50 protein-coding genes and 1 pseudogene (1 of these 51 running past the window's edge) are annotated in these 57671 nt (G+C 47.2%); 36 read left to right on the forward strand and 15 right to left on the reverse strand.

Going from position 1 to position 57671, the window contains the following annotated elements:
* Positions 1 to 574: 574 nt before the first annotated feature.
* From CWB99_RS24130 to CWB99_RS17375, 12 genes are all read left to right on the forward strand, one after another.
* Complete coding sequence (locus CWB99_RS24130) at positions 575 to 712, forward strand: hypothetical protein (RefSeq protein ID WP_171045375.1); 138 nt, start codon at positions 575 to 577, stop codon at positions 710 to 712.
* A 183-nt stretch (positions 713 to 895) separates the two neighbouring features.
* On the forward strand, positions 896 to 1048 hold the full coding sequence (locus CWB99_RS24135) for a hypothetical protein (RefSeq protein WP_171045376.1): 153 nt from the start codon (positions 896 to 898) through the stop codon (positions 1046 to 1048).
* A gap of 9 nt (positions 1049 to 1057) precedes the next feature.
* Positions 1058 to 1195, forward strand: a complete 138-nt coding sequence (locus tag CWB99_RS24420; protein WP_160317394.1) for a hypothetical protein — start codon at positions 1058 to 1060, stop codon at positions 1193 to 1195.
* 25 nt (positions 1196 to 1220) lie between these two features.
* Positions 1221 to 1382 carry a hypothetical protein gene (locus CWB99_RS24140; RefSeq protein ID WP_171045377.1) on the forward strand — a complete coding sequence of 54 codons (162 nt, stop codon included), beginning with the start codon at positions 1221 to 1223 and terminating at the stop codon, positions 1380 to 1382.
* A gap of 1513 nt (positions 1383 to 2895) precedes the next feature.
* Positions 2896 to 2985, forward strand: coding sequence for a bacteriocin (locus CWB99_RS24900; RefSeq protein WP_138552217.1), 90 nt, complete (start codon positions 2896 to 2898; stop codon positions 2983 to 2985).
* Between the two features lie 952 nt (positions 2986 to 3937).
* Positions 3938 to 4117, forward strand: coding sequence for a hypothetical protein (locus CWB99_RS17360; protein ID WP_138552218.1), 180 nt, complete (start codon positions 3938 to 3940; stop codon positions 4115 to 4117).
* Between the two features lie 18 nt (positions 4118 to 4135).
* The gene (locus CWB99_RS17365) at positions 4136 to 5056 is read left to right on the forward strand and encodes an ATP-grasp domain-containing protein (protein ID WP_138552219.1); all 921 of its coding nucleotides are present in this window, start codon (positions 4136 to 4138) and stop codon (positions 5054 to 5056) included.
* Between the two features lie 248 nt (positions 5057 to 5304).
* Positions 5305 to 5457 (forward strand): hypothetical protein, encoded by a 153-nt coding sequence (locus CWB99_RS24145; protein WP_171045378.1) that lies wholly within the window; start codon positions 5305 to 5307, stop codon positions 5455 to 5457.
* A 125-nt stretch (positions 5458 to 5582) separates the two neighbouring features.
* Positions 5583 to 5735 carry a hypothetical protein gene (locus CWB99_RS24150; protein WP_171045379.1) on the forward strand — a complete coding sequence of 51 codons (153 nt, stop codon included), beginning with the start codon at positions 5583 to 5585 and terminating at the stop codon, positions 5733 to 5735.
* 124 nt (positions 5736 to 5859) lie between these two features.
* Positions 5860 to 6027, forward strand: coding sequence for a hypothetical protein (locus CWB99_RS24155; protein WP_171045380.1), 168 nt, complete (start codon positions 5860 to 5862; stop codon positions 6025 to 6027).
* A 285-nt stretch (positions 6028 to 6312) separates the two neighbouring features.
* Positions 6313 to 8469: a winged helix-turn-helix domain-containing protein gene (locus tag CWB99_RS17370; protein ID WP_171045381.1), complete on the forward strand. Its 2157-nt coding sequence runs from the start codon at positions 6313 to 6315 to the stop codon at positions 8467 to 8469.
* A 732-nt stretch (positions 8470 to 9201) separates the two neighbouring features.
* Positions 9202 to 9600 (forward strand): hypothetical protein, encoded by a 399-nt coding sequence (locus tag CWB99_RS17375; protein WP_138552221.1) that lies wholly within the window; start codon positions 9202 to 9204, stop codon positions 9598 to 9600.
* Between the two features lie 42 nt (positions 9601 to 9642).
* Here CWB99_RS17375 and CWB99_RS24425 read toward each other — a convergent pair whose 3' ends face one another.
* Positions 9643 to 9750, reverse strand: a complete 108-nt coding sequence (locus tag CWB99_RS24425) for a class III lanthipeptide (protein ID WP_212748526.1) — start codon at positions 9748 to 9750, stop codon at positions 9643 to 9645.
* Positions 9751 to 10288: 538 nt separating this feature from the next.
* On the opposite strand from CWB99_RS24425, the gene glmU reads away from it, so the two are divergent.
* The 8 genes from glmU (at position 10289) to CWB99_RS17415 (ending at position 23368) form a co-directional block, all read left to right on the forward strand.
* A complete protein-coding gene (gene glmU, locus CWB99_RS17380) occupies positions 10289 to 11650 on the forward strand; it encodes a bifunctional UDP-N-acetylglucosamine diphosphorylase/glucosamine-1-phosphate N-acetyltransferase GlmU (RefSeq protein ID WP_138552328.1) in 1362 nt (453 codons plus the stop codon).
* Positions 11651 to 11805: 155 nt separating this feature from the next.
* Complete coding sequence (locus tag CWB99_RS17385; protein ID WP_138552222.1) at positions 11806 to 13050, forward strand: HlyD family secretion protein; 1245 nt, start codon at positions 11806 to 11808, stop codon at positions 13048 to 13050.
* A 30-nt stretch (positions 13051 to 13080) separates the two neighbouring features.
* Positions 13081 to 15225, forward strand: coding sequence for a peptidase domain-containing ABC transporter (locus tag CWB99_RS17390; RefSeq protein ID WP_138552223.1), 2145 nt, complete (start codon positions 13081 to 13083; stop codon positions 15223 to 15225).
* Between the two features lie 183 nt (positions 15226 to 15408).
* Positions 15409 to 16623: a lanthionine synthetase C family protein gene (locus CWB99_RS17395; protein WP_138552224.1), complete on the forward strand. Its 1215-nt coding sequence runs from the start codon at positions 15409 to 15411 to the stop codon at positions 16621 to 16623.
* 10 nt (positions 16624 to 16633) lie between these two features.
* Positions 16634 to 19780, forward strand: coding sequence for a lantibiotic dehydratase (locus CWB99_RS17400; protein WP_138552225.1), 3147 nt, complete (start codon positions 16634 to 16636; stop codon positions 19778 to 19780).
* A gap of 132 nt (positions 19781 to 19912) precedes the next feature.
* Complete coding sequence (locus CWB99_RS17405) at positions 19913 to 20419, forward strand: hypothetical protein (RefSeq protein ID WP_138552329.1); 507 nt, start codon at positions 19913 to 19915, stop codon at positions 20417 to 20419.
* Positions 20420 to 20460: 41 nt separating this feature from the next.
* Positions 20461 to 21507 (forward strand): helix-turn-helix domain-containing protein, encoded by a 1047-nt coding sequence (locus CWB99_RS17410; RefSeq protein WP_138552226.1) that lies wholly within the window; start codon positions 20461 to 20463, stop codon positions 21505 to 21507.
* A 94-nt stretch (positions 21508 to 21601) separates the two neighbouring features.
* Positions 21602 to 23368, forward strand: coding sequence for a hypothetical protein (locus CWB99_RS17415; protein WP_138552227.1), 1767 nt, complete (start codon positions 21602 to 21604; stop codon positions 23366 to 23368).
* Here the strand turns inward: CWB99_RS17415 and CWB99_RS17420 are convergent.
* Entirely contained in the window at positions 23302 to 24606 is a 1305-nt protein-coding gene (locus tag CWB99_RS17420; RefSeq protein ID WP_138552228.1) for a serine hydrolase domain-containing protein, read from the reverse strand. The two genes, CWB99_RS17415 and CWB99_RS17420, sit on opposite strands and share 67 nt — an antisense overlap.
* Positions 24607 to 24986: 380 nt before the next feature.
* Between CWB99_RS17420 and thpR the strand changes: the two genes are divergently transcribed.
* Positions 24987 to 25508, forward strand: a complete 522-nt coding sequence (gene thpR, locus CWB99_RS17425) for an RNA 2',3'-cyclic phosphodiesterase (protein ID WP_138552229.1) — start codon at positions 24987 to 24989, stop codon at positions 25506 to 25508.
* On the opposite strand, the gene CWB99_RS17430 is transcribed toward thpR, so the two are convergent.
* Genes CWB99_RS17430 through CWB99_RS17445 form a run of 4 tightly spaced genes read right to left on the reverse strand, consistent with a single transcriptional unit; the run spans position 25475 to position 29279 of the window.
* On the reverse strand, positions 25475 to 26542 hold the full coding sequence (locus tag CWB99_RS17430; protein WP_138552230.1) for a helix-turn-helix domain-containing protein: 1068 nt from the start codon (positions 26540 to 26542) through the stop codon (positions 25475 to 25477). The two genes, thpR and CWB99_RS17430, sit on opposite strands and share 34 nt — an antisense overlap.
* Positions 26533 to 27186, reverse strand: a complete 654-nt coding sequence (locus CWB99_RS17435; RefSeq protein WP_138552231.1) for a glycoside hydrolase family protein — start codon at positions 27184 to 27186, stop codon at positions 26533 to 26535. The genes CWB99_RS17430 and CWB99_RS17435 overlap by 10 nt, the downstream gene beginning before the upstream one ends.
* Positions 27187 to 27191: 5 nt before the next feature.
* The gene (locus CWB99_RS17440; RefSeq protein WP_212748527.1) at positions 27192 to 27983 is read right to left on the reverse strand and encodes a hypothetical protein; all 792 of its coding nucleotides are present in this window, start codon (positions 27981 to 27983) and stop codon (positions 27192 to 27194) included.
* Between the two features lie 24 nt (positions 27984 to 28007).
* Positions 28008 to 29279, reverse strand: a complete 1272-nt coding sequence (locus CWB99_RS17445; RefSeq protein ID WP_138552232.1) for a LysM peptidoglycan-binding domain-containing protein — start codon at positions 29277 to 29279, stop codon at positions 28008 to 28010.
* Between the two features lie 172 nt (positions 29280 to 29451).
* On the opposite strand from CWB99_RS17445, the gene CWB99_RS17450 reads away from it, so the two are divergent.
* Entirely contained in the window at positions 29452 to 29757 is a 306-nt protein-coding gene (locus CWB99_RS17450) for a DUF6482 family protein (RefSeq protein ID WP_138552233.1), read from the forward strand.
* 44 nt (positions 29758 to 29801) lie between these two features.
* On the opposite strand, the gene CWB99_RS17455 is transcribed toward CWB99_RS17450, so the two are convergent.
* From CWB99_RS17455 to CWB99_RS17470, 4 genes are all read right to left on the reverse strand, one after another.
* Positions 29802 to 30275, reverse strand: coding sequence for an aminoacyl-tRNA deacylase (locus CWB99_RS17455; protein ID WP_138552234.1), 474 nt, complete (start codon positions 30273 to 30275; stop codon positions 29802 to 29804).
* A 74-nt stretch (positions 30276 to 30349) separates the two neighbouring features.
* On the reverse strand, positions 30350 to 31249 hold the full coding sequence (locus tag CWB99_RS17460; RefSeq protein ID WP_249331974.1) for a pepsin/retropepsin-like aspartic protease family protein: 900 nt from the start codon (positions 31247 to 31249) through the stop codon (positions 30350 to 30352).
* 83 nt (positions 31250 to 31332) lie between these two features.
* Positions 31333 to 33300 carry a TonB-dependent receptor gene (locus tag CWB99_RS17465; RefSeq protein WP_138552235.1) on the reverse strand — a complete coding sequence of 656 codons (1968 nt, stop codon included), beginning with the start codon at positions 33298 to 33300 and terminating at the stop codon, positions 31333 to 31335.
* A gap of 147 nt (positions 33301 to 33447) precedes the next feature.
* Positions 33448 to 34200, reverse strand: a complete 753-nt coding sequence (locus CWB99_RS17470) for a LytTR family DNA-binding domain-containing protein (RefSeq protein ID WP_138552236.1) — start codon at positions 34198 to 34200, stop codon at positions 33448 to 33450.
* 750 nt (positions 34201 to 34950) lie between these two features.
* Between CWB99_RS17470 and CWB99_RS17475 the strand changes: the two genes are divergently transcribed.
* The 10 genes from CWB99_RS17475 (at position 34951) to qatD (ending at position 48614) form a co-directional block, all read left to right on the forward strand.
* On the forward strand, positions 34951 to 35721 hold the full coding sequence (locus CWB99_RS17475; RefSeq protein ID WP_138552237.1) for a DeoR/GlpR family DNA-binding transcription regulator: 771 nt from the start codon (positions 34951 to 34953) through the stop codon (positions 35719 to 35721).
* A gap of 31 nt (positions 35722 to 35752) precedes the next feature.
* Positions 35753 to 37573: a glutamine--fructose-6-phosphate transaminase (isomerizing) gene (gene glmS, locus CWB99_RS17480; RefSeq protein WP_138552238.1), complete on the forward strand. Its 1821-nt coding sequence runs from the start codon at positions 35753 to 35755 to the stop codon at positions 37571 to 37573.
* 156 nt (positions 37574 to 37729) lie between these two features.
* Complete coding sequence (locus CWB99_RS17485) at positions 37730 to 38995, forward strand: tyrosine-type recombinase/integrase (protein WP_138552239.1); 1266 nt, start codon at positions 37730 to 37732, stop codon at positions 38993 to 38995.
* Positions 38982 to 41252, forward strand: a complete 2271-nt coding sequence (locus tag CWB99_RS17490) for a hypothetical protein (protein WP_138552240.1) — start codon at positions 38982 to 38984, stop codon at positions 41250 to 41252. The genes CWB99_RS17485 and CWB99_RS17490 overlap by 14 nt, the downstream gene beginning before the upstream one ends.
* Position 41253: 1 nt before the next feature.
* Positions 41254 to 43338, forward strand: coding sequence for a site-specific integrase (locus tag CWB99_RS17495; protein WP_138552241.1), 2085 nt, complete (start codon positions 41254 to 41256; stop codon positions 43336 to 43338).
* Positions 43339 to 43341: 3 nt separating this feature from the next.
* The gene (locus CWB99_RS17500; protein ID WP_138552242.1) at positions 43342 to 43788 is read left to right on the forward strand and encodes a hypothetical protein; all 447 of its coding nucleotides are present in this window, start codon (positions 43342 to 43344) and stop codon (positions 43786 to 43788) included.
* A gap of 129 nt (positions 43789 to 43917) precedes the next feature.
* Positions 43918 to 45687, forward strand: a complete 1770-nt coding sequence (locus CWB99_RS17505) for a KAP family P-loop NTPase fold protein (protein WP_138552243.1) — start codon at positions 43918 to 43920, stop codon at positions 45685 to 45687.
* Positions 45687 to 46562 carry a hypothetical protein gene (locus CWB99_RS17510; protein ID WP_138552244.1) on the forward strand — a complete coding sequence of 292 codons (876 nt, stop codon included), beginning with the start codon at positions 45687 to 45689 and terminating at the stop codon, positions 46560 to 46562. Before CWB99_RS17505 ends, CWB99_RS17510 begins: the two co-directional genes overlap by 1 nt.
* Positions 46555 to 47886: a Qat anti-phage system QueC-like protein QatC gene (gene qatC, locus CWB99_RS17515; protein ID WP_138552245.1), complete on the forward strand. Its 1332-nt coding sequence runs from the start codon at positions 46555 to 46557 to the stop codon at positions 47884 to 47886. Before CWB99_RS17510 ends, qatC begins: the two co-directional genes overlap by 8 nt.
* Positions 47886 to 48614 carry a Qat anti-phage system TatD family nuclease QatD gene (qatD, locus tag CWB99_RS17520; protein ID WP_138552246.1) on the forward strand — a complete coding sequence of 243 codons (729 nt, stop codon included), beginning with the start codon at positions 47886 to 47888 and terminating at the stop codon, positions 48612 to 48614. Before qatC ends, qatD begins: the two co-directional genes overlap by 1 nt.
* 276 nt (positions 48615 to 48890) lie before the next feature.
* Here the strand turns inward: qatD and CWB99_RS17525 are convergent, their stop codons facing one another.
* Both CWB99_RS17525 and CWB99_RS17530 read right to left on the reverse strand, forming a co-directional pair.
* Positions 48891 to 50816 carry an RNA-binding domain-containing protein gene (locus CWB99_RS17525; RefSeq protein ID WP_138552247.1) on the reverse strand — a complete coding sequence of 642 codons (1926 nt, stop codon included), beginning with the start codon at positions 50814 to 50816 and terminating at the stop codon, positions 48891 to 48893.
* A gap of 276 nt (positions 50817 to 51092) precedes the next feature.
* Positions 51093 to 51314 (reverse strand): helix-turn-helix domain-containing protein, encoded by a 222-nt coding sequence (locus CWB99_RS17530; RefSeq protein ID WP_138552248.1) that lies wholly within the window; start codon positions 51312 to 51314, stop codon positions 51093 to 51095.
* Positions 51315 to 51467: 153 nt separating this feature from the next.
* Here CWB99_RS17530 and CWB99_RS24635 point away from each other — a divergent pair.
* Positions 51468 to 53029: pseudogene (locus CWB99_RS24635) on the forward strand (serine hydrolase domain-containing protein).
* Positions 53030 to 53314: 285 nt separating this feature from the next.
* Here CWB99_RS24635 and CWB99_RS17545 read toward each other — a convergent pair.
* Both CWB99_RS17545 and CWB99_RS17550 read right to left on the reverse strand, forming a co-directional pair.
* Positions 53315 to 54238: an Abi family protein gene (locus tag CWB99_RS17545; RefSeq protein ID WP_138552251.1), complete on the reverse strand. Its 924-nt coding sequence runs from the start codon at positions 54236 to 54238 to the stop codon at positions 53315 to 53317.
* Between the two features lie 238 nt (positions 54239 to 54476).
* Positions 54477 to 55019, reverse strand: a complete 543-nt coding sequence (locus CWB99_RS17550; RefSeq protein ID WP_138552252.1) for a nuclear transport factor 2 family protein — start codon at positions 55017 to 55019, stop codon at positions 54477 to 54479.
* Between the two features lie 401 nt (positions 55020 to 55420).
* On the opposite strand from CWB99_RS17550, the gene CWB99_RS24160 reads away from it, so the two are divergent.
* The 3 genes from CWB99_RS24160 to CWB99_RS17560 all read left to right on the forward strand — a co-directional run bounded on the left by CWB99_RS24160 (position 55421) and on the right by CWB99_RS17560 (position 57005).
* On the forward strand, positions 55421 to 55564 hold the full coding sequence (locus CWB99_RS24160; protein ID WP_171045383.1) for a hypothetical protein: 144 nt from the start codon (positions 55421 to 55423) through the stop codon (positions 55562 to 55564).
* A 100-nt stretch (positions 55565 to 55664) separates the two neighbouring features.
* Positions 55665 to 56522, forward strand: coding sequence for an NAD(P)H-binding protein (locus tag CWB99_RS17555; protein WP_138552253.1), 858 nt, complete (start codon positions 55665 to 55667; stop codon positions 56520 to 56522).
* Between the two features lie 96 nt (positions 56523 to 56618).
* A complete protein-coding gene (locus CWB99_RS17560; RefSeq protein ID WP_138552254.1) occupies positions 56619 to 57005 on the forward strand; it encodes a hypothetical protein in 387 nt (128 codons plus the stop codon).
* A gap of 46 nt (positions 57006 to 57051) precedes the next feature.
* Here the strand turns inward: CWB99_RS17560 and CWB99_RS17565 are convergent, their stop codons facing one another.
* Positions 57052 to 57671 carry the 3' portion of an MFS transporter gene (locus CWB99_RS17565; RefSeq protein WP_138552255.1) on the reverse strand. 787 nt of this gene lie beyond the right edge of the window, so only the last 620 of its 1407 coding nucleotides appear in the window; its start codon lies beyond the right edge, outside the window; its stop codon occupies positions 57052 to 57054.

The following is a 57671-nucleotide window of genomic DNA, read 5'->3' on the forward strand; positions in this document are numbered from 1 at the left end:
CCCCCCCCCCCCCCCCCCCCCCCACCCCCACCCCCCAACCCCATACACAACGCATTCAATCTACTCATCACCCAATCACCCAATCAGCCAATCAACCAATCACCCAATCAGCCAATCAGCCAATCAGCCAATCAACCAATCAGCCAATCAGCCAGTCAGCCAGTCAGCCAGTCAGCCAGTCAGGTAGGACGAGCAATGTATGCCTCTTCCTGAGAACGCTGTAACAACATTGAGCAAACTTAGTGTTTAGGCTGCAACGTGAGTTGTGTTTGTCATACTGCGATCTGGCCATTGCCAAACGGCGGCCCACTTCCTGGTAAGCGAATTCTCACATGCGATCACACGACCTGGTGGCCAGCAAAGGATCAGCTGTAGCGATCCTCACAGGATAGTTATTATTGCTGTACTGGCTCATCACTTTCTCATGTAAATCATTGATTTTTTTAAATATTTTGTTGTTGTTGAGTTTTTGACTTGATGTTTTTGGGTTGCTAATTTGAATGAGCGATCAGGGGGAAGTGCTGAACATAACCCACTGTGACCTGTGTAAAACAGATCAATAAAAGGTATTGGTATGAACTTAAAAATCAGTAAAAAAGCAATTAAAAACCTGTCTCTTACCGAAGCGGCACACGTGGCTGGTGCAGGAAGATCTCAGGCGGCTGATGTGATTGATGACTCATGTCAGAGTGTTTGCTCTATGCAAGCGTAACACTTCGCTCTATGTGTCATGCCTATAAATTCAAAGTATTGGAGTTAGATATGTTTACTATTGAAAACGCTCACCTGGTATCTGGCGGTCGTGCGGAAGGAGGGTGTATCCCTCCACACTTAGACAAGCTGATTAATCGTTAATTCAGCATATTGACCTGGTTAAATCCTAAAAGGAGATTGTATGTTTAGTTTAAAAAAGAAAGTAATTAAAAAGCTTGTTGCTAAAGAGTTTGCCCCATCAGCGACGAAAGACGTTGCGGGTGGTCATGATTTTCAGCCAAGTGCATTCCGTGGCTGCCAATCAAACGAAACTCGTGAACAGTTCATAAACTAACAGGAGACTATGATGAAACTGAAAAAAGTAAATCTGAAAGTACTGAATAGTGACGCTACTTTGGTGAAAGTCGCAGGTGGTTGTCCACATACAGTGCATGATTGTGGTGTTGATCGCACTATCCCTGTTCTGAATGAAATTCACTAATCCCTGGCCAATTGGAGCGTCTGAAATGAAGCTAAAAGTAACAAAAATCAAAAACCTGAGTGCAGGTAAGTCATTTCCAGTTGATGCAACGCCAGCCGTCGGTGGGGGTTTTCATTCATCTTGCGGTGTTGACTGCGGCTGCGGCGATCAGGATGGTGATCAACTGGTAATTCGGATACCAATGTAAAGGGTGCTTTTTGAGCGCCGAATAGAAAGTTTAAGGATTAAATATGTACGAATTACACAAGCAAAGTGCGTCAGTAACGCAAGTTTCTGGTGGTGTAGAACATCATAACCCGTCTATTCCGTGTCAGGTAAAAGACTGGTAATCAGGAGCGACAGATATGTTCGAATTAAAAGATACAGCACTGCTGGCAATTAGCGGTGGCCGGGAAGCAGATCATGACTGCACCCGACCAATTCGTGTAACGCTGTAATTGGTACTGAGCGCCCCAGGGCCATAGTACTGGCTAGGCGAACAACGCCACATCAGTGTGAGACGATGACTAGAAATATGAAGAACTTAAATACAGCTGAAATATCTATGGTGAGTGGGGCTTCACACCCTGCCGACACAGAAGTTGAATTGCTGATTGAAACTATAAAAAACTGGTTCTGAGGAACCTGAGAGAGGCCAAAATGATGACATTAACACACTCTGATATTGAACAAGTAGTAGGTGGTATCGTGGAAGGTGGTTGTGTGGATGTATTTGATCCCACAAAGCGCCGCCAGCACTAATTTCACATTTTAAGCTGTCGACAAAGCGGCCTTTTTTGGCGGAAAGTCGCCTTTGTTTGTAATGTGAGAATGCTGAATAAATAAGGAGTCTGATTGACTCCTTTTTTTGCCTGTTCATAGCACAGATATTCGCTGCTTTTATACTCATTTACACAATTCCGGCACCAATCCAGAGTTGACGAAACCTCCAATACAACACTGCACATCTGCCCTGGTAAGACGGAGTTGTCTTCATATATACAGGAGCAGCAATAAGGCGAGCCGATATCTGATGTACCAGCCCGAACAGAGATATTTTAATATAGTAAGTGACTGCTTGAACTACTCTGGCTGGGGAGCAGCATGCTTTATTTCTGCGCCTGTCGACATAAAAAGTTATCTCTATATACCTGCCTCTTACTTTCCCGTTAAAGCTTTTTCAGGTGTCCCTTTCTGACAATGAGCCAGAGTATTAAGCTGCAGGAAGCGAAAGCGCATTAAGCCTGGTTGGCTGGCATCACCTGAGGGGATCTGTCAGGGCACTGGCATGTGGTATTGCGTGCCCCCATGACTGAAAATCCGGAAGCTCGCATATATAGAGCTGATAGTTCGGTTACTGATAGAAAATAGATGGGTTTAACCTGTTGATATACATTGTTAAATTGTGGTTTTTACTGTTTTGACAATGGTGCTGTCGTCACCCATCATGGCCTCAAGCGCTTAGGTGGATTAAGTGCTGATAACAACTTTTTGGAGATGAATATGTTTACTATATTGGATAAAAAGCAAGCAACTCAGGTGTCTGGTGGTGATACAACACATAAGATGCTGGAAAAGATGGAAAGAGAGAAAAACAGCAACTAACCGGTTGCTTATCAGACCCAGGAACTGCAGCGAATGACATAAATGTAGTGCCTTTTATAAATTGGCATTGTGTTTCTTTGCGCTCCCTGCGCATTTTTATTTGTATGAGGTGAAATATGTATTTAACCAAAGAAGAACTAAAAGCTATCACGGGTGGCATCAATAATCAGAATAAAGATCTGTCAAAAATTGAGTGTGATCTTTAAACCTAAACAAGGAGAATAACATGCAAGTCATTGAAAAAAACAACGTACAGTTGGCATTGGTTTCTGGCGGTATCGATGAGGGCGGGTGTATCCTGTTCCCTCCTCAGGACAAAAAATTTAACTAAGTGTCGACAAGCGGCCGCAATAAGCCGCTGTTGAAACAAGCCGTGCAGAGACTCTGTGCGGCTTTTTTATGTCATGCATTGGCTCGAACACCACTTGTAATACGTGATCATTTGCAGCTAAGACTGCTGTGAGGCCAGTATCGAGATGCAAAGGTTTGATTTATTCGATGCCTTTTTACCTCAACCTTGCTCGTTCAATACCGACTCCACACAAGCATTGTACCTGCGACAAGTCTGATAAAGCCGTTGTATGTTCCCGCAGAATTTTGAGTTGTCAGGTTGCCTGTACTCTTTTCATCATTACCACTTTTGAGTGCACCAGAAATAATGGATCAGTCAAGCTGACCATGAATTTCTGCCTGGTACATTTTCTTATCGAGCAATACCTTGTCTGCTACTGGTTTTCAGTTTGTGAGCCTGGGTTGATATTCAGTGCTGCTGGCGACGTTTGTCCCTTTTTTGGCGATAATCAGCGGCAAGCGCGGGTATTCAGGGTGTGCAATGCACACATGCAAATCTCCAATATTGGGACCTGCGCATTTTTGTCATATGAATATTTTTATAACAGCTCAGGTATTCATATTTAGCACATAATTAAGGTATATCTGAGGATAATGGTTGCGCATAAGCCTTTGTATTTTATGTTTATGTTTGTGTTTTTGTAATTTTGATTTATTAAATTCTCGATGCCATGATGCTCACCGTCAAAGCGATGCAACGCACGACACTAAACAGTAATCGGAATTGAAAATTGAACAATTTAAAAAATTAGCCAGGCATGCATACGAACACGATTTCGCAGATGCCTGATTATTTGGAGGCACAAAATGGCGAAAACAAAATTTTATACAGACAAAGAGTTAGCTTACTTATTAAATCAACAACTCATTGGTGATTGCCTGGATGATTATTTTCAGCCTGATGGTCTGGATTGTTCACTGCTCAATGTTGCAGACGCCGAAATGAATATCGGTGATGAGCAACCTATTAATTTTTATCGTATGTAAATTTGGAGAGCACCTGAGATGGCATTTATCGTACTTGGACAACAGCAGGATGAACACGCGCAGTATATGCTTGAGAAGCTGAAAATGCGTGGCCTTGATGCTTATCTACTGTCTACGCACGACTTCCCGCGCAAGGTTCAGTTTAGTTATGAGCCCAATGAGGAACTCGGAAGCTTAACCCTTGCATGCGGTAAAAAACTGACTTTAGATGAAATACAAGCGGTGTTTTGGCGTGGCTTTTCAGGTGTATCGGATGAGTCGACCCGAGAAAATTACATGAGTGCGGAGAGTATTGCTGCTCAAGATGCGATGGCGTGTTTGAGAACCTGGTTTTTTCTTGATAACGACACCATCTGGTTAAACAGCTGGGAAGCATTTCAGCATCATAAAGAGAAGCCGTTTCAGTTAACTAAAGTAAAACGTCTGGGTGTACGCATTCCTCAGACCTATGTCGGTAACAATTTGGCGGACATAAAAACCGCGTTCAGTGTGCTTAAGCAATCTATTTTTAAGCCGGTGTTTGGGGGCGCACATACTGAGTTGCTGACGGAGGCACACCTGGAGTCGGAACGTGTGACTGCTGCGCTGGCTAAGTCGCCTATCACCGTTCAGGAGTTTATTGCCGGCACTAATATCCGCAGTTACGTCATAGGGGATAAAGTGTTCTCGGTCGAACTGAAAAGTGATCGGGCAGACTTCCGAGAAGATGACAACATGGCGCTCCTCGCGATAGAGACACCGGCAGAGATCATTGCGCAATCGAGGCTGATTGCGCGAACCCTGCATTTGAACTGGACGGCCATTGACTGGCGAAGAAATGAGCGTGGAGAGTACTACTTTTTAGAAGCAAACCCTTCTCCGATGTTTATAGGGTTTGAGAAACGCTCAGGGATCTCTATTACTGATCACTTAGTCGACTATATGTTAGGAAAAGGCTGAGTAATTAACACTTAACTGAGTAATTAACACTTAACTGAGGAATAAGCAGATGAAAGAACTAAATAAGGTGGAATTCAGCGCCGTGGTTGGCGGCGTGAATACGACGTCTCCTGACCAACCTTGGGTTGACGTCATTGATGCGATTCTTGAATTTTTTGAATAAATTTATATAGGTACCTTCATCAGTAATCTTGGCGGAGACAGTGAAGGAAACATGCATGTTGCAAGCAATTAAATAAGGAAGCGTTATGCACCCTTTTTCATTAGATAAAGCACAAAAACAAAATGTCACTGGCGGAAATGTTTTTATTTCAGATCTGCTTGTAGAAAATGGCGGTCCAATTTATGTGACTCAGGCTATCCCGGAAGATGGCTACGATCCTACGCTTATCGCTATGTAATACGCCTTAACGGCAAGACGTTTACAGAGAGTGGAGCTGTCCCGAAGCACTTGGCGGAGTTATCGGGAAAGTAAGCCTTACTCTCGCTTTTTAACCATGTAAGAAGATTAATAAGGAAAAAACATATGCACCCTTTTTCACTAGATAAAGCACAAAAACAAAATGTCACTGGCGGAAATGCTTTCATTTCAGATCTGCTTGTAGAGAATGGCGGCCCAATTTACGTGACTCAGGCCATCCCGGAAGACGGCTACGACCCAACGCTTATCACTATGTAATACGCCTTAACGGCAAGACGTTTATTGAGAGTGAAGTTGTCCCGAAGCACTTGGCGGAGTTATCGGGAAAGTAAGCCTTACTCTCGTTTTTTAACCATGTAAGAAGATTAATAAGGAAAAACATATGCATCCATTTTCATTAAAGAAAGAACAAGAGCAAGCAGTGACTGGTGGACTAATCAAGCGTCCAGTTTATATTACTCAGGCGCTTTACGAAGACGGTGGCCCGATTTACGTGACAATGGCGATTCCAGAAGATGGTAACGATCCGTTGCCGCCGCTTGAAATGTAATTCAAGCTGAGTCGCGAAGGGCAGTCATATGCTCCACAGCACTGGGTGTCGTGAACCTGGTGCTGTAAATGAGAATAATATCAAAGGAAATCAGTATGAAAGACTTAAATACATCTGAAGAGTTAGCGTTAGCCACTGGTGGTTTTGTTATGGGCATTGGCCTTGGCGATCCTAATGACCCGACTCGTACTATTTGCTAACGAGTTGTGTCTCCTAGTTTTACTTGTTGTTTAGGGGCTGAATTTACATTCAGCCCTTTTTCTTTTTTGCGTTAAGCATATGGCTTTGTCAGTTTTCAAAATGGGCGATTTCTCACCCGATAATACGGATATTGTACAGAGAATTATTGCCAGAAATGCGCTTTTACTGTTATTTCGGCTGCTTTGCTACCTTATCATCAACAATGAGCAGATCATCACTCGACAAAATCTGGTAGATGATGTCTGGTCGCAACACTATGTAGACGATAACGCAATCAATCGTGCGATGTCGGAACTAAGAAAGATCCTGAAATCTGAAAAGCAGAAAGGAACGATTGTAAAGACTCACTATCGTAAAGGGTATAGTTTCTTTCTTGAGCCAGAAATCATTTACTATGAGCATGTTGAGAAACCGTCTACATCTTACGCGCAGATCAACACTGATTCAGAGCCTTCCTCTTTGTCCGGGGAGTCTGAACTTACTACCCGGGCTCAGCTTGATCTTGATGTAGCAGCCAGTCATCATCGCAAAAGCACGCTGCGATGGCGTTATGTGTTGTTACCATTGCTCCTTATCTTGCCACCACTGGCCTGGCATATCCTGTCAACGGGCTTTTTTATCGGAGACCAAGAGACTCATACCCTTACCCGCAGCGATATAGAAGAAAGTGTGCTTTCCTGGCTACCGGGTCGTTACGCCACACTCAATCTGTCTCCCAATAAACAACACGTTGCTTTTTCTTTTATTCAGAATGATAACAAAAACTATGCGTTGGTGGTTAAGTCACTGGAAAGTGGGCATGAGAAACGTATTGGTAACTCTGGTGTCAATTATTTCCCGGTCGGGTGGTCGGTTGATTCCAGCTTTATTTACTATCGGGCTGTGAGTGAAGATCAGTGTCAGGTGTGGCAACTGAGCGCTGACTTTATCACCAGCAACCGACATGTTTTTGATTGTACGCTGCACAACACAACGGGTGGGGGCGTGGCGCCAGGACGCTTTGTGTATTCAAAAAGTGGTTATCGCAACCGCGATGAATTGTCTGTACTAACAAGCCGTGATCTGAGCACAGGTGATGAGTTTCAAATTACCTCACCCAACCTGAATTCTTATGGCGACCGCTTTTTAACTTATGTTGCTCAGAAGCAGGTGATCCTGTTTGAGCGCCGGCAGTATGAATCCAATGAACTGTATATGACCGATCTGGACGGTGGCAATCAGGTTAAGCTATTTGAGTCTGCGAGCCGGATCTGGGCTGTGAACTATGATGCTGAACAGGATTTAGTCAGCTGGTTTGATAATACCGCAAATCAGCTATACCGCTTTTCTTTGACACAGCGGCAACTACATAGTGTTAAGCAACTTCAGACTGAACAACAATATGCGAGCTCTCAAATGTTGGACAGCAATACCTTATTGATGGTGAGTTACCCTTTTCAGGCTGATGTATTCTTATTAGATCAGCAGACCCTTGGGCTGACAGAGCTTATAGCGAGCCCTCTGGAAGATACCTCCGCTACAGAAGTGGGTGACGAGTTTTTATTTCTGACACGTCAGGGTGATCAGTGCATCGTGAGAAAACAGCAATCAGATGGTCAAATTGTGCCGCTGACATTGCCACAAGACAGCTACACCTCGTTGCGCTATAACGCTGCCAGTGATCATTTATTGCTCCAGTATAAAGATAGAATTGAAGTGTATAAGCTGTCGGACATGACGCTGGCTGACAGTATTAATGCACAGGGGGTCGTGGTAGCGGCCGAGTTTATCGGACCCCATGAACTCGGCTATGTGGTTGTGGATGACCATAAAGTAAAAAGTCGGGTCTTTAGCTACTCTCTGACTGATAAAAAGGTGACGCCACTGCCCACGTCGGATTCGTTGTGGATAGGGCGTCTTGATGACGAGCACCTGGTATCTTTGTCTTCCAGTGATAAAGTTGTCCTTTACAACATTCAGTCGGGTGAGATAACCCGAGCCATTGATTTACCCCAGGTGAAATATAAGCATACGCTCGCCATCGGCGAAGGGAATATCTACCATTCTGATGGTGAAACCATCTACAAACTTGACTTTAGTGCGCCGTCAGTGATTTCTGAGTTCTATCACATAGATGCGTCGAAATATGTGATCGGCAATATGAAGTACTCTCAAAAACGGGGTGGGTTAATCTTAGACCTGATTGAAGTTGTGGAAAACCAGCTGATCAAAGTTACATTAAAAGAAACTGAGTCACTCTGATGCATGTGTGAGTATTGCTGCGTGTGTTCTGGGAATCGCTGATTGTGTAAGACAAAGTAATTTCGGGGAGTTCATCGGTTATCAAAGCCTCATATGTTGCTCAACAAGCACACTAAACCCTACGGTATCTTTTCGCTCTAAGGCTGGTCGCTCAATAAAACGCCCTGGTGAGGCAGAGTCCACCACTTTATATGGCTTGTGACGGTTGTCAGTGTGCCAGGTCTCTTTCTTGTTCTTCTAAGTTAATCTTGCTGTGAAACTGTTTGTGCACACAGGGTTTTTCGGCTTTTTGTCCAAAATTAATTTATTCGGCAATCGCAGCAAATATTACTCTCTATTATTCGCATATATAACATGCGCTTACCAGTTTCTTCTGGAGGTAAGATAAGATTTGATAATTACCGAATTTATGATGGCTTGGCTAAGGTAGTTAGTAACGAAACAACATAGTTTCAATCACACAGCTAACCCAATTAGCAGGAGCGTCAGGATGATTACATTAAAAACAAAAAAGCTAAAAACTTTGTCAAAAAAGAAATCTTGGGCAGTAAAGAAACACGCTTTATTGCGGGTGGCACTAACACAGATACTTTTACCGGGTCAGTCGATCCAAAGCAGGATGCTTAACACCCCAACCCATTGCATCACATTGAGCGAATGGGCGTAGCCGTATACCGTCGCTGTCGTCGCAATACTCAGCTGTCGTGATGCCTGAACACAAGGAAAAAAACATTGCTGACCATGATCTTTCCCATGCTGACCGCGGGTGCGCTTGCAGGGCAGTTAACACTGCAAGAACCCAGTAGTGAGTTTTACTACTCCAGAGATGCCGTAACCGTCCTGGCCGCACCGGTAGTGACGAATGGTACCTGGATCGAGAAGGGCTCGGTACTACTGACCATTCAAACGGGTCGCGGCGGTGAAAGCCAATTGCTGGTATCTAAATCGGATGGTTATATTGATTATGTCAGCGATAAATTGTCTCCCGGATATCGAGTGACCGCTGGTGAAATGTTATTTATAATTCGTTCCGCGCGTATACTGGCAAAACATGAACTGGCCGGACAGATCTCTGTGCAGGAGATAAACCAACAACAGACTGTCTGGTTATGTGATCAGGCAAAGGCATAGCCAATGCGTGTTGATGAAGTGACGCAGAATAAATTGTCAGGCTTATCGCAGCGCTGAGCCGCCACAGTGGTTAGAAATAGTGCTCCACTCTTGGATTTCTGCACTGTCTTTACCTGCTGATACTGCTTGAAGTTTTAATACGTTATTCATAATGGTTCTCCGATTTATTAAATGGCACGATTAACCCTGGTTTCACAAAAATGACTTGATAAGTTTGCTGTTTTATCAAAGCTCAAACCGTCACTGATTTTTTCAGTTGTTTTAATGCTGTTTGATTTGTTTATTTTTATCTCCAGGGATATTTTTGTGTAACAAACTAGGTTTTAACTTCTTGGCGTTAGCCAGTGATTAAATAATAGCGCTGATTGATGTTTTTATTAGTTGGCTTTTATTACAGGTTTTACTTCCAATGGGGGGTATTTTTAATTCAGGCATTATTTTTATTGTCTAGCTGTAGAATATGACAGGTTTCATTGTCCTGAATCAGGAAAGCCGGTGGTACTGTGTGCGTGCTGACATAGGTGAGTGAGCCTGGGATTGTTGCGAGAAGAAAGAAGGCATTCATTACTGACAATATGCAGAAGTAAGCGTTACAATGTCATCATATAAATGGAGCGGGTTGCCCACGCAATGGAACGGCATTCCTATGCTCTTCGTGGTAGACAACAAATTAGAAGAGAATAATGTTATGGCACTGACTACAGTGATCCTTGCCGCAGGCAAGGGGACTCGTATGCGTTCAAAATTACCTAAGGTATTACACCCGGTTGCAGGCCGTCCGATGGTGCAGCATGTTATTGACAATGCTTTTGCTTTGGGTGCGAGTACGACGAACCTTGTATATGGCCATGGTGCACAGCTGCTACAACAGGCGCTGCAGCACAATGCTGTAAACTGGGTACATCAGGCTGAGCAATTGGGTACAGGTCATGCTGTCGCCGTTGCGAAAGAACATATTGCAGATGATGATACGGTGCTTATCTTATATGGCGATGTGCCACTAACCCGCCTGTCGACCTTGAAACGCCTGCTAGACGCCACCCCAGAGCGCGGTTTAGCGGTATTAACGGTTAATCTTGATAACCCCAGTGGCTATGGCCGTATGATCCGTGAAAATGGCAAGCTGGTCGGAATCGTTGAACAAAAAGACGCAACTGAAGCTCAACTGGCAATCCAGGAGATCAACACGGGTATCATGGCGGCGAATGGCGGGCTATTAAAAAAATGGCTGGGTCAGCTCTCCAATAATAATGCTCAGGGAGAATACTACCTTACCGACATCGTTGCGATGGCACACCAGGAAGGCGTCGAAATAACCTCAGCACAGCCGGATGACGCAATGGAAGTTGAAGGGGCAAACAACCGTGTGCAGCTTGCCGGTTTAGAGCGTGCCTATCAGGCATGGCAGGCTGAAACTCTGATGCTTAATGGCGCGAGTCTGGCCGATCCGATGCGTATCGATGTCCGCGGTGATGTTACAACCGGTCAGGACGTACAAATTGATGTGAATGTGGTTTTCGAAGGCCAGGTTGAACTGGGTGACGATGTGGTGATTGGTCCAAACTGCGTGCTGAAAAACTGTAAGATTGGCAATGGTGTGGTTATTAAAGCCAACACCCTGATAGAAGAAGCAACCGTCGGTGATGCCTGTACGCTGGGCCCATTTGCCAGATTGCGTCCCGGTGCAGTAATGGAAACTGATTCGCACATTGGTAACTTTGTCGAAATGAAAAAGTCCCGCCTGGGCAAAGGGTCTAAAGCAAACCACCTGACCTATCTGGGTGATGCCGAGATTGGTGAGAAAGTGAATATTGGCGCCGGTACCATTACGTGTAACTACGATGGCGTCAATAAATCGAAAACCATCATTGGCGATGGTGCTTTTATTGGTTCCAACTCTTCACTGGTCGCACCGGTGGAGATTGGCAAGACAGCGACTGTTGGCGCGGGGTCTGTGATCACAACTAAAGTCGGCGACGAGACACTCGCAGTGGCCAGAGGTAAGCAGCGAAACATTGATAGCTGGCAAAGACCAGTAAAAAAGAGTTAATAAAAACGGGAGCTTAGGCTCCCGTTTTTATTTAGGGACGTTGTTTTGTCAAGACATCGCACAGTGAGTTCCTTTCTGATGACCAAAGTGATACATTACTGGGGGTTAATTAAAATTTAACAATAAAAACTCAAACAATCGGGTGTTAGGTAATTATGGAAAATCTCTTTAGAAAAGAAGTATTAGAGAGTAAAAGACACCGACTAGAAGGAGCTGTAAGTTTAGTTCAACCACCCGTGTTCAAGACACTGACTTTACTTATCCTGATCGTCGTAATTGTAAGTATCATATTTCTTGCCAGCGGTAGCTATGCGCGCAAAGAGCGGGTATCCGGAGTGATTGAACCCAATACAGGGGTGCTAAAGTTGGTTGCACCTCAGACTGGGATCATTGCTGAGGTACTGGTGTCTGAAGGAGACTATGTAGAAGCCGATCAACCCTTGTTACGGGTTGCATCTGCCAAGCACAGTACTCAGTCACTGGAACTCAACCAGGCACTGCTCAATCAGTATAGTTTTCAGCTACGTAACCTACAGCAGCAGATCAGTCAGCAAAAGCGCCAGCATGTACTGGAACTGACTGAGCTGAGACAGCAAAAAGCCACGGCAGAAGCACGTCTGAAAGAGCTGGATAGCCAGGCCCGTACCTTTGAAAAGCGATTACAGCTGAATCAGCAAATGGTGGGTCAGATCAGTACGCTAAAAGGAACTGGCTATATTTCTGAGTTGGAGTTGCAGCGACAAAAAGATACTTTGTTGTCGTTACAGCAACAGGCATCGAGTATCCAGTCCGAACGACTGACACTGGCTGCGCAAATTCAGCAGCACGACACCGATCTGGAAAAATTGCCGCTTCAACATGATGAACGTTTAAGTCAGCTGGAGTCGCAGCAAGCTGATTTGCAAATCCAACTATCGTCCGTTGAACAGCAACGCCTGGGTGAGCTGCGTGCCCCCAAAGCGGGTGTTGTCACAGGCCTGTTGGGCAAAGTAGGTAAGAGCGTAAATGCCGGACAAAACCTGCTCAGCATTTTGCCGCAGGGCAGCCAGATGCAGGCCATCATTTATGTGCCAACGTCGTCTTTTGGCTTTATTAACCTGGGTCAGGAAGCCAAACTGCGATATCACGCTTTTCCGTATGAGAAGTTTGGTATCTATAACGGCACTATTCAGCAAGTCAGTAACAGTGTGATCCTGCCAGAAGAAACCAGTACGCCCGGGGTGATACAGCAACCGGCTTATCGGGTGGTCGTTTCTCTTGAAGAACAGCAGATCACGGCCTACGGCAAGGCAACACCGCTGCGGGCGGGGATGATGCTCGATGCAGACATCATCGTTGAAGAACGCTCCCTATTGCGTTGGTTATTTGATCCCGTGTTTAGTATTAAAGGACAGCTGTAGGCTGCAACTACAAGAATAAAAAGGCTTTTTATGCACGTTGAAGACGAATCACCGGTACAGCAGTTAGAGTTCTGGTCAAGGAAGTCACTGCCTATTATTTTACAATCCGAGGCGGCTGAATGCGGCCTCGCCAGCCTGGCCATGGTCGCGGCGTATCACGGTTACCACAGCGATCTAACCACATTAAGACAAAAGTTCAGCATATCTATCGAAGGGGCAACCCTGCTGGATATTATGCATTTTGCAGAGAAGCTGGAGATGAGTTCGCGGCCATTGCGTATCGAACTGGAAGATCTGGATGCACTGCAAACGCCCTGCATTTTGCACTGGGATATGAATCACTTTGTGGTCCTTAAAAAGGCCAATGAAAAGCGTATCGTCATCCATGACCCGGCTTCGGGTGAAAAAACCTTCACCATGGCGGAGGCGTCCAAGCACTTTACGGGCGTCGCTCTGGAGCTGACACCGACCAAGAGTTTTGAAAAGAAAGAGAAGAAACCCAGTCTGCACTTTTCGGATTTCTGGAGCCGTATCACAGGGCTGAAACGCTCGCTGACCCTGATCTTCTTACTGTCCATCATCCTTCAGGTCTTTACCCTTGCGGCACCTTATTATATTCAGCTGGTGATCGATGATGTGATCCTGACAGGGGATATCAACCTCTTGACGGTGCTCGCCACCGGTTTCTTTTTGGTGCTGGTATTTGAAATCGCCACCAATGCGCTGCGAGGCTTCACTTTGCTGCACTTTGGTAACCAGATGAACATTCAGCTGGGGGCCAACCTGTTCCACCATCTGGTTCGGCTGCCGATTTCCTATTTCGAAAAACGCCATATGGGTGACGTGGTTTCCCGCTTTGGCTCATTGCAGCAGGTCAAACAAATCCTGACTACCGGGGTGATCGAAGCCATCATCGACGGTTTGATGGCGATCATTACGCTGGCCATGATCTTCTTTTATAGCCCAACGCTGTCGGCGGTAGTATTAGCGGCTGTGGTGGCGTATGCCATAGTACGTATTGCCATGTACAAACCGTTTCGCAATATCAGCGAACAGGAAATCATGGCACGGGCAGAAGAAAACTCCAACTTTATGGAAACCGTGCGGGGCATTCAGACCATCAAACTGTTTGGCTCAGAGGTGAAGCGCGAGGGCCAGTGGCAAAACCGCTACGCTAACGCGATTAATCAGAGTATTCGTCTGGGGAATTTCCAGATCGGCTACGATGCCATTAACCGGGCTTTATTTGGTATAGAAAACATTCTGGTGGTGTTTTTGGCAGCGCATCTGGTTCTGGATGGGGGCTTCAGTACCGGAATGCTGTTCGCATTTATGTCGTATAAGCGCCAGTTTATGGACAAAACGGCCAACCTGATTGAAAAGTTGATTGAGTTTAAAATGGTGGGTCTGCACTTTGATCGTATTGCGGATATTGCACTGACCGACAAGGAAATTTTGCAGCCGGATCAGGTAAAACAGCATCAGGTTGAAGGTCACATCGAGCTACGTAACATCTGTTTCGCTTATTCCGATGCAACACCCAACGTTCTGAACAATCTCAACCTGACCATATCCGCGGGGGAATCAGTGGCAATCACGGGTCCTTCAGGCTGTGGTAAATCAACCTTGCTGAAAATCATGCTGGGTCTGAACCAGCCAAAAAGTGGTGAAGTACTCATCGACGGCGTCCCGATGGAGCAGATCGGTGCACGCCAGTACCGTCAACAAATTGCAGCGGTAATGCAGGACGATGAGCTGTTGTCGGGCTCAGTTGCCGACAACATCGCATTTTTCGACACGCCAATTGATATGGAGCGCGTTGTGTACTGTGCGCAATTAGCCGCGATCCACGACGATATCAGCCAGATGCCGATGAACTACGATAGCCTGATCGGCGACATGGGTTCGAGCCTCTCGGGTGGTCAGAAGCAACGTATCATTCTGGCCCGTGCGCTGTACAAACAGCCTAAGATTTTGTTTATGGATGAGGCAACCAGTCACCTGGACACCAGTCTGGAATCCGACATCAATGAAGCGGTATCTCGATTGGATATCACCCGAGTGATTATTGCGCACCGTAAAGAAACCATTGCCTCGGCCGACCGAGAAGTTCGGCTGAAAAAGGCCGACTTACCTGATGCCCAGGAGCAGGAGGAAGAGTCTGTTTGTGAGTAACTGTCTGTTTGATTGTTTTTATTATGTAAAAAATTTGAGTGGCGGTGGTTGAGCGGGCGAACAATTTGGGTTAACGTCGGAAAGATAACAAAAGGTACAGATGGCAATACGTGCATCAGTGATGTACGTATTGCGTTGACGACACGATAACAATAACGAATGACGATTAGATTAAGGATGAACATGCCGGAGCAATTTTCATTGTCGACGCAGCAGCGCGACACTATCCACACCATTCTGTCCATTATGGCTGACAAGGTCAGCGCACATATCCGTGACACGGATATACCTCATGGCCTGCTAAGCGGCTTAGCAGGTCAGCTACTGTTTTTGTATAAAACGTATGAGTATGACGCTAGCCTGGTTGACGAAAACCTGTTTGCTCAAAAATTAGAAGAACTGCAAGAAGGCCTGGACCAACAAAGTTTTGAATTAAGTAATGGCCTGGCGGGGCAAGCATGGTTGCTTGAGTATCTGAACCAGGCTGACCCAGAAAACTACGACCCTGAACTACTTGAGGAAATTGACGAACTATTTCGTCAGTCTCTGGATCATCAGCCCTGGCGTGGCGAAATTGAAATGGTGCTGGGGCTATCCGGGTTTGCACCGTATGCGGCCCGTCGCGGTAAACAGTCTGACCAAACTGCTCTGTATGAAGTGATTGTAAATGGGTTAGAAAGCACCGCGACCCACTTCGACAACGGCCATATTGCCTGGTCTCAGCCTGAAGAGTCGGTCTACCGTTTTAATAAAGATGAGCCCAAAGAGCCTGAGTATAACCTGGGCCTCGCGCATGGCGTGCCCGGTATTATTGCCGCGCTATTGCCTGCGGTTCATATTCCAGCCCTGAAGGAGCGTGTGACCAAGCTGTTGCTGGGTGGCTGCGACTGGTTGCTGGAACAGCAGAGTCCGGACAGCAGCTCACATTCCTGTTTTGGTTCATGTGCGGGTGGCGAACATCAGTCGCGCTTGGGGTGGTGTTATGGCGACCTGACCATCGCAATGACATTGGCACGGGTTGGTCAGGCTCTGGACCGCCCAAGCTATGTAGAGCGGGCGCTGGAGGTTGGCCTGCGTGCCGCCGAGCGTGATGAAAAATCTGGCCATATTACCGACGCCGGTGTTTGCCATGGCTACTATGGTATGGCACTGATTTATCAAATTCTGAACCAGTTAATGCCTCATCCTCGTTTTGCACAGGCGATGCAGTATTGGGTTGATTACTCATTGCAACAGTATGCAGAGCGTGGTGAAGAGTCTCTCTACTCCTTCAATGGCATAGACAAAGCATATCATGAGGACTTTGGTTTCCTGATGGGGTATGCGGGTATTGGTATGGTTCTGACTTCTCTGTTTGATGATGATACTGGCTGGGTTGATTGTTTGTTAATGGCATAGGGAGTAGGTGATGTCTAAACAACTAAAAAATGAAGATTTTTTTGTAATTCGTACGCCCCGTCTGGGGCTGGAGCAGCTGGCTCAGTTTGGCGAAGATAATGCCGACACCAATGTGCTGCTGGCCGCCTGGCTCGCAACGCCGGGCGTTGAAGAGGCAATTTACCTTGCCAGTCCGTCACTACTTGAACGGATAGATCAGTGGCGTACTAAGCCCGAGTCCAAGCAGGGTAAAAAAGTGGCGCATGCCCTGATTAAATATATGGTACGTATGTGCTCTCGGCCGACGCCATTTGGCCTGTTTTCAGGGATCCATCAGGGGAGCATCACAGACCACACTGAGCTGACCGTCGCGGATCTCGCTGAAGACAACCGCAAAACTCGCCTCGATATGTTCTATCTGAATGCACTGAAAGAACACTTTATTAAACATGCTTCCCGTTCAGATACACTGACCTACAAACCGAATACCTCGCATTACTTTATCGCCGAGCAGTGTCGATATATCGAGACATATTTATCAGAAGAGACCATGCAGTATCGTCTGAGTGCGGTAGAAAGTGACGAGTATTTCCGTTTTGTGCTGGAAGCCGCACGTGATGGCAGGAGTTTCAATGCTCTGGTAGCGCAATTCAGTGAGCAGTATGCTGAAGCCGAACAAGAAGAAGTGGAAGCCTATATTCAGGACCTGATTGACGAAGGTGTGTTGCTGGCAGATATCCCATTGCCACTGACCGGCGAGTCACCGGATCGTGCCTTACTGAAGTCAATCACTGCCATTAATGAGCTGGATACGGCTGATAAACTGGCGACGGCATTGGCGCAGATAGACACCCTGGATAGCCAAAAAACCGGTGAAATTAAACCTTACAAACAGCTGCTGGAGCACCTGCAAAGCCTGCCGGTGAAGGTGCAGGAGAACAAGCTGTTCCAGAGCGACATTTATCGCCAGTTTAATGACTGTCAGTTGTCAGGACAGGAAGTTTTGCGTCTGCAAAAGCAACTGGAGCTGATTGCTGGTTTGAGTGTGTCGGAGCAGGGCAGTTCACTAAGCCAGTTTATGACCAAGTTCAATGCGCGTTTTGAGGGGCAATTTGTACCGCTCGATAAAATTTTGGACGATGAATCTGGCATTGGCATTTCGACAGAAACCGGCTACGAGGCACCTCTGGTTGCGGGTCTAAACCTTGCACGCAGTGGTAGCAGCCAACAGACTGTGCCCGAAATCAGCGTACTGGATGGCCTTGTTGAGGATGCACTGAGTCAGCCCCAAAACCGTGCAAAAGACTGTGTTGTGCTGCGTGGTAAAGAGCTGAAGCAAAAAATTACCAACAAAGAAGCCGTTGCTAAGTTCCCATTCTCCTTTGCAACTATGGTCAGCCTGTATCAGGATAACCGCGGCAATCCGGTTTATAAGTTCAATGGCTGTTATGGTCCGTCTGCTGCAAATCTGCTGGGCCGTTTTTGTCATCTGGATGACGGGCTTAAGGACAATGTGGTGGCGCATCTGGCGTCTGAACAGGCACACAGCGACGACGTCATTTTTGCTGAAGTCGTCCACATGCCTGAGGGACGTCCGGGAAATGTGATTGCACGCCCACATCTGCGTCAATACGAAATTGTCTTCCTGGCCGACAGCGCGCTGGATGATGAGTATCAGATCCCACTGAGCGATCTGTATGTCTGGGTTGAACGGCAAAAAGTAAAACTGTGGAGCAAGCGGCTCAACAAACAAGTGGTGCCGCGCTTGTCCAGCGCCCACAACTACTCCGCACGTAGCCTGAGTGCCTACAAATTCTTATGCATGTTGCAACATCAGGATGGCAGACCACCGCAGTTTAAGCTGCCAAGTAGTCTGGAGCGTGCGACCTTTATACCGCGTCTGATGTTGGATAACCTGATCCTGAATGAAAAAACCTGGCGCATTGACCGGACAGAGCTAGAAGCCATCAGTAAAAAAGGTCAGTTTGATCGTACTAAACTGGATGCGCTACTTGAAACTTATCATCTCGACCCGCAGGTCAGTTTTGCTATGGCAGATAACGTGCTTCAGCTGGACCTGCGTAACCCGGACATGTTTGCAATTTTACTTGCCGAAACCAAAGGTCATCGCCGGGTCGAACTCAAAGAAGTACTCAGCAATCATTACCCGTCCCGGGTGGTGGATGCACAGGGTAACCACTACAGCAACGAAGTGATTATTCCATTCATCAATGAGCATGCGAATGTACACCGTCATTTCAGCGATGATCCTTTGGGTAACATCACGGCTGCGCCATTAAAGCGCCGTTTCAGCGCCGGTTCGGAATGGCTGAGTCTGAAGATTTACTCAGGTAACTCACTGGTCGAGCAACTGCTGACAGAAGAGTTGCTGCCATTGATTGAGCAAAATGGTGAACTATACGACAAGTGGTTCTTCATTCGTTATGGCGATCCAGACTGGCACCTGCGTCTGCGCTTCCACGGCGACCCAGGACTGTTATGCGGTCAGCTCTTGCCAAAATTGAATGCGCTACTCGACCCGAAAGTGGAAAGTGGTGAGCTTCACAAAGTCGAACTGATGACCTATGAGCGTGAGGTTGAACGCTATGGTGGCCCTGAGTCGATGGCACTGGTTGAATCACTGTTTATGTACGACAGTGTGCTCATTACAAAAACCTGTGCGCTGGTGGACGAGTACGGTGAAGACGTGCGCTGGCGTATGGCCCTGGCTCAGACCCATAAATTGCTGGATCTGTTTGAATACGATGATGCTACTCGCTTTACACTGGTCAGCCAGTTACGTGATGGATTTGGCAGAGAGTTTAATGAAACCAGTGTCTTGCGTAAGCAGTTAGGAAACCGGTATCGGGACTATGAAGCCCAACTGGACAAGGATTTTGCGCTATTGACCGAACAAGCCGATGTGCAAGCCGATGAAGCGCAGCAAGCGCTGTTTGAGATCTTGTCACAATGGTATCTGGCGGCTGAGCCTGTGGTTGGGGTTCTCAACCGTATGATCGATGAGGGTAAACTCAACTGTACCAAAGATACGCTGATGGGCTCTTTGTTGCATATGCACAATAACCGTATGTTCAAAGCCTATGGCCGCGAGCAGGAGCTGGTTATTCACGATATGCTCCGTCGTAAGTACTTCTCGGCGGATAAAAAGGCCAGCTAAGTGATTGAGCAGCAAAAAGCGCACCACAGGTGCGCTTTTTGTGTTTGTGAGGCTTATTGACTACCCTTGAGTAAAAACAAAATAAAGGATGGTGTTATGACCCGAACAGTAACGCTCTGGCTTAGTTTACTGATGTTGCTTGTGTGGCATGTTCAGGTGCTGGCAGATGACAAAAAACCTGTGCAGCTTGCCGAGGAGCTTGCCGTATTTCAACCCTTTTTGGGCACGTGGCAGGCGGATTTTGCTGTCCCCGCTGGCAAACCGGCCATGCGGGATATCAGTCGCTGGGAGCGTGCGCTCAATGGCACCGCAGTGCGCACTTTGCATTCTATCAATGCCGGTATGTATGGCGGAGAGTCGCTGATTTTCTGGGATAAGAGCAAAAATGCGGTGGTTTTTTACTACTTCACCACAGCTGGATTTTATACCCAGGGCACCATAGAAGTCCTCAGTCCCACCGAGTTTGTCGCTTTTGAGGACGTAACCGGCAATAAAGATGGGATCACTCAGGTGAAATCCACCAGTCGCTTTAAGGACGGTCGCTTTACGGTATCGACCCAGTACCTGAAGCAAGGCAAATGGACAGAGCCGGAGCAGCGCACTTATGTGCGCAGTAATGAAACGGTACAGTTTAAATAACCGGTGCAGCTAACCATAATAACAATAATAAAGAGTTAAACGTGTTCACCTCGCTCAGTATTTCAGGGCTGACTGTATTTCAGCTGATCTTCGCCTGGCAGATGTGTTTTGCCGCGATACTTGTGTGGCAAAATCCACACAGCCGCTGCCTGGTGCTATTTTTTGTCTTTCAGACCTTGCTCAGCCTCGCCAACGTGCTTGAAAGTGCTGGCTTTACGCTGGCTGGATATGTGATTACACCGGCTTTTACTGTGGCCATGGGGCCGGTCTGGTATTTGAGTGTCTGCAATCTGGTTGGCGCATCAGAAGGCGGCTTAAAGTCTGCTCGCCATTTGCTGTTACCCCTGGTGTCACTGGGTCTGACCCACTATGTCCAGCCCCTTATTGCGCTGGGCAGCGTCATGCTGCTGGGCTACCTGGTGGCGTCTTTAAAGCTGCTGCGTCATTATCGCGATACGGTGTATCAGGTCCATGCTGATGCATCTACAATGGATCTGACCTGGCTGACCAGACTGCTCGGCGTGTATGCAGTGCTGAGTGTCACGGATTTTGTACGCATGAACGTGCAGCCCATCACGCCAATGCCCTGGAAAGCCTACTGGTATTTAGCTCATGAAGTGGGCTTCTTTAGTATTTTGTCTGTATTGCTGATTGGGGTAATTAAGCAGCCGCTGTTATTCAATCGCCTGGCCCAGTATCAAACGCTCAGTCAGCGTGATGACACTGCACAGGACACGCAGCTGGCGCAGTCGATATTTGCATCGGTGGATGCGCAGGTTCGGGAGCTGGGACTGTTTTGTCAGCCACGACTGAGTATTCAGCATATTGCAGATCAGCTGTCACTGGGTGTGAAGCAGGTTTCATGGGCCATTAACTCGGTGTCTGGAAATAACTTCTCTAATTATATCAATGAAGTAAGGCTCGAGCAGATTGAAAAGCAATTGGCTGATCCGGCCTATGCCGGGGTGTCGGTGCTCGATATTGCGATGAACAATGGGTTTAATGCCAAGTCGACCTTCAATCAGGCCTTTAAAGCCCGTACGGGCATAACGCCGACACGTTTTCGACATGATGCGCTGAAAAACTAACCAAATCCCCCTTTTATTCGTTCAGGATCCGGATCCCGGACGAATAAAAGTAGTATATTCAATACATTGGTTCTTAACTTAAGAGGAGAACCAAATGTATAAAGCCGTTTTTGGACTACTCGGACTCATTATTTTGAGCTGTCAGCAGTCACATGCAACCCCGTCTCGAGGTACACCCGGGCATCATAACAATGCATATCAAATTATAGTGTTACCTAATCAGGTGCGCGATCCACTGGGCTATTACCACAGCAAAGAGCTGCTGTTCACCCTGGTTGAACGTGAAGACTGGCCTGCGGTGGTCAAACTGGCCACCGAGCTGACCAGAAGCTATCAAAACGATGGGGTTACCTGGTATCTGCTGAGCCTGGGGTACCGTCAGCAACAACAGTGGCGGGCAGCCATTGCCCCCCTAAAACGGGCTTTGCGGTTGGGCGTGCGGTTAAAACGTTTGCCGAAATGGCATGACAACCCCAACGACATGATGGTGACCTTAGCTGAGTTGTATGGTGCGCTCAAAGATAAGCGCAATGCCATGTTGTGGCTGGAGCGGGCACTCGAGGCACGCTGGGACGATAAACCGGCACTGACAGGCCGCAGTCTGTTTAGCCGCAAGCCGAATCCGCACTTTGTCGCGTTTGCACAGGATACCGATTTTCGTCGGCTAGTGGGCGCAGAGCCTGGTGCTGAGTTCGACAGAGATGCACGCTGGCGTCATGATCTGCATTATCTGGCTGAAGAGATCAGGCGTTTACATGTGTCGGCCTTTCACCGCATGAGTGAACCGGACTTTGAGCGCAAGGTCGCGCAGATTGATAAGCACATTCCCGCTTTGAGTGACCAGCAGGTCGTGTTTGAGCTGATGCAGCTGCTCGGCATGCTGGAAAATGGCCACAACTTCATTATTCCGGCCTGGGGGAAGGCGGGCAACACTCAGCAGTTACCCGTGCAGTTTTATCTGTTTGAAGAAGGGCTATTTATTGTGGCGGCCGACTCAGACTATCAACACCTCGTTGGCAAGCAGGTTTTGAAGATAGGCAATACCCCGGCATTACAGGCACTGGAAAAAACCGGGGAGGTTAACCCGCGCGATAATAATATGCAGCAAGCGTGGCTGGGGCCTTACTATTTGAGCCTGACTCAGGTATTGCAGGGGCTTGGGGTGGTTGAAGACGCAAGCAAAGTCACGCTGACGGTCCGTGGAGAGGCCCTGCAAACGCAACAGCTGACGCTGACGCCGCGCGCTATGCAGTTTAATGGCTTTCCAAAGTTGCCACGCCAGCACTCACAGTCAGAGCCTTACTGGTCCAAATTGCTGCCTGAACATAAGGCACTCTATGTGAACTTTAATGCCGTACGTGAGCGCAAGGATGTGTCGCTGGATGCTTTTAATCAGCAGCTGCGTGATACTCTGCTGGCCGGGCAGGCGGAGCACTTTATTTTGGACCTGCGTGATAACAGCGGCGGAAATGGCTTTTTGTTGCCCAGTACCATTGCCACCGCAGTGTTATTTGAGGCTCTGGTACCTAAGGGTAAGCTGATCATCCTGGTTGGGCGCAATACCTTCTCAGCCGGTCACGACCTGCTGGTGAGGATCAGTAAGCTGACCAGCCCTGTACTGGTCGGCGAGCCTTCGGGGACCCGACCTAATGCTATCGGCGAGGCGGGCTGGTTCACCTTGCCCTTCAGTGGCCAGATTGGGGTGATCTCATCCCAGTTTCATCAGCAGGGCGCAGCAGAAGACAGCCGGGTGTGGCTGGCGCCGGACCTGCCGGTTGCCCTGACGGCAAAGGATTACTTTGCTAATAAAGATGCAGTGCTGGATGCGGCGCTGACCTTAGTGTCGGGTAAATCACGCTGATCCTGCTCTGCCAGCTGCACATAAGCATGCGCTAACTTGAGTGCAGCTTCACCGAAGATCCAAAACGGCTTGGTTTTACTGTTAATGTTCACAGCGACACTGAGCTGGTATTTTGGCACGACAATCAGCATGCTCTGAGAACCCCGCGATACGCCGCCATGGTGGTAGTAAGTAAATACGGGCTTATCGTTATGCTGGTACTCATGACGACGCCATCCCAGCGCATAGTTTTGCGGGTTGACCTCGCCATGATTGAGTCGCTGTGGTGTCCAGACTTGCTCGCGTACATCAGCATGCAAATAACGGGTATCCAGATAACCGCTACCGAGTCGAACCAGATCACTGGGTGTGCTGACAAGACCACCCCCAGCCAGACGATGGCTGAGGTTCACTGGGCGCCAGGGAATATACTGAGCGTCCTGCCCCCGACGATTGAAATAAAAGGTGACCAGCTTATTGCCCTGTGACTCTGCGCCACTTTGGTTCATGTCCAGCGGCGTCAGCACATGCTGCTGGAGCAAATCGAGATAGGGGCGCTGAGCATGCTGCACCAGGACCGCACTCAGCAGCACAGTACCATAGCTGGAGTAATAAAATGCGTCGCCCGGCTTGGCGCGCAGTGGCCCCTCATCAAACTGCGCAACGGCATCCTGCACCCGCTCAAACTGAGTATTCAGGCTGAGCGAATGATACAGCCCGATCAAGTCCTGATTGCCTTTATAGTGGGGCAAACCGGCGCTGTGCGATGCCAGCTGGCGAGGGGTAATATCCCGCCATGCTGGATTGGGCAGTGGTATCAGGCTGTCTTTCAGCGGTGTATCCAAATTAAAGTTTTGTTCCTGCATGAGTTTTGCCATCAGTGTGGCGGTCACGGCTTTGGAAGTACTGCCAATGCGAAACTGATGCTCGGGTGTGAGCGCGGTTTTGGTTTTGATGTCGGCATAGCCGAGCGTGCCCTGCCATACGATTTCGCCGTGATGTGCAATGGCTGCGGAAATACCGGGCGCCTTGCTGGTGGCTCTGGTGGTATGGAGAATGTCACTGGCCCGGGCGTTGAATGCATTGAGCACTGGCGAATGACGCGACTGGTGTGGCAACGGGCCCCCGGGGAGCGGATCTGCGCTGGCCAGTACCGGCACTTTTTCCAGGTTGAAGGCATAAAACTGATAGACGGGCCAGCCAAAATAGACCAGCGCGGTGATGAGCAGTAAGATCAGCAGACTGAGCAGGTGTTTCATTGTCGATCCTTAATTTTCGATAAACTAACTTAACTATCTGAGAATTAAGCTTTTAAATCTTGTCTAAAGTGAAAAATGCTCGCCGATTCTGAAAAAGAAGCTAAATCAGTGGCTAAATAGGAGGGTCCGTTCAGGCCATGTGTGCGGCAAAACCCCTGTTTTGCAGCGGGTTAATCTTGTCTGAAGCTGGTATGGCGCAATATTCCTGAGTATGCCTGGATGCAGTTTATCGGTATCGTGCTGTTTGTCGCAGGTTTACTGGCCCTGTTACTTGAGCGTCGCTACGCCCGGGCTCACTAGGCTGGTCATCCTGTACTGTTCTGGCGGGAAAATACGTGCGTGGCGCGATATACTCAGCATATCTGCAGCAGGAGTGAGTTATGGCAAAGCGCTTATTTTTTGGCATTGGGCTGAATGAACACTGCCAGGCACATATTGATGCCTGGTTACGCACTGAGGTTCGTGCCCGCAAAGCACCGACTAAAATGGAGAACTGGCACCTGACGCTGGCTTTTCTTGGTCAGGTGACTGAGTCGCAGGAGGCGGACATGGTGGCGTTTGCCCGCCAGCTTCAGGTACCCGCCTTTACGCTGAGCTTTGCACACACCGGTTATTGGTCGGGTAACGGGATTTTCTTTTTACGTCCAGAGCCTGTACCACCGGAGTTAAGTGCACTAGCAGAGCCATTACGTGACATGGGGGCCGCACAGGGGTTGCATTGTGATCGGTTACCTTTCGCCCCTCATATCACCTTGCTGAGAGGGCACAAAGGCGAACCTGAGGTACGCTCATCCATTATGCCGTTTACCCTTGCGGTCACGCAGTTTCACCTCTACCACTCTTACCGATGCGACAGCCGTGGGCTTATTTATGAACCCGTGCAATCTTTTGATCTAGTCTGAACACCACTCAGGTGTTGCTTGCGGTAATCACCGGGCGTGAGGGAGTAAGCGCGTTTAAAGGCGCGGTTAAACGGACCGATAGAGTTAAACCCGGCATCGTAAGCGATGCTCAGAATGGCGGTGCGCGCATGCGCCAGGTCGCGCAATTGTTCGGCGGCATACGCCAGTCGATACTGATTGATGAAATGTGAGAAGTTTTTGCAGCCGAGCTGCTGGTTGATCAGGGCGCGCAGCTGATGAGCCGGTATGTCAAGGTGCTCGGCCAGCTTGCCAATGGTGAGTTCGGGCTCACGATAAATCCCCTGTGCCAGCAGGGTTTGCAAAGCCTCATAAGTGGCTAGCCAGTGGGCAGGCACCGGCAGTGTTTGTTGGCTGGCCGGACTGGGGTTGTCGTTGTGTCTTACGCCAGGTCGTGACACTCCGGTGAGCAGTAACAACAGGCAAAAAACAACCCCCGCATTGGCCAGCAGATAAACGGGATCCCGCCGAATGAGGCTGGTACTGAGTTCAAACCCGACCAGCACCAGGCAGTGTAGCAGGGCAAATGTGGCCAGGAGCAGTCGCAGCCGACGTCGGCTATGCACCAGATCATCATTAAAATTCGCCAGGCAATAATACAAGGCGGCACACATAGCCAACGCCGAAAATACATGCATCAGTGTATGCCAGTGCGTATTGCTTCCGTAGATCAAAAATATACAGCTACTGACCAGTACGGCGCACCCCAGTAGCCAGCGCCCCCAATGAAGCGTCAGCCAGCGCGGAACACGCAACTTGATCAGATACCAGGCACAGGCACACAACACCAGCGGCAGCAGCTCTGTACCTGCCAGAAACAGGTTACGTAATGGGTTAAAGCGCCACTCAGGCAAAGGCTGGGTGAGGAGCAGAAAAAACGCCAGGCTGGTGGCCAGGGAAACGCTCAGCAGGCGCTCAAAGTGAGTCAGGCGGGACCAGTTAAACAGCACCAGCGCAATGAGTAAGCCGAGGGCACTAAAGCGAAACAACAGATCCGCGAGCGTTACTAGCGCCATAATTTACGCCACAGCCGCCTGAGCAGCCGGGCTACCAGGCTGTCATTTTTTGACGCTTGCATAAATAGCTGCCGGGTGGCCTGATTGCGGGCTTTGCTGACATGTTTGCGGGCGCATTCGTTTGCCGCCTGTTGCCAGTCTTCGCGTTTCAGGGCAGCTAAGAGCTTGGGCCAGCGACTACTCAAATTGGTGGTGCCCAGGTTGTAGGCCAGGTCTAACAGCGCAAGCCGGGCGTTCTCTGGTAGCTGGTGGTACGCCCGGGTGTAACCATTGGCAGGGCAGATCAGACGGGCCAGCTCTTGCTCAAAGGCCCGTATCTGCTCCTCAAGCAGGCGCATACTTTCGCTGTGGGGTAAGTGTAAGGTGCAGTGCTGTTCATACCAGCGAGCTGTTTTCCCGGCTGGCAGTCGTTTTAATGTCCTGTACTCTTGCTGTTTTTGTGCCCGACTGGCGGGCTTGTTGGTGCGCTTGTCGCGCAGGCTCAGGCGGGTAAAGGCATCCTGACTGGCGACATGAAAGCCCACGCCTATGGTGGGATTGCCCCGGGTATCCAGATACAAGTGATCGATTACGCCCTCAAAATGGCAAATATGCCGGACGGCGGGCGATGATGTGCGATGTTTTGATAAAAGGCGTTTCAGCAAATCCGCTAATGCTCCTTTGTGGTTGTATCATCTTGTTGCGCCAGGGTCAGTTTGCCCTGGGTGCAATCTTCTACGGGTGACACATGCGACTCGACGGAAGAAATATAACATTGTTTGAGCAGCGAGCAATAACAGGTAAAGACCTCTACCTGCTCCGATATATCATCAATTTTATCCCATAAGCGATTGTTAAAATTGCTTTTTTGCATGGTGAAAAGGGGGAGCGTGGCGCCGTCGGCAAGTAATGAGTGTTCGGCCCGGCTGGTAATATACCAGCCAAACTTGGCCAGCACGTTGACCTCGTTGTCGTCCTGCTGCGCAGTATCAAGGGCTTCGCGATACGCGCTGATGTTACAGCAGGCATCGAACAGGGCTGTGAGCGAGTCATAGGTCTGGCCGCGGTAGTGGTATTGCACCCACTCAATCAGGGCGGGGCCGGTGCCCGAGTTCAGAATGCCAATGGTGATCCTGGGCCTTTCTGCCTCAAGGTCAAAGTTACTGTAGCTAAATTGCAGCCAGGGCCAGGTTTCGGCCTCAAGCTGGCGCTCTGCCGCGGCAACTTGCTCCTGTGCGGCTTTGGCCTGCATGTATGTGGCATAGAATGAGGCTGCCGAGATCAGCATAGCGCATAAAGCCAGCACTGTGTTCATCTTGGAGCGCGATAGCTTCAGCTGTATAGGCCGGAACAGTCGCTTTGGTTTGACGTGAGGGGCAGGCTCGGACCTGCCAACGTCATGCCCGGGCGGGTGATCCTGACTGTCATCGGTATCGGGTAAAGTGGTTTCCTGTTGTGTCATACGGCAAGTCCTGTTGGTATTGTTTTATGGGGCCGTGAGATGAATGGCGAGGGTTTCACCCAGCCTGAGCTGATTGTTGTCACGCTGGTTCCAGCGTTTTAAATCTTTGACTGAGACACCAAACTGTCGGGCGATGCGCCACAAGCTGTCACCGCGTTTCACCACGTAGTCGAGCTTTTCTGAGCGCGATGGCAACAACAATGTCTGACCAATTCGGATCAGGTTATTGCTCAGCTGATTGAACTGACGCAGCTCGCTGACCGTGATGTCGTGTTGCTGGGCGATCCGGCTCAGGCTGTCACCTCGGCGCACCACCACTTGCTGCCAGCGAGTATCCGGCAGTGCCTGAAACTCTGCCGCTACCAGTTGCCATTCCTGCTCCCGATCTCGGGGAACCAGTAGGTGGCCCGGGCCGCTGAGTAACACCGGAAAGCGACGAAAGCCCGGGTTCAGAACCGCCAGTTCAGCCCAGTTATGCTCATTGGGCAGGATCACGGCTTTGTCCATCGCCAGCTGGGTAAAGGCGGGCTGGTTAGCTATGGCTGGAAAGTGCATGCGCTGCTGTTTTAGTAACGCTGCGGCAGCCAGCAGTTTGGGCACATAGTGTTGGGTTTGCCTGGGCAGCTTTAGTGAGAAAAAGTCCGTTGATTTTCCCGCTTTGCGATTATTCGCAATGGCCGTGGCGACACGGCCTTCGCCGGTATTATAAGCCGCAATGGCGTGATACCAGTCGCCGTCGAAGCGTTGATGTAAATAGGTTAAAAAATCGAGCGCAGCCCCGGTGGATTGGATCAAGTCCTGGCGTCCGTCAAACCAGGGGTTGATAGTGACACCATAATGTTTTGCTATCAAAGGCGTCAGCTGCCACAAGCCCGATGCATGCTTTTGCGAATAAGCCTGCGCGTTGAAGTCACTTTCTATAAGCGGCATCAGCGCCAGTTCTATGGGCAGACCACGACGTTCCACTTCCGTTACCAGATAATACAAGTAAGGCTCGGCCCTGGCACTGATGGTGTGCATATAATTTGGGTGCTGCAGATACCAGTTCACACGTTTCAGCACTCGGGGGTGTGTTGAGCTAGCAAAGCTGAGCTGCATGCGAATACGTTGCCAGACGTCATCGCTGGTATGCGGCGTGGGCAGCGCGGGCAAAGGCTGATCTGCGACAGGGGCGTACTGGGGCTGACTATGCTGATTGGTCACACCTTCATCTGCTGATGTACTGTCCGGGGGCGTGGTGTTACACCCGGTGAGCAATAACAGGGTCATCAGCAAAGGTAATATTCTGGCTGGCATCTGGTTTTCGGCGTTATGCTTGTTTGTTTTGATTGTATATAAGTTGGGGAATTTTGCCACTCTTGTCGGACAGGGTTGATCGTTTGCTCCAATCTGTACGTAAATTGAGCTAAACTTGCAATGTTAAGCAGGGCACTGCGCTGTGCTTACTGAGTACCGTCAGGGGGCTTTTATGTTACGTTCCGAACTGAAAAACGAGCTTGATCAGGACCATATGGATGCAGTTATCCTGAGCTATGCGGATTCAAACCATTATCTCGCCGGTGGGCTGGACCCATTAGGTAATTATCATTTACTGACCGACCGCCAGGGTAAAACCCTGACCTATAATTCATTGCGCGAAGCCGAGCTGGTATTGGCGGAGCTGGGCGCGACACAAGCGACCTTCGATATGGAAACAGCCTACGACGAGATGATAGGCAATGTCAGCGACGGACACTGCCGATTTGTGATGCCGCTGAATAAAGCATCCCTTTAAATGAATGCCTTGCCGATAGCGCAAGGCATTCAAAGTAACAGCATTTAATGAAAGGTTTCGTGACTGAAGCGCAAGTGCTTGGCATTTTCCATCAGCTGACGAAAATCTTCCTGGGCCAGCTGCAGTAAATGGCGATGGTCGCCCGACTCGATATAGACATGCGGCTGGTTGAGCAGCAAATCGTCAAACACTGTATCCAGGTGATATGCGTTTGCGATGGGTGGCACAGCGCCCGGGCTGCAATCTGAAAACAATCGGTACACCTTACTTTCTTTCATCAGATGAAAGCGCCGTTTAAGAGCGTCGTTCAGGCTGCTCAAGCTGATTTTGTAATTAGCGGGCAGCACCGCCATCAGGCGTTTACTCTCATGGTCTTCCAGCATTACCGCTTTTGCCAGTTGCGGCAATGGGATCTGGCTGAGATAAGCTGACGCAAATGAAGACTGACTTTCGACGTGCTCGATAACGCGGTACGGAATGAGGTGTGTGTCTAAGTAGGCACTGATACGATGAGTCATGGGACCTCCCCGTGTTTACTTACTGTGATCGTTAAGTATAGACGAGCAGGCCCAAATAGGCAGGAAATATCGGCTTATAACTGCTCGGGGACGCTGAGATGCATATGACCGCGCGCATAATCCAGTGTCACCAGAAAGTGTTTAAGCACATCATAGCCGACAATCCCTCTGACTTTTTTGCCTTTAATACGGCTGGATGTGTGTTCATATTGCTCAAGATGCAGGATCCTTTGTCCCTCCTCTGGATAGATAAGCTCTACATCCGATAATACAAACGGACCGAACGTAAATTCTTCTAATCTTGTGATGCGCATTGTGCTTTGTGAGTTGACACCCCGCGAGGTAATTTGGTCATCATTGGGGGCTATTAAATCCAGTCCCTCAGCAAGACGGCGGCCAATGACTACGCCGCTGGTACTGCCGGTATCGAGCAACAGCCAGACCTTTTTTCCTGCTATTTCTGTTTGTACTATGGGTAGCCCGGAGCCTTTGTGCGTTTGGGTTCTGATGTTTTCATGTTTTGCCACGTCAATAACATCGCGGGTTACCATGCGCATGCGACTATTTGGGTAATCAATCTGAATCACAAACTGATTGAAAAAACCGGAGCCAATCAGCAGACTGTCCTGTGAATTACCCATGTTAAACTCGGCTAATCCACTTAGTTTGGTTTGGATACCAAACAGGTTTACATCAACATTGCTATATAGCTTACGACGCTCAGTTTCATGCACCCCCTGGATCTTTATATTGCCATGATGTGCGAGGTCGAGTTTATGGAAGTCGATAAAATTCCGATTAATGGCATTACCTTGCGCACCGGTATCGAGTATTGCTGTGCTCTCTATGCCAGCCACCGTGACAGGGACTTTAATGTGTCCGTTTTCCAACTCAAATGAGATCCATGGCGTAATGCTGGCATGGGCCATACTGGAGACTAAAATGGTAAGAAAAAAGCCGATGAGCCTTATCATGTTAAGAGGGTCCTTGTATTTCTTTATGCATAATAGGCACATTATCGCTGAACTTTCTCTCAACTGATAGTGTGCCGCCCAAACTACAGGCGACCACTGAACGTCAGGCTTAATTGCGGCTGGATATTTTCATCCAGCACTTCTTTACTTGCCAGTGGCTGGCTGCGGTCCGGCGCGTAAAGTGCTCTGACATATTGATATTTGGCTTTGTTCAGCGTGTTCATCTCGGCCCGGATTGACAACCCCTGTCCAATCTGGGTCTGCACAAATGCACTGAGCTCAGTACTGGCGCGCTCTGTAAAGACTTCATCATGGAAGTATTCTCGCAGACGGGTAGGCAAAAACGCCTCAAAGCCCCAGGATAACCGGGTTTGATCGCGACGGAACCCGATGATCAACTCGTGCGGGGTCAGATCTGTAATGGGTCGGGTGCCATCCAATGGATCTTCATAACGCGCATCGCGCCAGGCATAACTCAGCTCAACACGGCTGTCACTGAGTACAAAGTGGGTATCAATACTCCACTCGGTATCCAGGCCAAAATAACGGGCGCGCCCTGCGTTGACAATGGCGCCGTTGCCATTACTTTGCACCTGATATTCTTGAATGTCCTGCTGCCACTGATAAAGCGGACTCAGGGTAAACTCAAACCAGTCGGCCCGGGCATATTGCCAGGTGAGCATCAGCTCAGTGTATTGCATGGGTTTTAACTGTGTGCTGCCATTTTGTGTGCGCGAAAAGCCGCTGCTCTGGGAGCTTTGAAACAGCCCAAAGTCCAGCTGTTCAACCTGGTGCAGGGCGCTGAAAGTCAGTTGTGAGTCTGCACTCAGGTCATAGCCCAGTTTGAGCTGGGGCTTTAACAGGCGATGCTGCTGTGATTGCGCGCCGTTGTGGCCGGATTTCAGGGTGGCCTGCTCCAGCGCCAGCTTACCCGACAGCTGCCACTGTGGCGCCACTTGCCAGCTGGCGGCCAGAAATGGCTCAAAGCGTGTTTCAGTGACCTTGCTGTTTTCGGTTTCGCCTTCACTCCAGGTGTCAGCACTGACTGCGTTGTAGCTTCCTTCTATCCCGACACTTGGCTGCAAATCATGTGACGGATTGCTATAGGCCAGCCTGAGCACCTGCTCACGAGCACGTTCGCGTTGCTCAAAGGTAGCTTGTGCTGGCGTTTGGCCGGCCCACTCTTGTATAGACAAGTCTGACTGCTCGCGTCTGGCAAGGCCTGTCAGTTGCATTTGCCAGCCTGTGGCAGTCTGTCTTTGCCAGTCAACGCCCAGTTCATACTCATCTACCTGTTCTATGTCGCTGGTGCCATTGACAGACGCGGGCAGAGCAGGCGTCCAGCGGTAACGGGTCAGCCAGTCGGTTTGCTGTGCCGATGCATTGAGTTGCAGGGTGCCATTGTGCAGCTGGGTTCTGCTGATCAGCGCCAGCTGCACGCCTTGCTCACGCTCAGCAAAATGCTCTCGTTCGGAATTGGCAACCTGATCTGATTGTACATCGGTGTATTGCATCAGTTCGCCTGATGAGTAAGCATGGTTGTTTACCCACTTTACGCTGGCGCTATGATGCCAGTCAGCATGGCTGGTTTGCATACTCATCATGGCTTCACTTAGTTCATGGTCGCTGTGCTGAGAGTGCAGCTCGGCACGCCAGTCTATGGCCGTGTCCTGATCTTTGATGAGGATGTTAACGACCTGAGTGTATTCACTTAACTGGCTGAACGGATGCTGGCCGGTATATAACTCCAGCCCTGCAATTTGGCTCATCGGCAGTTGGCGCAGCAGGGTTTCAATTGAGTCAGATTTGGACAACGGGACCACGCCGTCGATCAGTACATTGCTGCTGGCACCACTGAGGCCGCGCTCGTTACTGCCTTCGGTGAGCACAAAGGTGGGCAGCTGATTAAGCAGATCCAGTGCATGCTGGGCACTGAACTGGGCAAGGGCCGCTTCGTTAAACACGCTATCGGCCTGATCCTGCGCATATATCGGCGCGACGACAGCGCAGTACAGCGATGAGGCCAGTAAAGCAGGTTTAAATCGGTTCATACAACACTCCTTGAAAAGTTGTCCTATGATATGAGTTTCAAATCAAGAGAAACAAAAGCTTAGGGGCAAGTTGTGGCTGACTGGGACGAATGAACCAGGGGAGTTTATTGGCCCCGGTGGAGGTGGGACGAACAGACTGGCGCGAATTTAGACACTTTGCGCCAGTTGGGTTTTCACTTCCTGTTTATAGCCTTTACTCAGGGCAATCTGAGCACCACTTTTCAGCAGAATAATGGCACTGCCAGAAGGTTTATTCTGGATCCTGTCAATGGCATACAAATTGACCACATGAGAACGATGAGTGCGGATAAACTGAGGCGGTAGCTGAGCCATCAGTTCTTTTAAGGTTCCACGCTTAAGGTATTGCCGGGTACCTGTATGGATCTCCATATAATTGCTGGCGGCCGTAACATGGGTAATGTCATCAAAGGGCACCGGGGCTTTGTCTTTTCCCTGATCTGCCCAAAGCACCGGATGTTCCTGATCTGGCTGGGCAATGACGCGCAACTGGGTATGCCATAAAATGGTGATCACAAACAGTACCAGCAGGTGTGCCGGCGCAAAATAATACAAGGTATAAGCAATGGGGTCGTCCAGTGCCACCAGATCGAACAGCGCCTGTAACAACATGGCACTGCAATAGGCACCACTCATGAGCAGGAGGTAATGGGTCACATTCACCTTAGGAGCGGGTTCAAGCCGGGAAAGAGCACGAAAAACTATTGGAGACAGTAAATACCACAGGCCCCATTCCTGCCCCGCCCACCAGAGTGGATTGTTAAGGCGCTCTTTTTCGGGCACTGACCAGTCGTGCAATAAGTCTATGAGGGTCAGAAAGGCAATCACCAGCGTCCACCCGCACAACGACAGTAACCATTCTTGTCTGATCCGAGCCGACACGATATTTTCCCATATTTGATACACCGGCGTAGTTTAGCATTCTGCTAACGGATGTGAAGCCAAACAACGCCGTTATCACTCAAGCGTCATAAACATACACCCTGATATCCTACCTCCACCACCTGCTTCCTACCTCCATCACAAGGTTGCTTTCTTCCGTAATCACGCCTTCTCCTTCTTCATTTTGCCTCCCTCTTTCGTTATCCCGGCTTCTCACGTCACCCAGCTTCTCCTTCCGTCACCCAGCTTCTCCTTCCGTCACCCAGCTTCTCACCTCTGTAATCCCGGCTCTTTCCTCCGTCATCCCGGCTCTTTCCTCCGTCGTCCTGGCCCCCGAGCCGGGAACCACAAAAGCACCGTCAGGTGCCAAAAAAACAGCTACGAAGTGAAGGCGAGTAGATCCCGCATCAAGTGCGGGATGACGAGTGGAGGGTACCCGTTTATGCCTATTCTCCCTCCGTCATCCAGCTTCTCCCTCCGTCATCCCGGCCCCCGAGCCGGGAACCATAATAGTGCCGTCAGGTACCAAAAACGGCCACGAAGCCGAAGGCGAGCAGCTCCCGTCACCCGACCTTTTTGCTGATATCCAGCCTGTTTCCTCCACTATCCCCGTCTTTAACATCCCAGCTAAAAAAGGACACTTCCACAAGAAAAAACTTATGTTCAAAATTTAACTTGTTTCGAACCGTAAGTTCCGACTATAATCTCGTAACGTTCGAAACGAAACTTATAACTACATATAAAACTACGATGACAAAACGCAATACACAACAACGCAGACATACAATCCTTGCTATGGTAAACGAGCAAGGTGAAGTGAGTGTGGAAGCCTTAGCCAGTGAATTTGCCACGTCAGAAGTTACGATTCGAAAGGATTTAACCGCATTGGAAAAAAGTGGTCTATTATTACGCCGCTACGGGGGCGCAGTGGCGCTGCCGCAAGAGATTGTTGCTAAAGGCAACGATGAGCGCGATACGCAGCGCAAAGTGGCCATTGCTAAAGCCGCGGCCGCGCTGATAAAAGATCACCATCGCATCATTATCGACAGCGGCCGCACAACAGCCGCGATGATCCCAGAGCTGGCGCAAAAGCGCGGGCTGGTGGTGATGACCAATGCCATTAATATTGCCAACCGCTTGTTGGCACTGGAAAACGAGCCGACCTTATTGATGACCGGTGGCACCTGGGACCCGCATTCGGAATCCTTTCAGGGGCAGGTTGCCGAGCAGGTTTTGCGCTCTTACGATTTTGATACCTTGTTCATCGGTGCTGATGGCATTGATGTAGCAAGGGGCACCACCACGTTCAATGAGCTGGTTGGACTCAGCCAAGTCATGGCCGAAGCGGCTCGTGACGTGGTTGTACTGGTTGAATCTGAAAAGATCGGCCGCAGAATACCGAATTTAGAATTGCCCTGGGATCAGGTCACGACCTTGATCACCGACAACAACCTGGCCGACGACTTGCGCCAGGCGATCGAGGCCCGTGGCGTGCAGTTGATCTGTGCAGAGGTAGAGTGACAACACACAACGTGCAAATAATGGAGAATTTATGTGTGGTATAGTTGGTGCGGTAGCAGAACGTCCTGTTAACCGTATATTGATCGAAGGTCTAAAACGTCTTGAATACCGTGGATACGATTCAGCGGGTGTGGCTTTAAGCGAAGCCGGAACCCTGAATACGGTTAAGGCAGTGGGTAAAGTGGCTAATCTGGAAGCGGCCGTGGCAGAGTCTGGTGTCAGCGGACACACAGGTATTGCGCACACGCGTTGGGCTACACATGGCGGTGTAACCGAAGTGAATGCTCACCCACATATTTCAAATAACGAAATCGCGCTGGTTCACAACGGCATCATTGAAAACCACGAGTCGCTACGTGCAGTGCTAAAAGACGATGGCTATACCTTCTTGTCTGACACCGACACCGAAGTCATGGTACACCTGATCCACCAACTGCGTCAGCAGCACAACTCTTTGCTGGACTCGGTTAAAGCCGCGGTTAAGCAGCTTGAAGGCGCTTACGGCACTGTGGTATTCGACAAAGCCAACGACAACGAAATCATCGTAGCACGTTCTGGCAGCCCGCTGGTTATCGGCTTAGGTCTGGGTGAAAACTTCATCGCGTCTGATCAGCTGGCTCTGCTTGCGGTAACACGTAACTTTATCTTCTTAGAAGAAGGCGATGTAGCACGAATCACCCGCGATACGGTTGAAATTTACGACATCAACGGCGAACCTGTTGAGCGTGAAGTGGTTGAATCCAACATTTCTCAGGATGTCTCGGGCAAAGGCGAATACCGCCACTACATGCTTAAAGAAATTTACGAGCAGCCAATGGCCGTGCGTAACACGCTGGAAGGTCGTTTAGACGGCGACAGAGTATCGGTAGATGCGTTTGGCGACCAGGCAAACCAGATCTTCAAAGACGTTAAACACGTTCAGATCATTGCGTGTGGTACGTCTTACCACTCAGGTATGGTGGCGCGTTACTGGCTAGAGCAATACGCAGGCGTAAGCTGTAATGTCGAGATTGCCTCTGAATTCCGCTATCGTGAGTCGTTCGTGCACGAAAACAGCCTACTTGTAACTATTTCTCAGTCTGGCGAAACAGCCGATACGCTGGCGGCACTGCGCCTGGCTAAAGAGCAGGGTTACATGGCCTCTATGACCATCTGTAACGTGCCGGGCTCATCACTGGTACGCGAATCCGACCTGGCCTTTATGACCAAAGCCGGTGCCGAGATTGGTGTTGCCTCAACTAAAGCATTCACAACGCAATTAGTCGGCTTATTGATGCTAACTGCGTCAATTGCACAGGAAAAAGGCCGCGACCAGAGCGTGATCGTCAACGCCATCAAGACCCTGCCAAACAAACTGGAAGAGTCACTGAACATGGCCGAAGGCATCGAAGCGCTGGCAGAAGAATTCGCCGACAAGCACCATTCATTGTTCCTGGGCCGTGGTTCACAGTACCCAATCGCAATGGAAGGCGCACTTAAGCTTAAAGAAATCTCGTACATTCACGCCGAAGCCTACGCAGCAGGCGAGCTGAAGCACGGTCCTCTGGCCCTGATCGACGCCGACATGCCAATCATCGTCGTCGCGCCGAACAACGAACTGCTTGAAAAGCTGAAGTCGAACGTTGAAGAAGTCCGCGCCCGCGGCGGTATCATCTATGTCTTCGCCGACAAAGACTCCAACTTCGCATCAGACGACACTATGCGTGTAATGAACGTGAACCATGTTGAAGACATCATCGCACCCGTTGTCTATACAATCCCGCTACAGCTACTGTCGTACTACGTTGCCGTGATCAAAGGCACCGACGTCGACCAGCCGCGCAACCTGGCTAAGTCAGTTACGGTAGAGTAAGTGGGTTAGGTTGATTGAACGAAAATGTGGGTGAACAATAAAGTTTCTATCCTTGGGCTGATGGAGTAGCCCCTTAACCTTGGTGATTGTATTTTCAAATTAATATGACTTAGCATGCTACTGCTGCAAGTCAAATGAGGAGAAATTTCAGTCACCATGATTGATAACGATTTTTGTATCCGTGAAGTGAATGTCTATAGAGATCCTGAACTGTCTCTATCCATAGACAAAGAAACTGGCGAAGAAACCTTAAAGCTTGCTGCTCGTGAAAACCAAGAAGAGATTGCCGTCCATGTGTTGGTTGATCCAGATGGTTCACTTGTCAAACCCGTATGCCTATATCTCTTCTGGAAGAAAGATGAAGAGCAGGCTAAAAGTACTGCAACGGATGCAAAAGCGCTGCTTCTTTATTTTAGGTTTCTCCATCAGAACAACTTAAACTACTGGCAGTTTCCCCATTCAAAAAGCCGCAAGCAAACATTTAGGTTCGCAGATTTCCTCGTCAGCGCTATCCAGTCGGATGATATTGCAATATCCACAGCCAAGACGTACTTAAGAGTCATTGTAAATTTTTACAAGTTTCTTGGGCGGAACAACCTCATCGAGTTTTCCGAAAGGAACAAGCCGTTTGATTTTGAAATCGTGTCTCTGCGTCAGTCGGGGATGCTGGCTCATTCCCAACGGGTGATTAGTGTACAGACGACTAATTTAATGAAAAAGCTTCCCAGGGAACAAAAGAAACATGTAACTCGGACACTATCGCCTTTAACTCAAGAGCACCTTGCGACATTTTTAGAGCACATCAAAGAAATCCCCGAAGATAAAGCGCTAATCTTTGAGGTTGCATTGGTTACAGGGATGAGGTTGCAAGAGGTCCTTACTATACCTGAATCAGCCATTTTTAATCCGGATAGCTCATATGCTATTCCTGTCTCTATTGGTCCGAAAAATGGGGTGAAAACAAAGTTTAGTAAACAGCGTTATGTCGAATTCCCGGCATCGCTGATGTTTAAACTCTATCAATACTTATGGTCCCCCTCCCGACAAAAATATACCGCAAAGGGTAAAAATGACGAGCGAAAGCTATTTATTAGCCGACAGGGTAAACCGTTTAATTCCAATACGATAGAGAAGTCATTTTCAGACATACGAAAGGTGATTTCTGGGCGGTACAGAAATTTTAACTATGCCATTCATGACTTGAGATCAACTTATGCAACCTACACGCTTCATAAGCTTTGGGAGGAGAAAGGTAGCCTGCGGGCTGCTGCTTCAATACTTCAAGAACTGATGGGCCATAACAGTTTTACTTCAACCTTTAAGTATGTCGAGTTCATCGAATCCAATGCCTTGATGCTGGAGCATGCGGATCACATGAGTGACATTTTCCAGTTGTTCGGTGGATCCGATGGCGAAAAGTAGTTTAAGCGGTTCACACTTAAGGCGACCAGAAGATAGTGCGGTTACAACCTTTCCTACCTGGAGCTATGAATTACTAATCGACAATTTCGTCACATCAGTTGATCTCCAAGGACTGGCGCATTATTTATGTGATCCGACAAAGAAAAAACAGGATAGACAACGGCAAGTCACCAGATATGCCTATGCTTTTCAGCAGGAACTAGATCGCCAAACGGCCCATGCGACACTGTACAACAGTTTTCTAAAGTTCAAACAATATCTGGTATGGTGCGACCAAAATAGCTTATACCCTTTCTCTGAAACCACTTGGAGACAATATCACCGCCATCTATGGGAGCTTGTTTTACTTGGCAACTCTTCCGCTCCTATATGGCAGATGTCAGAAGGGCAAGATACGGGATTAAAGGAGCGATCGGCAGGTTATATATTTTCTGCAACTGAGCAAGCCTTAACATGGTGTGGTGAAAATGTTTTTCAGTGGGGGAAACAACTGCGACGGTTTCGCTCTGGAAAGCCGAAGTCCTATGAAGCCTATTCAGAGCGGGAACTGCCAATAATCCTGAACCGATTATCTTCTTACTTTTTTCAGTTGGCTATTCCACTGTTAAGTGAATCGCCTCCTAGGGTGATATCGGTTGAAATAAAACAGGCGTTTTTTGATGTTCCAGTAAATGCCCAGAATAAAAAGGGGCGAGCCAAGCACGCGATGATGAATGTCGATACCGCATTTAACCAGGCTATGGCGTGCGGGTATTACCTTCTCAGTTACTTTACCGCGTTTAATACAAGCCAGTTGTTGGATTTGTGCCACCCGGTTACTTGGATAGAAGATAAAAGTGTTGAGTATTACAGGCTGACCGCACACAAACGAAGAGCAAACAAGGAAGTGCTGTCGCTCGTTGGTGGGGAGGTGCACAAGAAGTCTTTACAGTTCATCGAAACACTATTGGCTCTATCCCTTAAATATTCGACTGGGACAAATGACAAATTGCTTTATTGGTTAGATAGAGATGGTGAGCAGCGAGCTTTAAGCTCGACATTGCTCATTAATACTCAGCTATCCGGCCGCCTTCTGTTAATGTCAGATGGAGCATTCAAATCCATTCCATATCTAATGGGTATCCATGCTCACTTTATAGAGACAAGCTCAAAAGGCTATATCGAATTTGATGAGGTGAAGCTGGTAAAAAGAACGGTTGTAAAAAACAAAAGAGTTATCCGTCGATTTTGCAACAGACGAGTGACGACACTTAGCTTTGCTATATTGCATGCCATCATTGTTGCTCACCCGAAAAATAGATCAGAAGGCGTGAATTTAAAGCACATAATTCTGCCGTTAAAAAAGAACTTAGAGGACGGGATCTTAAGAGTTGATTTTTACTACGAAAATGGAACTCAAGGTAGCTTCAGTATTGATATTAAATACGAAAACTTCTTAGAACGTTTGGCTGCGTATGCAGTAACTCGGCAGCGTAAAAACGTATCAAAGATACATTATCTATTGCCTTTGGGCAGTGAAAAAGAGGCCAGCCAGTGGGAAGGTTTAGCGCCTAACTTAGGGCAATTAGGCGACTATGGGATTCATGTCGGGCAGTTTTTTGTAAATTTGGCGTCCAGCCGGTTTAGAGAAACCGCTGCAAAGCTTGCAAGGCGAAAGGCCAATAAAACTGAATTACACGTTTCACAGATATTAAACAATCAATACCGCACAGTGCTCAAGCATTACAGTGAAGGTAACCGCTACGACAATCAACTGGTTATATCCCAAGGGCTGGCTGTAATTGAAAAGATGAGCGCAGGAGCTTCTCTGGAACAATCGAAAGCCGAGTTAGCCTCTGAATTGGGTGTTTCAGTTATCAAGTTTGATGAACTGCTAGGCACCAAGGCGAACTTAAATGGTGTTGGTGTTGCGTGTTTTCAGCATAAGGAGCAGAGTGAAAAGAGTCAACTTGCCGGCAGCCAAGTATGCTTCGATTATGAAAGCTGTATAAAATGCCAGCACGCAAAACTGGTCAATGATGTGGAGCCATTATATCGGCTGTTGTCCTTTTTAGAATGCATGGAAGAGAGTTGGTTTTATTATCCGGAGCGCTTTTCAAAAAACCTGGGTGAGACGATTGAGCTTTATAAAAAGGTCATATCTAGCACTGTTTCTCCCGATATCGTCCAACAGGCCCAATTTAAGCTTGATACTGAAGGTAGGCACATGCTCTGGGATAATTTGGAACTATCTTCTCTTGGTATGAAAGGGGTTTAGGGTGATTATTGGAAGTACGCAATTAACAAACTCCAGTACGGTTGATGCATCTGTGGAACGATTGCGGTATTTAGCGCAACATGGACTATGGAAAGACTTAGCACGGGAAGCTGTATCCTTCGAACTTGACGGCTCGTCTATTTCATTTTTCAACGATGATATTTGGGACTTTGAGCCCTATAAGGTCGGGACGGAACTAACACTGTTGAATTTTAGATTTCCAGATTGCGCAGTACCCATGCAGCTTATCCAGGAACTCAAATCTGTTGCCCTTGCTTACATATACCACTCCCGTGAGGCCTATCGCATCAATTCAGTGCGATCCAAGATTGATTGTTTGAAAAAACTTGCTTATGCACTAAATAAATCGGGTGGTTCCTCGTTTGAAGGCCTGACGATTGAAACGTTGAAGAACCTCATTAAAAACGGTGTTTTCATTCCTAGAGAACTTGATATTGGTGTGATTAACAGCCTCAACGATTTAGCCGATCTTTTACCTTTCAATGTTAATTTGTCTGAGCGCTTAACGCTACGAAAGCTCAATGTAAAACAGCCTGTGAAAGAACAGCACCCGGTAATACCTTTGAGAATTTACCTGGCAGCATTAAACGCTTTCACCGAAGAAATACAGTACTGGCACAAATATAAAGAACAGTTAGAGGAAACTGTTCTAGCAGCTTTAAAATATGAAATGTCTCAGGCCAGAAGGATGATCCAGAGGCTACGCCACGGACGATGTGGTGTTGGCCAACTGTTTAATAATGCGGACAAAAAGTATTTTGAATTCATTTCTGAGCTAAATAAGCATAAGGTGCCATTAGTAGATCACGGAAAAAATGAACTCTGGAATGTTATATGGGATAAAACCAATCCACAACTCAGAACTGATTTCTATGAGCCGTTCCCCGCTAAAACCATTGGGAATGTGCGGTTTGATTCTCACCATGAAGTGAAGGATTTCTGTAGGCGGCTTGATAGTAAATGTAGATATTTGGTTCTTTGCCTTAGCGGTATGCGAAGTAATGAATTACTACAGATCACCCCAGAGTATGGCGCACAGACGATTGAACTGGATGGCCAGCCTATTCATCTTTTTCATACTAAGCAGCAGAAAATCACACCGGGTTATCAAGGACAAAATGATGTGTATGTAACGACGCGCCACGGCCACCTTGCGTATGACCTTCTGAACGTACTTAATAGGCCGGTTCGCACTTGGTTTGAGAGTCAAGGAAGTAAAGTCTGGCTGCTGAATGGTTTCACTCATTTCAGAAAGCCTCGAAGTGTCCACAGAGCAGGAAATGTTCTTAGATCCCTGAGGCAGTTATTTTCAAACCAAGAGCATAACTTTTCTGTTGAATTGAACTCAGACGACATTGAAATGCTCCGGCGTAGCGATCCTGAAAAGACATTCAACATCGGTGATAAATGGCACCTTACGCCACATCAGCTAAGGCGGTCTTTGGCATACTATCTGGTAGGAATGCAGCTGGCGGATTACCCCCAGCTGAAGCAGCAGTTTAGCCATTACTCAATTGCTATGACTATGTATTATGCTCGAAATGCTAGCTCTTTCAGTAAGGTGTATCATGACTTGGAAAAAGAGAGAACCAGGCAGCAAGGTCAGCTTTATTCAAACCTTACGCAAAAGGCCATGAATGGTATCAAGCTGGGAGGTGGTCAAGGAAAAGTTATGTTTTCAGAAAGCCTTTCTGGAAGAGATATATCACCTGAATACTTCGAGAAAGAGATTAAGTCGGGTAGAAAGCACATTCACGCATTGGCACCTGGCATGTATTGTATCAATCGTATGTGTAGTATGAGGATCGGTATCGAGCTATCCGAATGTTCGGATTGCGATTGGTCAATTGTAGAAAGCTCGGCTTATGCACAAACTGCCAGAATGGAAAGCATCAAGATTTTAGAAACTGTGCAGATACAGAATGCATTGTCACCGGATATTATCGCTTTCCATATGGTTCGTATTCAGGCAGCAGAAAAAATCATGGCCGACATGGGGTTGGACTTTGAACGATACCAATTAAAGGGTAATGAGATATCTGGGCTTATTTCTTCAACGGTGTAATTTATGACCAAAACTCGAAACCCTGAAGTAACTAGGAAAAAATTGCTGGATGCTTTACAGCGTCTTGTTGAACAGAAGCCAGAGCGTCTCTCTGGTAAGTACAAAGTGAACGTAAAGTCAGTTCAGGAAGAAGCTGGTTTAAGCCTTGGCTCCGCTTATCGTTATCCTGACGTGATGGATGCGATTGAAGAGCAAAAACTTGCTATTGCTAAACGTGATATCAGAAAACGTTCGGTTAAATCGGACTTAGAGCGGTTGCGAGAAGAGAAAGCCAAAGAGAAGGCTTTGAAAGAGAAGTACCGTTTAGAGCTTGAAGAAGCGAATAAAAAGCTAGACAGGCTATACGCTGAACAAACAATGCAGCTGACAGCTATGATGAGCCTGCTTGATGTTGAAGATAGAATTAAGCTTCTTCAAGATTCCAAACCTAAAGTCATTAGAATCAAATAAGATTCGAAGCAAGATTTATTGCCAAGCGGTAGTAACCATTCAGTCGATGAACTGCAATGTATAATAAAGGTTAACAGGTTTGTTGATCTAGTATATTCTGCCTACTGTTTTGAATGGTAAGGAAAGCTAATGTGGTCCGATAAAGAGTCAAAAATAGACTTTCTCAATTTTAATGAGATTGCAGAATCAATAAAAGACCTAATAACCGAGAGAGAGTTAATGCCAATCTCAGTTGGTGTATTTGGTGACTGGGGAGCAGGTAAATCTACGATCTTAGAGCTAACAGCTAATGCTCTTGAAAAAGAAGAGCAAGAGTATATCCAAATTCATTTCGATGCTTGGACATTCCAGGGGTATGACGATGCAAAAGCTGCGTTATTAGAAACCATAGCTGCTCACCTTGTTAAAGCTGCTGAAGGTGATGAAAAGCTACTTGCCAAAGCTCTTGATTTTGCTAAAAGAATCGACAAAGTAAGGTTCATGGGCCTGATGGCTGAAGGAGCAGCGACTATATCAGGGATGCCAACATTTGGGGCTATTCAAAGCCTTTTTGGATGGGCTAGTGATGCCACTGATGATGAAGAGAGTACGTTCGAGCTATCGGACCTTCAGAAAGATACTAAAGAACTCGGTAAGGTCAGTAAAAAAACGAAAGGGATTGTCAAAGCTAAGAAAAGGTTCTCTCCTCCTAAAGAAATCAGTGAGTTCAGAAAATCATACACATCCTTATTAAAGGCTTTTGACAAGCCTGTTATAGTCTATGTAGATAACCTAGATCGATGTTTACCAGAGAACACTATATCTACACTTGAAGCTATTAGGTTATTCCTGTTCATGCCAAATACTGCATTTGTTGTTGCAGCTGATCCTGACATGATTCGATTAGCAATCCCACACTTTCATAAAGGCGCATCAGCGCGTCACCAAACTGACTACTTAGACAAGCTCATACAAATTCCAGTGCACGTCCCAAAACCAGGTGTTGCTGAGGTTCGAGCCTATTTGATTATGTTAATTGCCCAAGATAGAAAAGTTCCTGAAAAAGAGTTTGTCCGTTTGAGAGAAAGGCTGGAGGAATCACTCAAATTTTCTTGGAAGCAAGCCCAGATTTCTGTTGACGACTTACTGGAAGAGTGTGAGCTTGATGCTGTTGCTGAGCTTAGGGAGGAATTCAAAATAGCTGAACAAATGGCTTTGATACTTGCGGAGTCGGCAAATATCAACGGCAACCCTAGAATTGTTAAGCGACTACTAAATCAAATTAAAATGAGAAAAAGAACTGCACATCGCAGGGGTATGCAACTTGATGAAAGAACGATCACGAAATTAGTTATTTTTGAACGTTGTATGGGTGTTCAAGCAACAAATAAACTATATGAGCTGATTGATACAGAGAGTGGCCAGCCTGCTCTTATTGCTGAATTAGAAAACAATGACAAAGAACTAGAAGAAAATGTACTGCCTGATGAATGGAAACATGATCAACCTTTCTTAGCCAAATGGTCAAAATTACAGCCAAAGTTCACGGGCATTGACCTTACTGCTGCCGCATATTTAAGTAGACAGAACATTCCTATGGGAGCTGTTAACTCTGTAATATCTGGAGCAGCGCAAGCTTTGCTAGAGGGCCTGATCAAGCAGAAAATTAAAGGAAGCAAAGCAAGTGACGCTTTATTAGAGAAAACAGCTTCAGAGGAGTATGTTTCAGTCATGGATGCTCTGGTAGATCATTTGCGCCAAATTGAAGACTGGCAAAGAGAAACCCCTGGCATATATGGGGCTTGGAAGTTAGCTGGGCATGACGATAGGTGTCGAGATATCTTTTTGGCTGCTGCAAAAAAGGCACCAAAGAAACGCTGGCTGTCATTAATAATTAAAGAGTTAGAAGGAGCTAAATAGTGGGAACTTCAGCATCAAGTACTGGACCGAACAATAAAAGTCCCCTTTTGCCACCGTGGGCAGAGCAAGGTGATCCTGTGCAAGTGGGAACAGGCGATGTCGGTAATCAAGACGGAGAGGATGGTCAGCAAGAGCTTGAGGACAAAGAGCCTTCTTCGGAGATAGATAATGGAAAGGTACAACAACAAATTCCTGGGCCCGTTCCGAATATACCACCTCCAAATAGGCTAGCCGGTGCAAGGAGATCGTTCGGTGATTACGCTAAGCCAGATGGCAAGAGCTCCAATTTGCGTGGTTCCCTTAAAAAGTACTCAGTTAGTTCAGGAGGAGGCTCAGGAACAAGCCGTCGATTAGCAAGCGGAATTACCGCAGGCTCCGGATTATTCGGAATGATGCAAGGTGAGAGTGTTAAAGCTAACGGCAGAACACTATCTCTATCAGACCTTAATGGGCTATCAACCGATCAAGCTATAGATCGTATTAGTGAACATTTAGCGCCCGAAAACGGTGATGCCGACTCTGTACGTTTAGCCCTAGACTTTGCCTTGGCGGAAGTGTTGCCAGAAGAAGATGCATTTGATGAATCCATGTTTACTGATGATGTCATTCAAGAAGCAATCTCCTGCTATTTAACTGATCTCATTTTTCAGGATGTCGTCAATGGTATGGGTAAAGCTTGGTTTCATGCTGCGCATCCAAGCAAGCACCACAGAATGGAAGAAGAATTAAGGGACTTAATAAAAGTGATAACTCAATCTAAAGTAGAAAAAGTGATGAATGACAATGGAGGAAATATATCGCAAGGCAACATTGGCAAGGTACAAATTGATGCGATATCTCAGACAGTAGATGAGTGGGAGTCTTTCAATGATTAACTTCTATTTTAACCATGACCCTGCACTGCTCCCTGAATACTCAGATGCTTGCCATCCTGTTCAGCTGTTTAACACACACCCACATAATAAAGAAAAACATAGTAGAGCTTCTGGCACTTTGCTAAAGAGAGTTCGAGATCTTGGTGTAGAGATCGATGCAAATGCTATCGATTTGATTACTATCGCTAGTGCAGTTACTGCTGCGGAAACATTTGAGCGCAGAAGCGTTGCAGCCGATGCGTGGTCTCGGGTAATGCATCTTCACATTCCTGTATCTGATCATTATTTGTGGAATAAGTTGTCGAACCGCTTGAGCTCAATTTTAAACTTTTTAACCGGTGATCAGTGGCAATTTACGTTCACAAAAACGACGTTTCAAATGCCTGCTCCTATTATTAGCAAAAAATCCAAAGCAAGGCTTGATAGTCTCAAAGGTCTAAACTCAGTATGTCTTTTCTCTGGAGGATTAGATAGCGCCGTTGGTGCGATAGATATACTAAATAGTCCCTCAGATTATAAACCTTTGTTGTTAAGTCATGCTTATCGTGGCGATGGAGTAAAGCAAAAAAGCATTAAAAAGCTGCTGAAATCTCATTACGGGGAACTTTCATACAGCATCTCGCCCAGTTTAATGTCAAAACTAAAAGGTAAAACAGATGTCACGATGCGTGGTAGAAGTTTTAACTTTTTAGCTATGGCTGTGTTGGGGATATCTGCATTAAGAAACGCTAATAAAGATAGTAGTATTAGCACAATTATTGTTCCAGAAAATGGCTACATATCTATTAACCCTCCACTTACAAGGCGGAGAATAGGTAGTCACAGCACGCGAACTACTCATCCATACTTTTTAAATCGCCTAGAAGAGTTACTTAAAGACGCAGGCTTAAACATACAGTTTATTAACCCATACCAATTTAAAACAAAGGGAGAGATGTTAGCTGAATGCTTAGACCAAGATGCTATCGCTAAGGCCGTACCGTTAAGTGTGTCTTGCAGTCATTGGCATAGAAAGCATATGCAATGTGGCCACTGCGTACCTTGTTTAATAAGACGGGCTTCAGTGCATCATGCTGGTTTTATTGCAGATGCGCCATATGTCAGTCAAAACTTAAAGTTGATTCATAAAGAAAAAGATATAAGAGATGATCTACATGCTGTTCAGACAGCTATTATTAGGTTAGATAAGAGCAAAGATTACAAGGGCTGGGTTAGACAAAGTGGTTCATTACCAGATGATCAAGTGACAAGAAATAAACTTGAGTCTACGATCCAGCGTGGATTAAAAGAAGTGGAAACTTTTCTGAAAGCGAACAATGTTTAATGATGGATATGCATTGTCATGTAGATCTGTACCCAGACTATGACGAAATTCTAAAAGACATCTCTAATACAGGGTCTTATGTGTTATCTGTTACTACGGTACCTTCTGCTTTCGAAGGTACTCGTAATCTTACGCGAGGAATAAAAAACTGTAGAACCGCTTTGGGATTACACCCTCAGCTGGCTCACCAAAGGAAAAGTGAGCTTGCTCTGTTTGATAAGTTGATAAGTGAAACTCGATATATTGGCGAAATTGGACTTGATGGCTCTCGAGGTTTTGTCGAGAACCTTGATGATCAATTGTTGGTGTTCAAGCATATTCTCAATATGTGTGAGTCATTCGAAGATAAAATCTTAACCATTCATAGTCTCAATGCAGTAGACATGGTTTTAGAATGTCTAAATGAATACCCAAAATCTGGTATACCCGTTCTTCACTGGTTTTTAGCAACAAAGAAGCAAGTATTGAAAGCAGTAGAGCTTGGTTGCTACTTTTCAATAGGGCCTGCGATGTTGACTTCAGCTAGAGCAAGAAAAGTAATTTCTTGGTTACCTGAGAGTCGGATTTTATTAGAGACAGACGGTCCATTTGCTAAGGTTGATGGAAACATACTATTCCCATCAAGTGTTAAGAGTGTCATTGAATATCTGTCTAATGATTGGGAAAAATCTCTAGAAGATGTTCAGACCATACTTGCTGGTAACTTAAGAGCTTTAGTTTCGAGCTGAAAAAGAGTGGGGTAATATCAATAAAGTTATGACTTATTTGTCTGCTTTTTAAGCATGTTTTGACACGCATTATGACTAAAAATATGATTAGCTATTAACATAGCTCTAGGTCTTATAAATAAAGGCCTAGAGCAAGAAATCATATTTTAAGTAATACTTTTCACCAAGGTTAAGGGGCTACTCCATCAGCCCAAGGATAATATCTTTATTACTCCCCCACAACTGAAAAAGGCGCGAAAGCGCTTTTTTTGTGGATAATAGAGTTTTGACCCGAAGTTAAGACTCAACTATTTTATTTACTGTATAAGCTTGCTTTGGGTGATTGCGGGTTGTTGGATAGGCTAGGCGAAGCTGCTCGTTTGCAACTAACGGATTAAGATAGTTTTTCCTCAATGTATCGGGTTTCATGTCAAGTAGAATTGAGAGATTATTAAGCCCAATAAACCTCCCTTGGCATAGCTCTTTGATAACCTGGTTTACAGCTTCTTTACCTGCTTTTCGGCTATTTCCTTTTACTGGCTCTGCAATTTTCTCTAATTCGTTCCATTCTGAGCCTGCTAATTCAAAGTCCGGAGTAAAGTCCGGACTTAGGTCCGGATCTAGCTCCGGACCTTCTTGTGGGTCATTACAAGTGCTGGGGTTTGAAACGAATACATTCTCAGCTAAAAATTGGCCTGATTCATTATCTGGAGTGGGGATGATGACATTTGGTTTATGATAAACCTTACCTTTATGCTCACCACTGGAAGATATTATACCTGCTCGCTCTAATTTGACTAATGCTAGAGTTACCTCTCTGGTATGTGCTGAAGTTTGTGAGCAAAGCTGTTGGTGGGTCAAGTAATAGTCAGAATAAATTGTAATCGTGAGGGTGCGTTCCAGCTCTGAAAGCTTGGAAAATTTTTCTCCAAACTTACTTTTAAGCTCAGACACGACTCCTTTGGGGTATAAATCTATCATTCTGAGTTCAAGCAGAGTTTGTTCATAAGGTTGAGATGCCTCACGAAGTAAAGGTACTTTCCAGTGTTGACTTTTCCAACCATCGAGAATGTTTGGTAAGCCAGAGCCAGCTTGTTCGCCAAATTTTATATATCTAAACATCTGAGCAAGTAAACGATTTCGGCAATCAGGTTCACCGCCTTGAAGTGCTGTCTCTATTGACACTCGCATCGTCCCTGGGTTTCTAAAGCCAAACATATCTGGCCTTTTTACAACAAGTACTGATGCTCTTCCTGTATAATCAGCATGGATAATTGTATTTGCCAAAGCTTCACGTAGGGCAATATGCACTGGAGTATCTTCCTGCCTGATACCTTCTTCGAGCACAAAGGGAATTTTGAGATCTTCAATGAGCTTCCTATAGACTTTTCTTGAAAAGTCATACAGGTTACCTGACCATGAGCCATCGAGAGTAAGGCGATCTACCCACCTTCGTTCAGTTTTTGCTTCTGGGCGCTCTTGATAATCAAGCATATAATAGGGAAACTTTTCCTGGATGATGGGATGAATACCGAACATCAATAGACCAGCTACAGTTAAACCTTGCTCACCAGTTTCTCTATTTTTTCGCCACCCTCCTATCATTTTAAGAAAGGACTGATTATCTAGTTCGTTCCAGGCATGTGTAGGGTTGAGGTTAGTGTAATTTTGACGATAAATGCGCAAAGATTCGATGTCAATGTCTTGCATATCAAAATATGGAAGTACTTCGTTATCGCGAGAATCTTCTATTTGTTCCGCCATCATACGTTTTACACGTTCTGCGGATAATTTTTGATCTGCTTCGTGAGCTCGTATATACGAGCCTTCAAATGGGTTACCATTTAGAAAAACAGGGCGTTCTTCGCGTTTGGCCCTTCTTACATAAATAATAAGTAAGTTTTTACCATCAATAGTAACTTCTTGAACCGAGTCGTTAGTAAGTAAATTACAGCTGACTTTTTGTGAGTTTACTGTATTAAACAAATCAGCTTTTATTTGTTCAATATTTTCAATACCGGTTGGGCTGAATTGATTTCTCTTTTCTTTTAAGCCGAGAATAATTGTGCCGCCATTAGTGTTAGCGAACGAGCTGTAAGTTTCCCACATGTCTTTAGGAATCGCACCTTTGCCATCTTTTCCACCTGCCTGCTTGCACTCTAGCTCTGACGATTCCCTTAGAAGGGATATATCGTCTAGCGTTTTAATCTCGAACTGTGTCATTGCCCACCAAGTTTTTAAAGTTACCTGATTAGATATTGATAATGTATAGGTACTAATTACTAAATGGCACCTACAGTAAGGTTAACATTGGATCAGCACAACTGCACGCTCTGGATACTTAGAAAGCGGGGGCTAGTAGCTGAGGGCTTATTGGGGTTAGGAATAAGGAGATCAAAAAGTATGTACAAGCATCGATAAAATCATTTTTGTAAAAATTAACAAAGATATGTATCCAAGTTCGGCTACTTCTAATCGGACAGTTTCTGTAAGTTCTATTCATTCATCCCTTCCCAAAATAAAATCAATACAGGGGCAGGTAAAGTCTTCGCCGAACATCAGGTGAAGATGATAAATCTGTTCTATGGTCATCACGGTTCTGCCGGATTCGAAGTTGCTGATGGTGGATTGGCCCACATTGAGCTTGGCGGCAAGCTGGGCTTGTGAGAGGTTATGGTCCCGTCTTAGGTTGCGTAGATTTGCCTGTAACGCTCTTAGCATGCGGTTGACCTTCTGGTGAAATAAAATCAAAAGGTTAAGAAGCTTTTAGTTAATGACTTTTTTGTGGATGAACAATTAAAGTACCTACCCTTAGGCTGATGGAGTCGCAACCTAACCATGACAACGCTCTCGAACGATTACACTAGAACGACTATGAAAGGCATTGATATCTTGCTCCAGCAGCATCAGGTGCCAAAGGGGCCCGGTTATGCCGTCGCTGTCTATCAAAGAGGGCGGGTGATTTACTGCGGTGCGGCAGGCCTGGCTGATATAGAGCGAAACGTGAGTCTGACTGCGGCGTCGGTATTTGACATTGCCTCGGTCTCTAAGCAGTTTACTGCTGCAGCCTTGGTGATACTGGAGAAACAAGGCTTACTCAGTTTGGACGACAGGCTGGCCGATTATCTCGATGGGTTGCCCGAATACTGCAACAGCATTTGCCTCAGACACTTGCTGAACCATACCAGTGGTTTGCGTGATTACAATGAGTTGCTGTTTCAGGCGGGTGTTCAGTTCGATCAGGCCGTGAGCGACAGCCAGGCCCTGGCCATGATCAAACGTCAGTATGCGCTGGAATTTGCGCCAGGTGAAAAATTCGAATACTCAAACACAGGGTACTTTTTACTCGCTCTGGTGGTTCAGGTCGTGACCGGAAAAACGCTCAGCCAGTTCAGCCAGCAAGCGATCTTGACGCCTCTGGAGATGACCAGTAGCTATTTCTGGGGAAGAGCGGGCCAGGATCAGCCTCCGGTGGTAAAGGCCTATTGCGACGATGGTAACGACGGCTATGAGCCTCAGATGGCCAACTGGCAGACGGCGCGCTGTGCACAAATACGCACGACTTGCTCAAGTGGGACAATATCTTCTACACGCAAGACCCATATTGGCGGGATGTCGCCGCGCGATTGCAGCAACCGGGTATGCTCAATAATGGAGCGCAGGCAGAGTACGGGCTGGGGCTCGAGTTTGGCCGCTATCGGGGCCAGCCAATCGTGTTTCACGACGGTTGCTGGGGTGGTTATTTGTCGCAATATCTGCGCTTTCCCGAGCAACAGCTGTCCGTGGTTGTATTGAGTAATGATGCAGACGGCGACCCTATTGGGCTGGCTGAAAGTATCGCTGATATTGTGCTTGCCAATGTCCTGGTCGACGAGCAGGTACTGCCCGAGTTGGCACGCAGAGAAGCGTTTAGCGAGTCTATGCTGCAAGCCCTGCCAGGCAGGTATGAGTTTTTGCATGACCCTGAAAACGGCTTTGAAATTGTGCGCAGTGGCGAGCAAATTACGTTGTTGTTTGGTGGTGAGAGGGTTTTATACCATGCGGGTGACGGCCAGTTAGTTAACGACGCAGGTCAGTTAACGGTGATATTTGATATGCAGCAAAGCCAGCTTGTGTCCTGGTTAGGCGCACGTACAGGCAAAGCGTTTAAAGTCAGAAAAATTAACGATTTTCAACCATCTAAGGCAGATTTAAATAGGCTGGTTGGTCGCTACTTTAGTGCAGAGTTGAACACTCAAATTGAAATTTGTCATAACGGGCGAGCATTAGGGATGATCAGCGCTGAAGAAGTGTACCAGCTGGAATATTGCGAGTCAGATTTACTAAAGACCAGTCATGAGGATATAACCAGGTTGAGAATTCAACAATGCCAAGGCACTGTGAGTTTGTTCACGGGTGTGCACAATGTATTGAATATAGAATTTGTTAAAACTTAATTGCTGATGAGTGAGTCGTGTTGTTGAAGCTTTGCAAATAAAAACGCTATGTGCAGCCCGGTATGATTGACCACAACAAAGGCAGTCAACGGCAGTCGCTAAATTCAGTTTAGTTAATTACATTGTTAAAAACCGCTCTGTCATTTAGAGCGGTTTTTTTGTGATCTTTGGCTGCATTATGTCTTTTGGTGAAGGCTGTAATTGAGCGTTCTCAACAAAAGCATTTTGGCAGCACTCTCCGCACGAAAGAAATGTCGTGTTATTACGCATAGGGTACTTCTATGGTTAGCACCATATTGGCTTTTCTAGCCAGTTATCTGGAAAACCCATTTTGGATGTATCAATCTTGTGCTGATTGATTAAATGTTTCAGCTTGAGTTTCCACAGGTTGCCTGGCGCTATTATATCCATCAAGTTTGCGGTCATTGTGAGAGTATTGTAGAGCTTGCGAAGGCGTCTATCGCTATCTGGAAGAAGATGCAACGATTGTAGTAATGCATCAGGCCCTTTTTTGGGGAGCATCATGGTTTTTGTAAAATCTCGGTTCCAGAGCCTCGCATGATGTGCTGAGTGATTTCTGATTAAAGACAGATGCTGACAAAACGACGTCATGACCTTTTCATCCAGTTTGTAAATACGGCTTATATCTTGTCTATCTTTTCGCTGTTTGATATTCGAAAACCACTTAGATAGGTTGCCCAAGGTCATTAGTTCGACCACTGCCCAGATTGGAGGCATTAGCTCTTCATATTTCGACGTTAAGTGCTTGATAAATTCTTCTTTACTATTCTTAACATCCCTAGCTAACTGACTCACACTGCTACCATATATCAATGGATTTAAAAACAGCTCAGGCTTTAAATGAGGGTGTGCTGTGTTATAGGAATGGCTGAGGTGGTAAGCGAATTGGGTGCGCAGGGAAACTTCAAATCGTTCAATTGCGTCTAGTATAAGCAGCCTAAGCTTCCGGTCAAATATATACAGGTTTAATACATCGCTGAATGAGGTGTTAGCTTGAAATATATGATTTGAATGGTTTTGTTCAAATGGGAGAAAGTAGGCTGCAAGCCTGTAATAGTTTAACTGTGACAAGTAAAACTCAGCTTCTTCTGTGTCTTCAACGTTTAAACCTCGGGCCTGGAGTTGCTTAATCTGGGCATGGTAAGTGGTTGGAGGTTTGCTATACCGGACCTTAGGGCTGTTGCGCATTTCTATACCCCATAAACGAGTAACCCCTCGCGGTGCGCTGTTCCAATGAGAAGCGGGAGGGGTATTGTTACGGTGGATTATAGCGTCTAAATCATTAGATTCAAGGCTAAATACTGTCCTAATTTGACTCGATATTGCAGTTGAGCCGTGTCATTTCAATCTGAATGTTAAAGCTGACATAAGACGACTGTGCTCACTCCACACTCACCCCATCAAAACTCTTCATCAAAACTCTCTATCAAAAAACGCCATTATCATTTTGAATATCGCCACCGCTGAAAAGTGAGTAAATGCGCATCGACAGGTCCAGGGCCTGGATTGAGTCCCAGTGCTCTACAATGCGGCCGTCTTCTATACGCCAGGTGTCGATGATGTTCATGCCTTTTTGGTCATTGCCACGGTGATCTTTATCCAGCGTGGCGTGAGAGTGAAAAATCACGAAGTCGCCGTCTGTGTAGATGTGTTTTACGTCGTAGCTGTAGTCCGGGTAATCCTCTACAAACGCTTGTAAAAAGCCGACCAGACCGGGAATTTTATCCGGTAAGTTGCGGTTGTGCTGCACGTAGGCGCTGTCGTTGTAGTGCTCCAGTACATAGTCAAAGTTGTGGTCGTTCATCAGGTTTTGTACAAAGTCGGTGACCAGGCGTGCGTTGCTTAATTCCTGCTCGCTCCAGTTTGGTTTTTTTAACTGATCAAACTGGATTTTAGGGGCGTCTTTGCCAGCGGCAAATGTCACGGTACTGACCAGTAAAAGTAATGCTGCACTTAGGGTTTTCAACATGGGGTGCTCCTTAGTTGTAAATTCATGTTTAAGTCTCATCTGGTAACCATGGTAATTATTAGTAACTACCTTTGCAAGAAGGCACAAATTACTTACCAGGGTACTTTTTGGTAACCCATGTCGCACGTAGGCTGTGACAATCAGGGTGTTAAAGCGTGCGTTATGGCGCATCGTATTGCGCCCTGACAAGCACCGCTGAATAAGCCACAGAGATAAAAGAGGCTGAAGAAAGTGGTGTAACGTTATGAAAATAATTGAAATAAAAAGTTCGAACGGGCCCATTCAAACGACATAAGTGCATTTTACCAGCATTGTTTACCCTCACCAGTTCATGGACCTAATACGAGGAAGATAATGAAAAACACTGACCATACAACTAAACAATGGGATGCCCGATTTTTTTGATGTTACTGGCGGGCATGCTGTATGGGGCGGAAGTGGGATTATCGCTGGACTTTTATACCAATGGGTTACTGGCGCTGGCGTTTGTGTGGGCCAGCCGGGTAATTCGCGCTGATACGGTGGCCGGATCTCAGGTAGCGTGAACAAACGCTTTGGGGCGCTTTTACTCATACGAAGTGTAGAAATTTGGGTACATATTGCGCTACTGTGGTTGTATGTTTTTAAATCTGAAAGGAGAAACAGATGAGCATACACAAATCGGTATTTGTGACTGGCGGAACAGGTAATATAGGCAGTGCCATAGTGCAAGAACTCGTCACACATGGCTATCAGGTCAAGGTGTTGTGCAGAAATGCAACAAGCGCTGATAAAGCCTTGCAACTGGGCGCAACGGCCGTGACGGGGTCACTGACCGAGCCGCAACCCTGGCTCAGCGAGCTTACGAGCTGTGATGCGTTTATCCATACCGCCTGTACCTTTGATGACAAGATGGGCGAGGTGGATGCGACGCTGATGCAGGCTGTGGCTGACCATGCATTAACACGCGCTACGCCACTTATACTTGTATATACCGCTGGGTGCTGGGCCTATGGCAGCCATGATGCGGTGATCACCGAAACCACGCCAAAGCATTCAGTGGCCGATTTTCAGTGGATGCTGGATAACATCGCCTGGTTATCGGACAAAGAAAACATCGACTTACGCGTTGTCAGCCCGGTCAATGTGGTGTGCGAGGAAGAGCACTATTTGCCGCCCATCCTGAGCTGGGAAATAGAGCGCTGTGGCAACCCCGTGTTGCCAGCGGAAGAAACGCAAACCTGGCCACTGGTTGAGCGCACTAACCTGGCCGAGCTATATCGTCTGGTGCTTGAGCGCGGCAAGCAAGGTGAAGAGTACATAGGATCGGCAGAGCCAAGCGCTCCGCTGGCAAGCTTATTACAGACATTGTCTGCGCAACCAATTGTGTGCGGGCAAGCGGCGCAGTGGGCGCAAATATATGGCACCTGGACAGAAGGCTATGCACTGCAGCAGGTGTTCTCAAGCGACAAAGCCATCCGCGAGTTAGGCTGGCAAGCCAAACCCTTTTTGCCAGCGCATTAAGCGAGTTAGGCCCGAGCTTGGCTTTATGGCGCACAGTGACAGTACAGGGTTGCAATGTAAAGCCGCTCAGCTTTAGCCGATGTCTGGCCTTTCTCTTTGTTTTATATAGATAAGTTTTATATTCAATTTCTTATCAGGCAAAATTATGCCTATTTTGTAGAGATCAATGGCTGGACAGTGCTGCATGTGGGAGATGGGGAGCTGACCGACGATATAATTGCAGGGCTAAAACTGGACGAGCAGCGCATCGATGTGGCGCTTATTTACGACCTGTTGGTGCGTCGACAGCCTCACTATGTATCACTACTTAGTAAACTAAATGCCGGGCAGGTTGTGTTTTTGCATATCCCGCCCGATAACATTTCGTCTTTTGCAGGCTGGCTGACAGCAAATTTGCCGGCAGCGGCCATGTTGTCACCCCAGCATAAAACCTTGGAATATGAAGCAAAAAGCGTCGAAAAAACGGTTAAAAACTACAAATAAGCAAGAGTGGAAAGTTAATGAGGCCAGTTAAACAGGCCTCACGAATTTACTGTTTATTACTGACGGGTGGTGTGGGTGCACCGTGTATGTCGTCAGGTGTCTCAGTGGCACTGTCTGGCGGCGTGTCGTCTTCGCAAGGCACGTCATCCGCTTCGTGGTCCTGGGGATCATAATCCCGGGGTTGTGTGTCGCCAGCCTCATCTTCATCCACAACCAGCATTTGCTCGTGGGCTGTGGTTTCTTCAATCCGCGGATCCATGGTGGCGGCCAGTGGCGAGTTAGTCACATCGGACGTACCCACCACATAGTCGCTGGGTTCGGGTCGTTCGGCTTTTTGTCGTGAGTTGATGTAAGTGAGCAGGGTAAACATGAGCACAGTAAGCAGGGCTATGGAGGCATACAGTGCCTGGTGTCCAAACTGCGCCATCAGCTGAGCATTGACCGCAGAGCCAAGCGCTGCACCGCCGCCAAAGGCGACCAGCAGGGCCGAAGAAACGCCAACCCTGTCTTCGTCATCAACGCGCGAGTTTGCCAGCGCGGATGACAACGGATATAAGGTAAATGCAAACAGACCAAAGATAAAACTCAACACATAGGCGGTTTGCTGCGAGGCAGGCAACAAAAATAACAACAGGCTCACCAGACCTATGATTACCGCGTTGCTGC

Origin of the sequence: Pseudoalteromonas rubra, from assembly GCF_005887095.1 — a bacterium.
Classification (GTDB): Bacteria; Pseudomonadota; Gammaproteobacteria; order Enterobacterales; family Alteromonadaceae; genus Pseudoalteromonas; species Pseudoalteromonas rubra_E.

Bases quoted from the DNA above. Each gene is read 5' to 3' on its own strand.
- CWB99_RS24130 (WP_171045375.1), top strand. From the start codon at position 575: ATGAACTTAAAAATCAGTAAAAAAGCAATTAAAAACCTGTCTCTTACC.
- CWB99_RS24135 (WP_171045376.1), top strand. From the start codon at position 896: ATGTTTAGTTTAAAAAAGAAAGTAATTAAAAAGCTTGTTGCTAAAGAG.
- CWB99_RS24420 (WP_160317394.1), top strand. From the start codon at position 1,058: ATGATGAAACTGAAAAAAGTAAATCTGAAAGTACTGAATAGTGACGCT.
- CWB99_RS24140 (WP_171045377.1), top strand. From the start codon at position 1,221: ATGAAGCTAAAAGTAACAAAAATCAAAAACCTGAGTGCAGGTAAGTCA.
- CWB99_RS24900 (WP_138552217.1), top strand. From the start codon at position 2,896: ATGTATTTAACCAAAGAAGAACTAAAAGCTATCACGGGTGGCATCAAT.
- CWB99_RS17360 (WP_138552218.1), top strand. From the start codon at position 3,938: ATGGCGAAAACAAAATTTTATACAGACAAAGAGTTAGCTTACTTATTA.
- CWB99_RS17365 (WP_138552219.1), top strand. From the start codon at position 4,136: ATGGCATTTATCGTACTTGGACAACAGCAGGATGAACACGCGCAGTAT.
- CWB99_RS24145 (WP_171045378.1), top strand. From the start codon at position 5,305: ATGCACCCTTTTTCATTAGATAAAGCACAAAAACAAAATGTCACTGGC.
- CWB99_RS24150 (WP_171045379.1), top strand. From the start codon at position 5,583: ATGCACCCTTTTTCACTAGATAAAGCACAAAAACAAAATGTCACTGGC.
- CWB99_RS24155 (WP_171045380.1), top strand. From the start codon at position 5,860: ATGCATCCATTTTCATTAAAGAAAGAACAAGAGCAAGCAGTGACTGGT.
- CWB99_RS24425 (WP_212748526.1), bottom strand. From the start codon at position 9,750: ATGAATAACGTATTAAAACTTCAAGCAGTATCAGCAGGTAAAGACAGT.
- glmU (WP_138552328.1), top strand. From the start codon at position 10,289: ATGGCACTGACTACAGTGATCCTTGCCGCAGGCAAGGGGACTCGTATG.
- CWB99_RS17385 (WP_138552222.1), top strand. From the start codon at position 11,806: ATGGAAAATCTCTTTAGAAAAGAAGTATTAGAGAGTAAAAGACACCGA.
- CWB99_RS17390 (WP_138552223.1), top strand. From the start codon at position 13,081: ATGCACGTTGAAGACGAATCACCGGTACAGCAGTTAGAGTTCTGGTCA.
- CWB99_RS17395 (WP_138552224.1), top strand. From the start codon at position 15,409: ATGCCGGAGCAATTTTCATTGTCGACGCAGCAGCGCGACACTATCCAC.
- CWB99_RS17400 (WP_138552225.1), top strand. From the start codon at position 16,634: ATGTCTAAACAACTAAAAAATGAAGATTTTTTTGTAATTCGTACGCCC.
- CWB99_RS17405 (WP_138552329.1), top strand. From the start codon at position 19,913: ATGTTGCTTGTGTGGCATGTTCAGGTGCTGGCAGATGACAAAAAACCT.
- CWB99_RS17415 (WP_138552227.1), top strand. From the start codon at position 21,602: ATGTATAAAGCCGTTTTTGGACTACTCGGACTCATTATTTTGAGCTGT.
- CWB99_RS17420 (WP_138552228.1), bottom strand. From the start codon at position 24,606: ATGAAACACCTGCTCAGTCTGCTGATCTTACTGCTCATCACCGCGCTG.
- thpR (WP_138552229.1), top strand. From the start codon at position 24,987: ATGGCAAAGCGCTTATTTTTTGGCATTGGGCTGAATGAACACTGCCAG.
- CWB99_RS17430 (WP_138552230.1), bottom strand. From the start codon at position 26,542: ATGGCGCTAGTAACGCTCGCGGATCTGTTGTTTCGCTTTAGTGCCCTC.
- CWB99_RS17440 (WP_212748527.1), bottom strand. From the start codon at position 27,983: ATGACACAACAGGAAACCACTTTACCCGATACCGATGACAGTCAGGAT.
- CWB99_RS17445 (WP_138552232.1), bottom strand. From the start codon at position 29,279: ATGCCAGCCAGAATATTACCTTTGCTGATGACCCTGTTATTGCTCACC.
- CWB99_RS17450 (WP_138552233.1), top strand. From the start codon at position 29,452: ATGTTACGTTCCGAACTGAAAAACGAGCTTGATCAGGACCATATGGAT.
- CWB99_RS17455 (WP_138552234.1), bottom strand. From the start codon at position 30,275: ATGACTCATCGTATCAGTGCCTACTTAGACACACACCTCATTCCGTAC.
- CWB99_RS17460 (WP_249331974.1), bottom strand. From the start codon at position 31,249: ATGATAAGGCTCATCGGCTTTTTTCTTACCATTTTAGTCTCCAGTATG.
- CWB99_RS17465 (WP_138552235.1), bottom strand. From the start codon at position 33,300: ATGAACCGATTTAAACCTGCTTTACTGGCCTCATCGCTGTACTGCGCT.
- CWB99_RS17475 (WP_138552237.1), top strand. From the start codon at position 34,951: ATGACAAAACGCAATACACAACAACGCAGACATACAATCCTTGCTATG.
- glmS (WP_138552238.1), top strand. From the start codon at position 35,753: ATGTGTGGTATAGTTGGTGCGGTAGCAGAACGTCCTGTTAACCGTATA.
- CWB99_RS17485 (WP_138552239.1), top strand. From the start codon at position 37,730: ATGATTGATAACGATTTTTGTATCCGTGAAGTGAATGTCTATAGAGAT.
- CWB99_RS17490 (WP_138552240.1), top strand. From the start codon at position 38,982: ATGGCGAAAAGTAGTTTAAGCGGTTCACACTTAAGGCGACCAGAAGAT.
- CWB99_RS17500 (WP_138552242.1), top strand. From the start codon at position 43,342: ATGACCAAAACTCGAAACCCTGAAGTAACTAGGAAAAAATTGCTGGAT.
- CWB99_RS17505 (WP_138552243.1), top strand. From the start codon at position 43,918: ATGTGGTCCGATAAAGAGTCAAAAATAGACTTTCTCAATTTTAATGAG.
- qatC (WP_138552245.1), top strand. From the start codon at position 46,555: ATGATTAACTTCTATTTTAACCATGACCCTGCACTGCTCCCTGAATAC.
- qatD (WP_138552246.1), top strand. From the start codon at position 47,886: ATGATGGATATGCATTGTCATGTAGATCTGTACCCAGACTATGACGAA.
- CWB99_RS17525 (WP_138552247.1), bottom strand. From the start codon at position 50,816: ATGACACAGTTCGAGATTAAAACGCTAGACGATATATCCCTTCTAAGG.
- CWB99_RS17530 (WP_138552248.1), bottom strand. From the start codon at position 51,314: ATGCTAAGAGCGTTACAGGCAAATCTACGCAACCTAAGACGGGACCAT.
- CWB99_RS17545 (WP_138552251.1), bottom strand. From the start codon at position 54,238: ATGCGCAACAGCCCTAAGGTCCGGTATAGCAAACCTCCAACCACTTAC.
- CWB99_RS17550 (WP_138552252.1), bottom strand. From the start codon at position 55,019: ATGTTGAAAACCCTAAGTGCAGCATTACTTTTACTGGTCAGTACCGTG.
- CWB99_RS17555 (WP_138552253.1), top strand. From the start codon at position 55,665: ATGAGCATACACAAATCGGTATTTGTGACTGGCGGAACAGGTAATATA.